Here is a 57671-nt window from a genome sequence, read left to right on the forward strand (position 1 = left end):
GGTCCGATGCGGTCGCTGGCCAGCGTGGAGGCGGTTGCCGGTGCGCGCGTGGTGCTGTCCTGGCTGGAGTGGCCGGTGGCGCAGCTGATGTCGCTGTCGATGGCGCTGGTCGGCAATTTCGATACGGCCTTCAAGGCCTGGCGCGGGGCGCACGGCAATCAGTGGTCGGCCTCGACACACTTCCTCGGTGCGGTCGCGCGGGCAAGCGTGAGTGCCGAACTGCGCGAGGATGCGCACGATTACAGCGATGCGGGCATGGTGCCGGTGTGGCGTCGCCTGCCGGAACTGCGCGATGCGATGAGCCTGGTGTGGCGCATGCTGCTGCTATGGATGGCGGTGCTGGCGCTGCTGGTGATCGCCGGTTGGGTCACCTAGCCGTACCGGTCAGCCCGGCGCCAACCAGGTAAAGGGAACCCACGGCAGGTTGCGTGCGATCCAGTACGCGGGCAGCAGGATCAGCCAGAAGGCGGGCTTCATCAGCAGCGTGATCAACGGCTGCAGCGCGCGTGGCCGCCAGCCCAGCGCCCAACCGATCACCAGCGGGGCGATGGCCAGCATCAGCATGGCCAGGGGATTCATCGAGAACGCGGTGACCACATCACCATGGGCGAGCGCGTGCAGGGCACGCGTCAGCCCGCAGCCGATGCAGTAATAGCCGGTGACCGCCAGAAAGCTGCACGGCGGGAACGGGCTGCTGGCGCTGTTGGGGTCGTAGTGCCGCAGCACCCAGAACCCCGCACCGGCCGCCACTGCGGCCGGTGGCAGCAACGCCAGCAACCAGCGCTTGCCGTGCAGCGCAGGCATCAGCTGTTGCTTTCGATCTGCTGCTGGAACTGCTGCATCTGCTCCATGTAACCGTCCACGCCCATGAAGGCGAGCGAGATCACGAACAGCACGACGCCGGCGATCAGGAAGCCGGTGGTGACCCACGCCCAGATCTTGGCGTTCTTGGAGGCACGACGCGCGCCTTCCAGGTCACCCTGGTTGAGCAGGCCGTTGACCTTGCTGGCGAACACGATCGCGACCACGCCGGTGACGATGCCCGGGAAGCTCAGGCACGACAGGCAGCACACGAAGAACGCCAGGATGGTGACGACGATCGACCAGATCAGGTGATTCGGAACGCTGCCCGGGGCGGGCGGCAGGGGGGCAGTGGCATTCATCAGCGAAGCTCCATTTGCTTGGGTGGGTGTATCAGCGCGGGCGAGGTGCCCCGGGCGGTAATCTAACCGATGTGCCCGCGTCCATGTATACGGTTACATGCAGGCAGGGCGGGGCTCACGCCTGATCGCCTCGAAGCTGCCTCACCTGCGTTTCCAGCATCGGGGCGGTCGCGGCATCGCCAGGGATCGGCGCAGACGCAACCACCTCGACATGCGCACGGAAGCGGCGGGGCACGCGCATGCGGCCCAACCGCGTGTCGCGCCGGCTCCACATGCTCGACCACATCCCGCGCAGCGCCATCGGCACCACGGGGACCGGGCGGCGCTCCAGGATCTTTTCCACGCCCGACTTGAACGCGCCCATCTGACCATCGCGGGTCAATGCGCCCTCGGGGAAGATGCAGACCAGCTCACCCTCGGCCAGCGCCTTGTCCACTTCGTCGAACGCGGCCTGCATCAGCGCAGGATCCTCGCGCGCGCCGGCGATCGGGATCGCCTTGGCGGTGCGGAAGATCCAGCGCATCACCGGGATGTTGAAGATCTTGTAGTACATGACGAAGCGCACCGGCCGCGGGATCGTGGCCGACAGGATCAACGCGTCCATGTAGCTGACGTGGTTGCACACGATCAGCGCCGCGCCCTCGTCCGGCACGTGGGACTCGATCCCGTGCGGGCGCAGCCGGTACAGCGCACGCACCATCACCCAGCTGAGGAAGCGCATCAGGAATTCGGGCACGATCGTGAAGATGTAGATCGCCACCACCGCGTTGGCGATCGCCAGCGCCAGGAACAATTGGGGAATGGACCAGTCCAGCACGCGCTGGGTCAGCAGGCCAAGACCTGCCGCGAGCACGATGAAGCCGGAGTTCTGGATGTTGAGCGCGGCGAACACGCGCGACATCTCCGACTTGGCGGTGCGGCTCTGGATCAGGGCGAACAGCGGCACCACGAAGAAGCCGGTGAACAGGCCGATGCCGATCAGGTCGATGATGATGCGCGTGCTGCCCGGCGCCTGCACGAACTGCCAGATCGACAGCCCGGCGGCGGCCGATTCGCCGACGCGCGCGAAGTACAGGTCGAGCATGAAGGCGGTCATGCCGAAGGCGCCCAACGGCACCAGGCCGATCTCCACGGTCCGCCCGGACAGCTTCTCGCACAGCAGCGAGCCGGTGCCGGTGCCCAGCGAGAACAGTGCCAGCGCGAAGATGTACAGCGTGGAGCCGCCGCCCAGGTTCACCTCGGCGTAGGTGGGCAGCTGCGAGGTCAGCATGGTGCCGACGAACCAGAACCACGACACGCCCAGAATCGCGTTGCGCACGGCCTTCTGCTTCTTGGCCATGCGCAGCACCGCCAGCGACTCGGGCAGCGGGTTCCAGTTGATCTTCAGGTCCGGCGCGCCGGCATCGACCTTGGGAATCATCCGCGCCGTGAGGTTGCCCGCGATGGCGAGCACGATCACTGCCGTGGCCGCCACGATCGGGCCATGGCTTCCGGCCAGGGTGAAGATCAGGCCGCCGGCGATCATGCCGGTCAGGATCGACAGCGAGGTGCCCATCTCGACCAGGCCGTTGCCGCCGGTCAGTTCCTCGGGCTTGAGGATCGACGGCAGCACCGAGTATTTCACCGGCCCGAACAGGGTGGACTGCATGCCGGTGCAGAACAGCGCGACCAGCAGCACCGGCATGCTCTCGGTCAGGAAGCCGAGCGCGGCCAGCGACATGATCGCGATCTCCATGGTGGTGGTGATCACGATCAGCCGCGATTTCTCCAGCTTCTCCGCGATCTGGCCGGCCAGCGCCGAGAACAGGAAGTACGGCAGGATGAAGATCGCCGGGGCCAGGTTGGTATATAGCGAGCGCTCTTCGATCGGCGTGCCGAGGAAGAACAGCAGCGCGATGATGGCCTGGCGGTAGACGTTGTCGTTGAACGCGCCCAGCGACTGGGCGATGAAAAACGGCAGGAAACGGCGTTGCCTGAGCAGAGCGAACTGACTATGGCCGGACATGGAGACTCCTTGCGAACCGGCGCAGCCTAGCATTCTCCCTGTTGGCGCAGCATGGCAGCGCCGCGGAATGGTGCAGGCAGCCCCCCGTCTCGGGGTAGCTCACGACCGTTGGTCGTGAGACGTTCCATGGTCGTGAGACGTTCCATGGGTCGTGAGACGTTCAATATCCGTATCGACCAACGGTCGATACCTACCGCAGCGTGCGCGCGGCCTCGTTGGCGGCGCCGCGCAGCTTGGGCAGCAGGCGCAGCATCAGCCCCATCTGGGTGCGGATCAGCTGCAGCTTGGGCGGCATGTCGTCCGGGATCTGCTCCAGTTGCTCGGCCAGGGCGCGGTCGCCGTCGTTGGCGTCCTCGGCCACCGGCTCGCGCTGCTGCAGCGCGCTGGCGATCTGCTGCATCGCCTGTTCGACGCGTTCCCCACCGGACAGCGCCAGCGGATCCTGGCCGTAGCTGTCCAGCTGGGTGCGGTGGGCGCCCAGCGCGGAGAGATGGCCGAGCAGGGTGTTGGACAGCGCCAGGAAGCGGAACCCGGCATCCAGGTTGCGGCGCACGTGGCCGGGCTCGCGCAGCATGTTCGACAGTGCCGTGGACAGCGCCGCGTCTGCGTTATGCATGTCGCGCCGCGCGATCCGGTAGGCCAGATCGTCCTGCATGCCGCTGCCGTACTGGCCGAGCACTGCGTGCAGGTACTTCGCGCAGTTGTCGAGCACGCGTGCCATCACCAGGTTCAGGCGGCGACCCTGCCAGTCCGGCAGGATCAGGAACGCGGCGGCGGCGGCGATCGCGCAGCCCAGCAGCGTATCCACCAGCCGCGGCCAGATCAGCAGGAAGCCATCGCCGATCAGGTTGAAGCAGGTCAGCGCCATCACCGTGATCGCCGCCGAGGCCACCAGGTAGCGATCGCTGCGGGTGAAGAAGAACAGCAGCGCCGAAAGCAGCGCGATCAGCAGCTCGATGCGCAGGTCCTGGAACAGCTGCATCAGCGCCCAGGTCAGCACCAGGCCGATCAGCGTGCCGGCGATCCGCTGCGCCAGCCGTTGGCGGGTCGCGCCGAAATGCGGACGACACACGAATACGATGGTCAGCAGGACCCACGAGCCGTTCTGGGTATTGAACAGGCGGATCGCGGCGAAACCAACGATCAGCGCCAGCGCCATGCGCAGGCCGTGCCGGAACAGCACGGAGCCGGGGGTGAGCTGCTGGCGGATGCGCACGCCCATTTCGCGCAGCGTGTGCGGGTTGGTATCGCGCAGGCGGGTATCGACGTTGTCCAGGGTGGACTCGGACTTCTCGGCCTCGGACAGGCGGCGTTCGATGCTCTGCAGGTTGTGGCCGAGCAGTTCCAGCGAGGCCAGCAGGCGCTGCCACTGCGGGTTGTGCTGGGCGCGCAGCCAGGTCAGTGAATCGGTGAGATCGGCGGTGGCCTGTTTGGTGCGCTCGCCGTACTGGAACGGCTGGCGCAGGCGGATGGCCTGGCCGAGGTTGGCGCAGGCCTCGCCCTGCAGCGCGAGCAGGCGCTGGCAGCGGTACAGCACGTCGCTGTGGAAGAACGCCTCGGTGAGCGCGCCATACGGATAGTGGGAGGAGCTGGCGCGTTCGTGGAAGTCCTGCGCCATGTAGTACAGCCGCAGGTACAGGCCGGACTGCACGCCGGGCCGGCCGGAGCGGCCGAACCGGGCCAGGATCGCGGTCTTGGCGATGTTGAGCGCCTCGACCACGCGCCGGTTCTGTTCGGCCAGCGCCAGCTGGCGCTTCTGCACGTCGGCATCGCGGACCGGTTCGAACAGATCGGCCTTGAGCTGCAGGTAACGGCCCAGTTCCAGGTACAGGCGTGCCACGCGCTCGCGCACCGGCCGATTGGCGAACAGGGCCGTCCACAGGATCGAGAGCAGGGCGTACCAGACCGCACCGGCCAGCAGGTGGCTGACCGCGTTGATGGCCTGGGACAGGTCGGCCGCGCCGTGCTGTTCCAGCCCGATCATGGTGTAGATGGCCAGCGTCACCGTGGCCTGCGCGATGGAGGCATAGCGCTCGCCGAGCGCGCCGAGCAGGGTCAGCCCGAAGGTGGCCGCCGCCAACGCGGTGATGAACCACCACGGATGCGGGAACAACAGCACCACTGCGGCAGCCGCGGCCACGAAGCACAGCAGCGACAGCGCCACCGATTTGATCCGCCCCCACCAGTTGTCGTCGGTCTCGGCGATCGCACTGGCGATGATGCCCAGGAACACGCCGGGCAGGGCGGTCAGCTGGTCCAGGTACCAGCACAGCCCCATCGCCGCGGACAGCGCGATGAACACCCGCAGGCCATAGCTGGCCTTTTCATGCGCCCACAGGCGGCTGACGCGGGTTTCGAACGAAGGCATGGCGACTCGGCGGAAGAGAGGCCGCCATTATTGCCGGTGCGGGGTGAAGGGGACACCTTCACCGCCGACGGTAGTGCCGGCTGCTGGCCGGCGGTCCTGCATGGTTGGCAGCCCGGCATGGTCGGGAGCCGGCCAGCGGCCGGCACTACCTGTGGGTTTTCCGGTTACATGTCGAAGCGCACGCTTACCGCAAAGGTCCGTGGCAGGCCGACGCCTGCATTGGACCAGTACGTCCGGTTGGCGAGGTTCTCCACGCCGGCGCGCCAGGTGACGGGGTGGCCGGCGGCCTGCATGCGGTAACCCACGCCGGCGTTGACCAGCGTGTAGTCGGGCAGCTTGAGGGTGTTGTCGGCGTTGTAGTAGACGTCGCCGTAGTAGCGGGCCAGTGCATACACGCTCAGCCCCTCGACCTGCGGGACGCTGTAATCGGCATGCAGCACGCCCTGCCAGCGGGCGGCGCCGGCGGTACGGTTGCCTTCCTGGGCGGCGCTGCCCGGGGAGAGCTTGTCGTAGGTCGGGTCCAGCCAGGTGACACCGCCGCCGAGGGTGAACGCATCGGTCAGGCGCACGTCGCCGCTGGCTTCCACGCCTTCGTACAGGGTGATGCCGTCCTGCACCAGCCGCTTGCCGGCGGAGGTGATCAGATCGATGTTCGCACCACGCTCCAATCGGAAGGCGGCCGCATTCGCGCTCCAGCGCGGGTACTCGATCTTGGCGCCGATCTCGTACTGCTTGCTGATGGTCGGGTCGAGCACGTCACCGGCGTTGATGTAATCGCTGCCCACGCGGCTGCCGGCTTCCAGCGATTCGACGTAGCTGGCATACAGCGTCACCGCATCGGCCGGCTTGTACATCAGGGCGTAGGTCGGGGTGACCGGATAGGTGTGGTACGCGCCCTTGTTCTCGAAGTCGTTGTAGCGCGCACCGGCCAGCAGCGACCAGCCATCGGCGAAGCTGACGGTGTCGCTGACGAACACCGCCTGCTGCACGGTCTCGCTGCCGCGCGTCAACACGCGGGAGCCCACCGCGTCGTGGCGCAGGGTCGGGCGCTGGTAGATGTTGCCGCGGCCGAGGGTGTTCCATTCGTACGGGCGGTCCCAACCCAGGCCGGTCTGGTGGGAGACGCCGGCAACGACCTGGTGCGACAGCGGGCCGGTCTGGAAGCGGCCCTGCACGAGGGCCTGGGCCAGCTTCCACTCGCTCTTGCCGCCGAGCTCGTAGGTGTTGACGTCGTAATCGCCGTTTACGTCATCGATGTAGGCGAAGATCTTGTTGACGTCGTTCCAGGAGGTGGTCACGCCATAGCTCAGGCTGGCCTTCCAGTCGCTGTTGATCTGCCAGTCCAGGGCGGTGGAGAGCAGGCTGGAGCGGGTGTCGTAGTAGCTGCCGTCGATGCTGTTGTCGATGTCGCCCGCAAGCGGACGCGGCAGCCCGGTCAGGCCGATGAAGTAGTACTGCGGGGATTCGTTGCCGAGATCGCGCGACTGGAACACGCCATCGAAGGTCCAGGTGAGGCGGTCGCTCAGGCGCGCATCCAGCGACAGCGCACCGACCTTGCGGTCCACGTCGCCACCGTTGAAGGTCTCGCCCTTCTCCTGGTACGCATTGAAGCGGTAGCCGAACATGTCCTCGTTGCCGAAGCGCCCGCCCACATCGACCTGGCCGCTGACGATGCCGGCCTCGCGCCAGCCCAGCTGCGCCGACAGCGTGGTGACCTCGGTGGGCTTCTTGGTGACGTAGTTGACGATGCCGCCGGGCTGGCCGAAGCCGTACATGAAACCGCCCGGACCCTTCAGCAGTTCCACCTGCTCCATGACTTCCAGTGGCCACTCGGTGCCCCACGAGGACACCTGCAGGCCGTTGACGCGGTAGCTGTCGTAGCTCAGGTCGATGCCGCGGTTGCGGATCGGCGAGCTCCAGCCGCTGGCATAGGCGCTGACCTGGGTGACCACCGAAGGGTCGGTCAGGAAGGCCTCGCCGAGCGAGACCACCTGGCGCTTCTCGATGTCTTCCCGGCCCACCACCGAGATCGCGAACGGGGTGTCGCGCACGGCGCGGTCACCCAGGGCGCCGGTATCGGTGTGGGTGCGCTCGGCGATGACCTTGATGGCATCCAGGTCGGTGGCGGAGCGCGCCCGGGCGCCGCCGTCGGGCGCGGACTGGGCATGGGCGGCGCAGGCGAGCGGCAGCGCAACGGCCAGCGTGGCCAGGCGGGGCAGGGAGGACGACAGCATCGATGGGTTCCTTGGCGGACAGCACAACGCCGTCCGCGATCTACAGAGGGCGGGGGAGGGTCGATGGCTGGATCGCGCAGGCTGGCCGGGAACCGGCAGCGGGGACATCGCAGAGGGCGATGCAGGACCGTGGCTGGATGAGAATTGTTGTCGTTTTGTTACGTGGCGTCAAACCGGGGCGCACCTACCGGGCGTACCTACCTGACGTACCGACCAACGGTCGGTACCTACCGGGATGCGACGCCGCATCGGTAGGTGACGACCGTTGGTCGTCACGCCGTAACGCGGCCGGTGCCCAACGCAGGTGCCGACCAACGGTCGGTACCTACCGGGCGATGGCGCTGCGCTTCAGGGCGCGCTTCTCGCGGCGCCGCACCCGCCTGGCCACCCAGCGCTCGCGCAGGCACGAGAAGATCACGTACAGCGCCGGGGTGCTGAGCAGGGTCAGGCTCTGCGAGAACAGCAGGCCACCGATCATCGCGATGCCCAGCGGGCGGCGCAGCTCGGAGCCTTCGCCGAGGCCGATCGCCAGCGGCACCGCCGCCAGGATCGCCACCATGCTGGTCATCATGATCGGGCGGAAGCGCACGATGCTCGCTTCGCGTGCCGCTTCCAGCGGGGTCTTGCCGTGCTCGCGCTGCGCCACCACCGCGAAGTCGATCATCATGATCGCGTTCTTCTTGACGATGCCGATCAGCAGCACCAGCGCAATCATCGAGATCACCGACAGCTCGGTGTTGGTGCCGTACAGCGCCAGCAGCGCGCCCACGCCCGCCGCCGGCAGCGTGGAGAGGATGGTGACCGGATGGATCAGGCTCTCGTAGAGCATGCCCAGCACCAGGTAGACGGTGATGATCGCCGCCATCACCAGGATCAGCATCGCCATCGGGTCCGAATCGAAGCCGAAGCCCGCGTCCTCGGCCAGGCGGATGTCGCCGGGCATGCGCATGCCGTTGACCGTGCTGTCGATGATGGCCTTGGCCTCGCCCATGCTGGTGCCGGGGGCGAGGTTGTAGCTCAGCTCCATCGTGGTGTACTGGTTTTCGTGGGTGATCTGCGACGGGGCGAGCCCCGGCACCTGCTCGGCCACGGCCGTGATCGGCACCATCTCGCCATTGCCGGCACGCACATGGATCTGGTCCAGCGCCCCTGGTGTCGCGGTCTGTTCGGGCAGGGCGTTGACCACCACGCTGTACTGGTTGATGTCCGAGTAGATCGTGGAGATCTGGCGCTGGCCGAAGGCACCGTACAGCGCGCCGTCGATCGCACCGACCGACACGCCCAGGCGTGCGGCCTTGGCGCGGTCGATCACGATGTTCTGGCGCAGGCCGGCAGCGTCCACGTCGGTGCCGACGTCGGCCAGCTTCGGGTTCTTCTTCAGCGCGGCCTGCAGCTTGGGCAGCCACTCCTGCAGCTGGGCCAGGTCGTTGCCCTGCAGCGAGACGCGGTACTGCGCGCCCTGGCTGGCGCCACCGCCATCATTGCTGGGCAGGTCCTGGATCGCGCGCAGGCGCAGCTGCAGGTCAGGGTAGCGGTCGGCCTTCGCGCTCAGGCGGGCCAAAGCCTCGGCGGTGGTCTCGCGGCGGCCGTCCTTGCGCGACTTCAGTTCGACGTTGAACTGCGCGCTGGACCCCTGGCGGCCACTGCCCAGGCGCACGCCCACGGTCTTCACCGCCGGGTCGGCCATCAGCATGTCGGTGATGCGGCGCTGGCGGTTGACCATGTCTTCGAAGGAGACGGTCGCGCTGGAATTCGCGCGGCCCCAGATCAGGCCGGTGTCCTGGGCCGGGAACGCGCCCTTCTTGACCGCACCGAACAGGAACACCGTCGCACCGATCAGCAGCAGCGGGGTCAGCGACAGCAGCAGCGCGTGGCGCAGCGAGAAGTCCAGCAGCTTCACGTAGATGCGCAGCATGCGGTCGTGGCCGGCATCGAGCAGGCGGCCGAAGCGGCTCGGTGCGCCGGCATCGGCATGCGCGCTCAGGAAGCGGCTGCACAGTGCGGGCGTCAGGGTCAGCGAGATGATCATCGAGACCACGATGGCCGCGACCAGGGTGACGGTGAACTCCCGGAAGAATGCGCCCATCATGCCCTTGGCGAACAGCAGCGGGATGAACACCGCCACCAGCGAGGCGGTGATCGAGACGATGGTGAAGCCGATCTCGCGCGCGCCGGTGAGGGCGGCCTGCATGCGCGTCATGCCCTCGTCGAGGTGGCGCATGATGTTCTCGATCACCACGATCGCATCATCGACCACGAAGCCGATCGCGATCACCAGCGCCAGCAGGCTCAGGTTGTTCAGGGTGAAGCCCAGCACGTACATCACCAGCGCCGCGCCGGCCAGCGACAGCGGCACGGTCACCGCGGCGATCAGGGTCGGGGCGAGCCGGCGCAGGAACAGCGCCATGGTCAGCACCACCATGGCCAGCGCGATCAGCAGGGTGATCTGCACCTCGTGCAGCGAGGAGCGGATGGTCGGGGTGCGGTCGAAATACGGGGTGAGCGTGGTGCCCGGTTCCAGATAGTCGCGCAGGGTCGGGATCTGCGCCTTCACCCGGTCCACGGTTTCCACGATGTTGGCGCCGGCGCGGGTGAACACGTACATCACCACCGCCGGCTTGTGGTTGAACCACGCGGCCTGGTAGGCGTCCTGCTGCCCGTCGTAGACGTTGGCGATGTCCTGCAGGCGGATCACGCGGCCATCGTCGGCGGTCTTGATCACCAGCTGGGCGAAATCGGCCGCGCGCGCGACGGAGTCGTTGGCGATGATCGCGGTGGTGGTGTTGCCATCGGTGAGGAAGCCGGTCGGCGAGGTCACGTTGGCCGCGCGCACGGCGTTGCGCAGGTCATCGGCGGTCAGGCCGAGGGCGTTCATCAGGCGCAGGTTGACGTCCACGCGCACGGCCGGCGTGGAGGCGCCAGCGATATCCACCGAGGACACACCGGTGATCTGGCGGATGCGCTGGGCCAGCAGCGAATCGGCCACGTTGTAGAGGTCGTCGGCCGACTGCGTTTCCGAGGTCAGGGCAATCGCGATGACCGGGTCGTCGTTCGGGTTCGCCTTCTGGAACATCGGCGTGCCCAGCCCGGCGGGCAGGTCGGACTGCGCGGAGTTGATCGCGGTCTGCACGTCCAGCGCGGCCGAATCGATGTCGCGGTCGCTCTGGAAGATCATGAAGACCAGCGAGCTGCCTTCCGAGCTGGACGAGCGCATGCGGTCGATGCCCGGCAACTGGCCGAGGTGGCGCTCCAGCGGCGCGGTCACCGTGGAGGCCATCGTCGTGGCATCCGCGCCGGCCTGGTTGGCATGCACGAAGATCACCGGAATCTGGATGTTCGGCAGCGCCGACACGCCCAGTTGCAGGTAGCAGATCACACCCACCACGAACAGGCCGATGGCCAGCAGGGCGGTGCCGATCGGGCGGCGGATGAACGGGCCGGAGATGTTCATCGAACGCCTCCGCAGCGGTCTGCGGTGCTCATCATCACGCCTGCGGCTCCCGCACCGGGCCATGGCCGTGGCGCAGCGCGCGCTGTTCGCGACGCTGGCGCAGGCGCTCGGAGAAGCGTTCCATGTACAGGTAGATCACCGGCGTGGTGTACAGCGTGACCAGCTGCGACAGCAGCAGGCCGCCGACGATGGCGATGCCCAGCGGACGACGCAGTTCCGAGCCGATGCCGGTGCCCAGGGCCAGCGGCAGCGCACCGAGCATGGCCGCCGCGGTGGTCATCATGATCGGGCGGAAGCGCAGCAGGCAGGCACGACGGATCGCTTCATGCGCGTTGGCGCCGGTGCGGCGGGCCTCGATCGCGAAGTCGACCATCATGATGCCGTTCTTCTTGACGATGCCGATCAGCAGCACGATGCCGACGATGCCGTCCACCGACAACGGCAGCCCGCACACCATCAGCGCCAGCAGCGCGCCGACGCCGGCCGGGGGCAGGGTGGAGATGATGGTGAAGGGGTGGATGTAGCTCTCATACAGCACGCCCAGCACGATGTAGATCAGCACCAGCGAGGCCAGCAGCAGCCACACCACGTCGGTCTGGCTGCCGGTGAACTCGGCGGCCTTGCCGATGAACTGCGCGTGCACCTGCGAGGGCATGTCCAGGCTGGCCTTGGTCTCTTCGATCGCCTTCACCGCATCGGACAGCGAGTAGCCGGGCGCGATGTTGAACGACACCGTGACCGCCGGCAGCTGCTGCTGGTGGCTGACCACCAGGGGGGTGCTGGTGACCCGGCCTTCGGCCAGCGCGGCCAGCGGGATGATGTTGCCGGCGCCGACCGGGATGCCGGTGTTCTGCGCGCCGATGCCGGTGGCGGTGGACGAGTTGGACGAGGTCACCTGGCCGAAGTTGGTCGCATTGCTGCCCGTCAGCGCGCCGGCGCCGTTGGAGGCGACCGCCAGCTGGTTCATCAGCGCGGTGCTGGTGCGGAACTCCGGCGCCACTTCCAGCACCACGCGGTACTGGTTGAGCTCGGTGAAGATGGTCGAGATCTGGCGCTGGCCGAAGGCGTCGTACAGCGTGTCGTCGATGGTCTGCATCGGCACGCCGAGCACGCTGGCCTTGTCGCGGTCGATGGTCAGCTCGAGCGCGCGCCCTTGGTTGGACAGGTTGTTGTCCACGTCGGCCAGCTCCGGACGCTGGCGCAGCGCCTCGGTCATCCGCGTGGCCTGCAGCGCGACCTGGGCGCTGTCCACGTCCGACAGCGAATACTGGTACTCGGTGGCGGCCACGCGGGTATCCAGGGTGACGTCCTGCACCGGCTTGAGGTACAGCGCCACGCCGGGGATGCCGGCCACGGCCTTCTGCAGGCGCGGCAGGATTTCATCAAGCCCGTCGCGGTCGCCGCGCTCCTTCAGCACGATCGACAGCTGGCCCTGGTTGAGCGTGGGGTTCATGGTGCCGGCGCCGATGAAGGCCGACACGCCGGTCACCGCCGGGTCGCCGCGCAGCGCTTCGGCCACGGCCTTGGTGCGCTGCTCCATCTGTGGGAAGGCGATGTTCTGGTCGGCCTGGACCACGCCGGTGATCAGGCCGGTGTCCTGCTCGGGCAGCAGGCCCTTGGGGATCACGATGTAGAGCACCACGGTCAGCACCAGTGCGCCGGCGGCGACAGCCAGGGTCAGCGGCTGATGCTCGAGCACCCAGTCCAGGCTGCGTTCGTACAGGCCGACGGTGCGCGACCACACGGTGGTCTTGCCGGACGCGGCCGCCCGCTCGTGCGCGTCTTCGCCTTCGGGCAGCGCATCGGGCTTGAGCAGGTAGGCGCACATCATCGGGGTGAGCGTCAGCGAGATCAGCATCGACAGCGTCACCGCGATGCTCAGCACCCAGGCGAATTCGTGGAACAACCGGCCGGTGACACCGGGCATCAGCAGCAGCGGCAGGAACACCGCCACCAGCGAGATGGTCAGCGAGAGCACGGTGAAGCCGATCTGCTGCGCACCGATCTCGGCCGCTTCGGGTCCGCTCTTGCCCTGTTCGATGTAACGCACGATGTTCTCGATCATCACGATCGCATCGTCGACCACGAAGCCGGTGGCCACCACCAGCGCCATCAGCGAGAGGTTGTCCAGCGACATGCCGGCGAACGCCATCACGCCGAAAGTGCCGGCCAGCGACAGCGGCACCGCCACCGAGGGAATGATGGTCGCCCACAGGCGGCGCAGGAACACGAAGATCACCGCGACCACCAGGCCGATGGTGAGGATCAGGGTGAACTGCACCTCATGCACCGAGGCGCGGATGGTCTCGGTACGGTCGTTGAAGATTTCCAGATGCACGTCGGCCGGCAGCACGTTCTGCAGCTGCGGCAGCAGCGCACGGATGCGCTCGACGGTCTGCACGATGTTGGCGCCGGGCTGGCGGCGCACTTCCAGCAGCACCGCCGGCTTGCCATCGGCCCATGCGGCCAGTTGGTCGTTCTCCACGCCGTCGACCACGTTGGCCACGTCGGACAGGCGTACCGGGCGGCTGTTCTTGTAGCTGATGATGGTGTCGCGGTACTCGGCGGCGCTGGTCAGCTGGTCATTGGTGCCGATCGAGTAGGACTGGGTCTTGCCGTTGAGCGAGCCCTTGGGCGCGTTGACGTTGGCCTGGGTCAGCGCGCTGCGCAGGTCTTCCAGGGTCAGGCCCATGTTGGACAGCTGCGCCGGATTGACCTGGATGCGCACGGCCGGGCGCACGTTGCCGGCGATGGAGACCAGGCCCACGCCCTGCACCTGCGACAGGCGCTGGGCGAGGATGGAGTCGGCGTAGTTGTTGACGTCGCGCAGCGGGCGCGTGTCGGAGGTGAGCTTGAGGGTGACGATCGCCGCGTCGGCCGGGTTCACCCGGTTGTAGACCGGCTGATAGGGCAGCGAGGAGGGCAGGGTGGCCTGGCGGATCGCGGCCTGCACGTCCTGCGCGGCGATGTCGATGTCGCGGTCCATCGAGAACTGCAGGATGATCGTGGACAGCCCCGCCGACGAATCGGAGGTCATGATCTCCAGCCCGGAGATCTGCCCGAACTGGCGCTCCAGCGGCGTGGTCACCAGCGAGGCCATGGTGACCGCGTTGGCGCCGGGGTACTGGGTGGTCACCACCAGGCTGGGCGCATCGATCTCGGGCAGCGCCGACACCGGCAGCTGGCGGTAGCCGAGGATGCCGAGCAGCAGCAGGCCCGCCATCAGCAGCGAAGTGGCGATCGGGCGGCGGATGAAAATCGTCGAAAAGCCCACGGGCGGGTCCTTGCTGGTGCGTCGTGCTGCGTTGGATCAGGCGAACGCCGGCAGGTGCGCCGGCGTCAGGAACGTGGGGCGGGCGCGATCAGCGCGGACCGCCGCCGCGGCGTCCACCGCCACCCTGCTGCTGGGCGGCCTTGAGCTCGGCTTCGGTCGGCGCGGCCGGGGTTTCGCCCGGCTTGAGCGCGGTGACCTTGGCGCCCGGCTTGAGCCGGAACTGGCCTTCGCTTACGACCCGCTCGCCGCCCTTCAGGCCTTCGGTGATCTGCACCTGGCTGTCGCCGACTTCCACGCCGCTCTTGACCGTCTGCATGGCCACGGTGCTGTCCGGCTTGACGATATAGACGTACTCGCCATCCGGGCCGCGCATCACGGCCTGGGTGGGGATCACCACGCCGCCGGCGATGGTGCGCAGCTGCATGCGGACGTTGACGAACTGGCCCGGCCACAGCGAATTGTCTTCGTTGTCGAACAGGGCGCGCGCGCGGAAGGTGCCGCTGTCGCTGCTGATCTGGTTGTCGACCACGTCCAGCTTGCCGCCATCGGTGAGCACGTGCGCATCGTTGCGGTCCAGCGCGGCGATATCCACCGCGCCGGCGGCCTGGGCTTGGCGTACGGCCGGCAGCTGGCGCTCGGGCAGGTTGAACACCACGTGGATCGGATGGATCTGGGTCAGCGTCACCAGCGCGGTGCCGGCGCTGACGATGTTGCCGGCATCGACCGCGCGGATACCGGCGATGCCGGAGATCGGCGCGGTGACGCGGGTGTACTGCAGCTGCACCTGGGCGGCGCGCATGCTGGCCTCGTTGGCGGCCACGGCACTCTCGAACTGGGCGACCTGGTTGCGCTGGGTATCCAGGTCGGTCTTGGCCACGTACTGGCGGTACTCGGGCGAATTGGAGCGCTGGTAGTTGGAGCGCGCGGTGGCGAGCTGGGCCTGGTTCTGGCGCTTGGCCGCCGCGGCTTCATCAAAGCTGGCCTGCAGGGTGCGCGGATCGATCTGCGCGAGCAGGTCGCCCTTCTTCACTTCCTGGCCCTCCTTGAAGTTCAGGCTGATCAGCTGGCCGCCCACCTGCGGGCTCACCGTGACGGTGTTCATCGCCGCGACCGTGCCCAGCGCGCTGGCATAGACCGGTACGTCCTGGCGGACCGCATCGATCACCGTGACCGGCACCGGGCCTGCATTGGCCGGGTCACCGCCCTGGCGCCCTTCGGCTGCCGGACCCGCCGCGTCTCCCTTCTTGCCACCCATCAGGCGCACGCCGACAACGGCAACCACCAGCACTGCGACCACCAGCAGCACGATCTTCCAGAAACGCGACATTCAATAACTCCTGAGGGCTGGCGGAGGGCGGGGGGCCCCGGTTGGCTAGGCGCAAAGCATACCCGTCGCCCGTGGGCTTTCATGCATGACGGATGGGACGGGCGATCAGACCGGATGTGACGGGTGAGGTTCCCTCCATGAACGCCTGCCCGGGCAGAAAGTTACAGCGTGATCGGCGCCGATGCCCTACATTCAGGTTCGACCGCCGTCCTGACCCGTGGAGACCCTCAATGCCCCGTCTGTCGCTGCTGATGTCCGCCCTGCTGCTGGCCGCCCCCGGCCTGGCCGCCGCCGCCCCTGCCGAACGCCCGGAAGTGGCCGCCGCCGCGACCCGCCTGAAGGCCCAGGTGATCGACTGGCGCCGCGACTTCCACCAGCACCCGGAGCTGTCCAACCGCGAAGAACGCACCTCGGCCAAGGTCGCCGAGCGCCTGCGCGCCATGGGCCTGAAGCCGCAGACCGGCATCGCCCACCACGGCGTGGTGGCGATCATCAAAGGCGGCAAGCCCGGCCCGCGGATCGCCCTGCGCGCGGACATGGACGCGCTGCCGGTGACCGAGCAGACCGGCCTGCCGTTCGCCTCCAAGGCCACCAGCACCTATCGCGGCGAGACCGTCGGGGTGATGCATGCCTGCGGCCACGATGCCCACACCGCCACCCTGCTGGGCGTGGCCGATGCGCTGGTGAAGATGCGCGCGAACCTGCCCGGCGAAGTGATGCTGATCTTCCAGCCCGCCGAGGAAGGCGCGCCGCCGCCGGAAGAGGGCGGTGCGGCGTTGATGCTCAAGGAAGGCCTGTTCAAGGACTTCAAGCCGGAGGCGGTGTTCGGCCTGCATGTGTTCTCCAGCGTGCCGGCCGGCCAGATCGCGGTGCGTGGCGGCCCACTGATGGCCGCGTCGGACCGGTTCGGCATCAAGGTGATCGGTCGCCAGACCCATGGCTCGGCGCCGTGGAACGGGGTAGACCCGATCGTGGCAACGGCCGACCTGGTCGGCACCGCGCAGACCATCGTCAGCCGCCGCGCCAACCTGTCCAAGCAGCCGGCCGTGGTGACGTTCGGCGCAATCAAGGGCGGCATCCGCTACAACATCATCCCCGATGAAGTGGAGATGGTCGGCACCATCCGGACCTTCGACGAGGGCATGCGCCAGCAGATCTTCGCCGACCTGCGCAACGTGGCCGAACACACCGCCGCCGCCCATGGCGCCAAGGCGGAAACGGAGATCTACGAGTCCGAGGGCAACCCGGCCACGGTCAACGATCCGGCGCTGACCGCGCGGATGCTGCCGAGCCTGCAGGCCGTGGTGGGCGAAGGCAATGTCTACGAGCCGCCGCTGCAGATGGGCGCGGAGGACTTCTCGCTGTACGCCCAGCAGGTGCCCGGCATGTTCTTCTTCGTGGGCTCGACCAGCGAAGGGATCGATCCTGCCACCGCGCCGGCCAATCATTCGCCGAAGTTCCTGCTCGATGAGAAGGCGCTGGACGTGGGCCTGCGCGCGCTGCTGCAGGTGAGCCTGGATTACCTCAATGGGACGCCGGCTGCGGCGCCTGGCGCAGGCTGAAGTCAGCGGACGGCTGGCAGACGGTAGGTCCCGGCCGTTGGCCGGGGCGAAACCCGGCACGGGCGGGAGGGTTCCGGTCCTCCCGCCGACTGGGAACGCCATCATCTGGTCGCCGTGGCCTGTCGTTTTCGCCGCCGGACGCCGCGCGCCTACCGGCGTAAAATGGCGGCATGAATACCCCCCAGGACTCCAGCCTCGGTCGCGAGGTGGCTTACCCATCGCAGTACGATCCCGGCCTGCTCTTTCCCATCCCGCGCCGTGGCGCCCGCGAGGAGATCGGCCTGGACGAGGCGGCGCTGCCGTTCGTCGGCCATGACCGCTGGCAGGCCTATGAGCTGAGCTGGCTGGACGGTCGCGGCAAGCCGCGCGTGGCGGTGGCCACGGTCAGCGTGCCGTGCACCTCGCCGAACCTGATCGAATCCAAGTCGTTCAAGCTCTACCTCAACTCCCTCAACAGCACGCGTTTCGACGATGACGCAGCCGCACGGCTGTGCATCACCCGCGACCTGTCGGCCTGTGCCGGCGCGGTGGTGACGGTGGTGTTCGGCGTGCCGCCGCTGGTGGAAGACGCCGAGGGCGAATCGCTGGACGAACGCGATGTCGCCATCGAGCGCTACGGCCCGCCCGCACCGGAATTCCTGTTCGCCGATGCCGATGAGGTGGTGACCGAGACGTTGAGCTCGGCCCTGCTGAAGTCCAACTGCCCGGTCACCGGCCAGCCGGACTGGGCCAGCCTCAGCGTGCGCTACCGCGGCCCGAAGATCGACCGCGACGGCCTGCTCAAGTACCTGATCAGCTACCGCGAACACGCCGAGTTCCACGAGCAGTGCGTGGAGCGGATTTTCAGCGAGATCACCCAGCGCTGCCAGCCGCAGTGGCTGGAAGTGGAAGCGCGCTACACCCGCCGCGGCGGCCTGGACATCAACCCGTGGCGGGCCAGCCCGGGCATCGCCGCCCCGGCGCGCACCGTCCGCGACCTGCGCCAGTAGGCATCGACCGTTGGTCGATGCGATCAAGCAGGCATCAAGTCCACGGTAGAGCCACGCCATGCGTGGCTGCCCGTGGCAGTGACGTCGATCGGCCCCGCCAGCCACGCATGGCGTGGCTCTACCTGACGGCGGTGCCCCGTCTGTCAGGTTCCGCACGTCTTCACATCCACGCCATGCCCCATTAACAAGGGCTGTGACACCGTGCCTCCCATGTCGTCAATCAAGACGGGAGTGTATGGATGAGTACCGATAAGAAAGTCGACTTTTCCGGTGTCAGCGCCAGCGTCGATACCACCGCGCAGAAAGTCGATCAGGTTGATTTCTCGGGCGTGACCGCCTCGGTGGATACCACCGCGGAGAAGGTCGGAGGCACCTACACGGTGCAGAAGGGCGATTCGCTCTCGAAGATCGCCAAGCAGGAACTGGGCGATGGCAATGCGTGGAAGCGCATCTTCGAGGCCAACCGCGACGTGCTGGACGACCCCGACAAAATCCAGCCGGGCCAGATCCTGAAACTGCCGCCCAAAGCCTGATCCGCTGCACTGCCCACCATCTCACAGGGAGCAACCTCCATGAAGAAGTCGTCCATCAGTACTGCCGTTCTCGCCGCGCTTCTGGCCACCGTGGCCTTGGCCGGCTGCAAGAAGAAAGAAGACACCGCCGACAACAACGCGCAGCCGGCAGCGACCGCGCCTGCCGCCCCGGCCCCGATGACCGAAGCCGCCCCGCAGCCGATGACCGCTGCAACCGGTGTGATGGTCTCCGCGGTCACCGTCGGCAAGACCGCCGCGGCGGATAAGACCGTCACCTCGGCCGCGCTGTTCGCGCCGAAGGACGACATCATCGTCTCGATCCGCACCGATGGCAGCGCCAACAACGCCAACGTGGCGGCCAAGCTGACCTTCCAGAACGGCCAGGTCGCCGGTGAGCAGAACCAGGTGGTGAACACCACCGGTGCCGAGACCACCAACATCGCCTTCAAGAATGCCAATGGCTGGCCGGCGGGCAAGTACCGCGCGGAAGTCATGGTAGATGGTAAGGCGGCTGGATCGCCGCAGGAGTTCGAGGTCAAGTAAGCCCAGTCGCCGACTCTCTCCCGGCAACAGGCTCACGATGGACGCAGCCGCGAGGCTGCGTCTTTTTTATGGGCGCCTGCCGGACCACAGCGTTCCAGTACGTTTGCGTATGGGACGGCTTTGCTCCGGGGGGCTGAAAACGCGACAATGCGGAGGTTTCCCGCCGTGCGCGCCGCTGGTTGGCGCGGTCCCCGGGGAAAGTGCGGGCCATGCTCTGCGGGGCCCTGCACGCGACACGGTTGCACGCGGCCCGGCATTGCCGTCGGCCATCATTCACGAGATCTGCAAGAGAGCCCTGATCCCCCATGTCGAACACGCCCAAGATTCTCTACACGCTCACCGATGAAGCCCCGTTCCTGGCCACGCAGTCGCTGCTGCCGATCGTCGAGGCCTACACCGCCACCGCCGGCATCGCCGTGGAAACCCGCGACATCTCGCTGTCCGGCCGCATCCTGGCCCTGTTCCCGGATTACCTGAAGGACGACCAGAAGGAAGCCGACCACCTGGCCGAACTGGGCCAGCTGGCGACCACCCCGGACGCGAACATCATCAAGCTGCCCAACATCAGCGCCTCGGTGCCGCAGCTGAAGGCCGCGATCAAGGAAGTGCAGGACCAGGGCTTCGCACTGCCGAACTACCCGGACGTGCCGACCGACGACGTCTCGCGCGACATCAAGGCGCGCTACGACAAGGTCAAGGGCAGCGCGGTGAACCCGGTGCTGCGCGAAGGCAACTCCGACCGCCGCGCGCCGCTGTCGGTCAAGAACTACGCCCGCAAGCACCCGCATCGCATGGGCAAGTGGTCCACCGAGTCCAAGTCGCATGTCGCGCACATGGACGGCGGTGACTTCTACGGCAGCGAAAAGTCGGCCACGCTGGCCAACGCCGGCAGCCTGAAGATCGAACTGTTCAAGGCCGACGGCAGCAGCGTCGTGCTGAAGGAAAAGACCGCGGTCAAGGCCGGTGAGATCGTCGACGCCGCGGTGATGAGCCGCAACGCGCTGGCTTCGTTCGTGCAGGCGCAGATCGCCGATGCCAAGGCCAAGGGCGTGCTGTTCTCGCTGCACCTGAAGGCCACCATGATGAAGGTCTCGGATCCGATCATGTTCGGCGTGGTCGTCGAAGAGTTCTACAAGGATGTGCTTGCCAAGCACGCCGACGTGCTCAAGCAGGCCGGTTTCGATCCGAACAACGGCATCGGCGATCTGTTCGCGCGCCTGCCGCAGCTGCCCGAAGCCACCCAGGAAGCGATCAAGGCCGACCTGGCTGCCGAGTACGGCAAGCGCCCGGGCCTGGCCATGGTCAATTCGGACAAGGGCATCACCAACCTGCACGTGCCCAGCGACGTGATCGTCGATGCGTCGATGCCGGCGATGATCCGCGACTCCGGTGGCATGTGGAATGCCGACGGCAAGCTGCAGGACACCAAGGCTGTCATTCCGGACCGTTGCTACGCCGGTGTGTACCAGGCCGTGATCGACGACTGCCGCACCCACGGTGCCTTCGACCCGGCGACCATGGGCTCGGTGCCCAACGTCGGCCTGATGGCGCAGAAGGCCGAGGAATACGGTTCGCACGACAAGACCTTCCAGATCCCGGCCGACGGCACCGTGCGTGTCACCGACGACGCCGGCAAGGTGATCTTCGAGCATGCCGTGCAGACCGGCGACATCTGGCGCATGTGCCAGACCAAGGACGCCCCGATCCAGGACTGGGTGAAGCTGGCCGTCAACCGTGCCCGCCTGAGCGGCACCCCGGCGGTGTTCTGGCTGGACGCTGCCCGCGCGCACGATGCGCAGGTGATCGCCAAGGTCGAGACCTACCTGAAGGACCACGACACCAGCGGCCTGGACATCCGCATCCTGGCGCCGGTGGAGGCGACCGCGTTCTCGCTGGACCGCATCCGCAAGGGTGAGGACACCATCTCTGTCACCGGCAACGTGCTGCGCGATTACCTGACCGACCTGTTCCCGATCATGGAGCTGGGCACCAGCGCCAAGATGCTGTCGATCGTGCCGCTGATGGCCGGCGGTGGCCTGTTCGAGACCGGTGCCGGTGGTTCGGCGCCCAAGCACGTGCAGCAGTTCGTGGAAGAGGATTACCTGCGTTGGGATTCGCTGGGCGAATTCCTGGCCCTGGCCGCGTCGCTGGAGCACCTGGGCAACCGCTACGACAACGCCGGTGCCACCGTGCTGGCCAAGACCCTGGACCAGGCCAACGGCCAGTTCCTGGACAACGACAAGTCGCCGTCGCGCAAGCTGGGCGGCATCGACAACCGCGGCAGCCACTTCTACATCGCGCTGTACTGGGCCCAGGCCCTGGCCGCGCAGGATGACGATGCCGCGCTGAAGGCCCGTTTTGCTCCGCTGGCCAAGGCACTGGCCGACAACGAGCAGGCCATCGTCGGTGAGCTGGCGGCGGTGCAGGGCAAGGCGGTCGACATCGGCGGCTACTACCGTCCGGACGTGGCCAAGGCCAGCGCCGCGATGCGTCCGAGCAGCACCTTCAACAGCGCGCTGTCTGCGCTGTAAGGCAGCGGTACCGCACCTGCGGTGATCGATGAAGAACCCGCGCTCCGGCGCGGGTTTTTTTATGGGTGCCCGCTGGGCAAGCGCCCAGTCGCTGACGTATGGTGGCGGCAGGTCCTCTGGAAGTGGCTGCATGCGCGCCTGCTGTTCCTGCCGGTTCCATCATTGCCCCGTCCGGGGCGTCGCATGAACGCGACGCCGGACGCGCTCGCGCGGCTGATCCGCGATGGCTTCGAGGACTACCATGCGCGCTTCGCGTCGATCAGCCGGCGTGCGCGGCAGCGCTTCGAACAGCGCGACTGGGTGGGTGCGCGGCAGGACGCCGTGGAGCGCATCGTGCTGTATGACCAGTGCATCGCCGAGACCGTCGATACCCTGCGCCGCGCAGTCGGTGAACGTGTGGGTGAGCGCGCGCTGTGGCTGGAGGTTCGCGCGGCGTATGCCGCGCTGCTGGCCGGGTTGATCGACGCCGAACTGTACAAGACCTTCTACAACACGCTGGCACGTCGGCTGTTCGCCACCCGCGGCGTGGACGGGGCGATCGAGTTCATGGCGATGGATGTTGAGCCGTCCGACGCCATCACCCATCCCGTCGCGCGGCACAGCTACACCCTCTCACCGACGCGCCCGGCCGACGCGTTCATGCGCGTCCTCGGCGACTATCGCTTCCATGTGCCCTATGCGCACCAGCTGCGCTGCGCTGCCGCGATCGCGGTGCGGCTGCAGGATGATCTGGCGCACTGGGGCGACTACCCGGTGCGCAGCATCGAACTGCTCGACACCGTGTTCTACCGTGAGCGCCGCGCCTATCTGGTCGGGCGCGTGTTCGGCGAGCATCGCTTCTCGCCCTGCGTGATCGCGCTGGTGCATGACGAACGCGGCATTCGCGTGGATGCGGTGCTGACCCGGCGCCGCGATGTCGCCCATCTGTTCGGCGTCTCGCGCAGCTATTTCCAGGCAGATCTGGCGACCGTGGGCGATGCGGTGGTATTCCTGCGCAGCCTGCTGCCGGGCAAGCCGGTGGATGAGATCTACACGGTGCTCGGGCGCGCCAAGCAGGGCAAGACCGAACGCTATCGCACTTTCTTCCGTCACTTCCATGAGCAGCCTGGCGAGCAGCTCGTCCATGCCGATGGCACGCCGGGCATGGTCATGGCGGTGTTCACCCTGCCCAGCTATCCGCTGGTGTTCAAGCTGATCCGGGACCGTTTCGCCTGGCCGAAGACCATGACCCGGCGCCAGGTGGAAGAGAAGTATGCGTTGGTGTTCAACCTGGACCGTGTTGGCCGACTGCTTGACGCGCAGCCCTATCGGCACCTGCGCTTCCCGCGGGCGCGCTTCTCCGCGGCGCTGCGCGACGAGCTGCTGACCCAGTGCGCCAGCAGCGTGCATGAGGACGGCGACGAATTGGTGATCGCGCTGTGCTACGTGCAGCGGCGATTCCGCCCGCTCAATCTGTATCTGCGCGAGCAGACCGTGGAGTCGCGACGCGTGGCCGCACTGGACTATGCGCAGGCGATCACCGACATGGCGCGCAACAACATCTTTCCCGGCGATATGTTGCCGAAGAACTTCGGCGTCTCGCGGCATGGGCGTGCGGTCTTCTACGACTACGATGAGCTGTGCCTGGTCACCGAGTGCATCTTCCGATCCTGGCCGACCCCGCGCAACGAAGAGGAAGCGTTGGCCGATGAGCCGTGGTTCCAGATCGGTGCACGCGATGTGTTCCCGGAGCGCTTCTGGATGTTCATGGGCCTGCCGGCGGCTGAGCTGGCGGCGGTGCGCGAGCATTTCGCCCACTTGTTCGATCCGGCGTGGTGGCAGCGGCTGCAGGCGGGGTTCGCCGCCGGCGATTTCCCGGATACACCGCCCTATGCCGCGGTGCTGCGACTGGCGTGATTGGCTGCGTAGTCGCGGCTGCGCTAGGCTGTGGAGCATCCACAAGGAGATAGTGCGATGGGGTATTCCCGGATTCTGGCAGTGGCGCTGGCGTTCAGCGGGGTCGGCATGGCCTTGCCATCCGATGCGAGCGCGCAGACCAAGCGCGAGGTGCGCGAGCAGGCCGAGGCCAGCATGGTGCTCACCGGCGAGATCGACATCGGGACCGATGGCCGGGTGGAAACGTTCCGCCTCGACAAGCGGGGGCAGGTCGACGAGACCATCGTGCGATTCGTCGAGGGCGCGGTGCAGACATGGCGTTTCGCACCGGTGCTGGTGGACGGCCACGCGGTCAGGGCACGTACCCCGGTGAGCCTGCGTTTGGGCGCGAAGAACCGTCCCGATGGCAGCAGCCTGGTCACGCTGCTGGCGGCCAACTTCGAGCAGTACGACGAGACGGCAACGGACAGCGTCACCCGGTTGAAGATGTCGCTCCCGGCATATCCCGAGGATGTCTACAACGCGGGTGGGCGCGGCGACGTGCTGCTGCTGGTGCAGGTCGGGCGCGATGGCAACGTGCTGGATGTGGCTGCCGAGCAGGTCAACCTGCGCGTGATCGCCAACGAGGCGAACATGCGCAGGATGCGCGACAAACTGGCACGGGTATCGATGGGCGCTGCACGCAAATGGACGTTCAAGGTACCGAGCAGTGGCGACAGCAAGGATGACGCGAGCTGGACCGTGCGTGTGCCGGTGCGCTTCTCCTTCGGTAACGAGGTGGAGCGCTACGGCCGTTGGGATGCCTACATTCCCGGCCCGCGCCAGCCGGCGCCGTGGCGCAGCGACAAGGCGATGAGCGCCGATGCCAATGCCGATCTGCTGCCTGCCGACGGGGTCTTCATGGCGGACGCCCCCAGGAAGGGGCCAACGCTGCTGACGCCGCTCGGCGGCTGAGCCGCACAGGATCGCGGGCGTGCTGCGCCCGCGACCCTTGCCTCAACCGTTGCCCGGGCCTTCCGCCTGTGGATACACCACCGTGCGGTTGCGGCCCTGTTCCTTGGCCATGAACAGCGCCTTGTCGGCCAGCCGCAGTGCCTGCTGCGGATCGGCGTGATAGGTCGGGTAATGGGCCACGCCCAGCGACACGGTCACCGTGCCGACCTGCTCGAACACTTCGGCGGCGACCTGCACGCGCAGGCGCTCGGCCACCTGGGCGGCGTTGGTCGCATCGATACCCGGCAGCAGGACCAGGAATTCTTCGCCCCCGTTGCGGCAGAGCAGGTCGGTATCGCGCGCGTCATCGCGCATCAGCTGCGCGATGCGCAGGATCACCGCATCGCCGACGGCGTGGCCGAAGCGGTCGTTGATGGTCTTGAAGCGGTCGATGTCCAGCGCGATGATCCCGAACGGTTGCCCGCGCGCCTGCCAGTCTTCCAGCCCTTGCTGCAGGCCACGCCGGTTCTGCAGGCCGGTGAGCGGGTCGGTCATGCTGGCGCGGTTGAGCTTGCCGATGCGGTCCTGCAGGAGGTTGAAGCTGTAGAGCAGTGCGGTCCTGAGCTGGGCGACCTCGTAGTACCAGGCGCGGATGCCGGTGACATGGCGGATGGCGATGCCGGTGTCGCGGTTCTGCACGTTGCGCGCCAGCTGCCACAGCGGCCGCGAGATGCGCCGTGCGAACCACCAGGTGATCAACAGCGACAGGATGCCCAGCGGGATCGCGTTCCAGATCACCGAGGACATCAGCTTGGACAGCGCGGCCAGCGTGGCGGCAGTCGGGCGCTGGGCGACCACGCCCCAGCCCACGCTCGGCACCGGTGCATAGCCGGCCAGCATCAATACGCCGTGGCTGTTGCGCACCTGCTGCGCGCCGGAATGTCCCTGGGTGACCGCCTGCACGGCCGGGTTTTCCGGCGCGAACTGGCCGATCCGATCCTGTTCGATGTGGTACAGGATGCGGCCGTGGCGGTCGACCACGTACAGGTAGGAGCCATCGCGGTAATAGTGTTTGCCCAGCAGGGACTGCAGGATGCTGCGCTGGCGCAGGTAGATCGTCCCGCTGACGTAGCCCTGGTACTCGCCCTGTGCCGAGAAGATCGGGTGCGAGATCGCGACCAGCAGCCGGCCTGTCGCCGACTCGTACGGGTCGCTGATGAAGGGTACGCGGCGATCGAGGGCATCGCGGTTGCCGCTGCTCTTGAGCAGCACGCCCTGCAGCGCCAGGCTCTGCGGCGAGGTGGCCAGCACGGTGCCGCCCGCATCCACGATCAGCACCGAGTTGAAGCTGTTGGTCTGCAGCTGCAGGCGCGCGGCCTCGGCTTCCAGCGCCTCGCGATCGTGACGGCGCTGGCCGAGCAGGGTGGCGCTGTAAGCCACCTGCTGCTGGGCCGACAGCACGAAGTTCTGGGTCGACTCGGCAAGCTTGCTGGCGTACACGCGGTTGGCTTCCAGCGTATTGCCGATCAACTGCTCACGCTGCACGCGGTAGCTGGCATGCAGGGTGTTGGCCAAGGCGATGATCGCGCTGAGCAGGGCCAGGGCAAGGATCAACGTGCCGAGAGTGAGACGGGCAGACAACGGGCGCATGCGGTTCACGGGCAGCAGGGTGCAGCGCCAACCGGACAGGCGGGTGGAACGGCAACGGCGAAGCAGTCAGGAGCGCACGACATCGCCTGGAACCGGTGCGCATCCCGCGCCCGTCCGCCGACGACCCCGCCCCCGGGCGGTCAACAACACTTTCGGCGGCGATTATTGCGGATTACGCTGCCGCGTGGGTGAAGCGGTGCGTCCGCGGAGCAGCACGCTGCATCCCGCGGCGCTGGCGGCAGCCGGTGCATGTCGTGCCCGGAGCGCTGCCGTGTGTGCTGCCGACAGTGCTGGACAATCGAGGCGCAAGCGGGTTCCATGTCTGGCTGCCAATTGACCGGCACTCCCTATCTGGAAGGACACGCGATGGATACCCCCGCTGCCGTCCGCGGACAACATGTGCAAAGCAATCGCGTTGCACTGGCCGTGGTCACCGCCATTTTCTTCATGTGGGGCTTCCTCACGTGCCTCAATGACATCCTGATTCCGCATCTCAAGGCGGCGTTCGCGCTGACCTGGGTGCAGGCGATGCTGGTCCAGTTCACCTTCTTCGGTGCGTACTTCCTGATGTCGCTGCCCGCCGGGCGGCTGGTCGCGGCGGTGGGCTACAAGCGTGGCATCGTCGCCGGGCTGGCCATTGCCGGCGTCGGCGCGCTGCTGTTCTGGCCGGCTGCGCAGGCGCATGTGTACGGCCTGTTCCTCGGTGCGCTGTTCGTGTTGGCCACCGGCATCACGGTGCTGCAGGTGGCCGCCAATCCCTACGTCGCGCTGCTCGGGCCGGAACAGACCAGTTCCAGTCGGCTGACGCTTGCGCAGTCGATGAATGCGCTGGGCACGACTATCGCGCCGCTGTTCGGCGGGCTGCTGATCCTCTCGGCTGCGCCGCGCACCGCTGATGAGCTGGCCTTGCTGCCGCAGGCCGAGGCACTGGCCTATCGGGCCGCCGAAGCGCAGTCGGTGCAGCTGCCGTACTTCGGTCTGGCGGTCGCACTGTTCGTGCTGGCCGTGGCGATCTGGATGTTCCGCCTGCCGACGATCCCGGGCGTGGAGGACACGGCGGCCAGCGGTCGCGGCCGGCTGCGCGATGCGCTGCGGCACCGCCACCTGCGCTACGGCGTGCTGGCGATCTTCTTCTACGTGGGCGCCGAAGTCTCGATCGGCAGCGTGCTGGTCAACTTCCTCTCGATGCCGGGGATCGGCGAGGGCCTGACCGAACAGGAAGCCACGCGCTACGTGTCGCTGTACTGGGGCGGTGCGCTGGTCGGCCGACTGCTCGGTGCGGCGTTGCTGACCCGTCTCGACCCGCGCCGCATGCTGGGTGTGTTCGCGTTGATCGTGATGGCCCTGCTCACGGTGACGATGCTGGGCAGCGGCAACCTGGCCAAGTGGAGCGTGGTCAGCATCGGCCTGTTCAACTCGATCATGTTCCCGACCATCTTCGCACTGGCGATCGCACGGCTGGGTACGCTGACCGGGCAGGCGTCGAGCCTGCTGGTGATGGCGATTGTCGGTGGGGCGGTCATTCCCCTTGCGATGGGCTGGCTGGCCGACCACCACGGGCTGCAGCTGTCCTTCCTGCTGCCCATGCTGTGCTACGTCTTCATTGCGTTCTACGCGTGGCGTGGTTCGCGCCACGGCGGCTGAGGCAACGCGACGGCGGCTGGGTAGTCCAGCGTGCCGTTCCGTCCGGAAGATGCCGAAGTCAGGATCTCGATACGAAAAAGGCCCCGCACTGCGGGGCCTTTTCCTGTCCGGATGATGCGCCGATCAGCGCTTCATCGAACCGAAGAACTCGTCGTTGGACTTGGTGTTCTTCATCTTGTCGAGCAGGAATTCCATCGCAGCCATTTCATCCATCGGATGCAGCAGCTTGCGCAGGATCCAGATCTTCTGCAGCAGTTCCGGTTCGATCAGCAGATCTTCGCGACGGGTACCCGAGCGGTTGATGTCGATCGCCGGGAACACGCGCTTTTCGGAGATGCGACGGCTCAGGTGCACTTCGCTGTTGCCGGTGCCCTTGAACTCTTCGTAGATCACCTCGTCCATCTTGCTGCCGGTATCGACCAGCGCGGTGGCGATGATGGTCAGGCTGCCGCCTTCCTCCACGTTGCGCGCGGCGCCGAAGAAGCGCTTCGGACGGTGCAGGGCGTTGGCGTCCACACCACCGGTGAGCACCTTGCCGGAGCTGGGCACCACGTTGTTGTAGGCACGCGCCAGGCGGGTGATCGAGTCGAGCAGGATCACCACGTCCTTCTTGTGCTCGACCAGGCGCTTGGCACGCTCGATCACCATTTCGGCGACCTGCACGTGACGGGCGGCCGGCTCGTCGAAGGTGGAGCTGATGACTTCGCCGCGCACGGTGCGCTGCATTTCCGTCACTTCTTCCGGGCGCTCATCGATCAGCAGGACGATCAGGTGCACGTCCGGATGATTGGTGGTGATCGCCGTCGCCACCTGCTGCATCATCATCGTCTTGCCGGCCTTGGGCTGGGAGACGATCAGCGAACGCTGACCCTTGCCCTGCGGTGCCATCAGATCGAGGATGCGGCCGGTGATGTCTTCGGACGAACCGTTGCCACGTTCCAGGGTGAAGCGCTTGCGCGGGAACAGCGGGGTCAGGTTCTCGAACAGCACCTTGTTCTTCGACGCTTCCAGCGGCTCACCATTGATGGTGTCCACGATCGACAGCGCGAAGTAACGCTCGCCGTCCTTCGGGAAGCGGATGCGGCCGGACAGATGATCGCCCGTCCGCAGGTTGAAGCGGCGGATCTGGCTGGGCGAAATGTAGGTATCGTCCGGGCCGGCCAGGTAGCTGGCTTCGGCCGCGCGCAGGAAGCCGAAGCCGTCCGGCAGGATTTCCAGCACACCGTCGGCGGCAACGCCGTCGCCATGGCGGGTCAGCACCTTGAGCAGGGCGAAGATCACGTCCTGCTTGCGGGCGCGGGCGACGCCTTCGGAAATCTGCAGCTGCTCGGCGATTTCCAGCAGCTTCTGCGCCGGCATGCGCTTGAGGTCGCTCAGCGAGTAGACCGGGAAGCCTTCGGGCACGTTGGCCTGCTGGCTGCGCACGAACGGCTGCTGTTCACCGTTGTCCTGCGGCATGCCATCGTCGTTGTAGCGATCGCCACCGCGGTTGCGGTCGCGGCGATTGCGGAAACGATCGCGGCGGTTGCCCTGGCCTTGACCTTGACCTTGACCCTGGTTCTGACCCTGCTGGTACGGGTTCTGCCCGCCCTGCGGGTTCTGGTTGCGGCCGTTCTGGTTGCGCTGGCCACCGTCGCCGGTGTCCTGCTGACCACCGCCCTGCGAGGGCGATGCGTCGCCACCGGCAGAAGCCGCCGGTGCCGATGCCTGCGGAGCTGCCGAAGAAGCGGCAGCCGGCGCCGGCGCGTCAGACGCGGCAGCCAGAGGCAGAGCGGGTTGTGAGGGGGGGGAACCTGCGTCGGCACCGGTGTTGGCGGCGGCCTTGGCGACGCGCGGCTTGCGCACGCGCTTCTCGGCGGGCGCGTCGGCGCTCCCGGGTTCGGAAGTAGTGATATCGGACAAGTGCTGGATTCCTCGCTAGAAGGTGCGAGCGCCCGGCAGGGCGGCGAACGTTGGGAAAGGATCTGGAAGGAAACTGCGTCCAGAAGATGCGGCGCGCGAATGCGGCCGGATATGCCGACACTAACACCGGCTCGCGGCGGCGCGCAAGCCGGGTGGGGCAGGGTCATTCATGCGGGCGACGGGCCCGCGTGGCAGCCGGACGGGCCGGCTGCCTGCTGCGATCAGGCCAGAGCCTTGTCGAGCATGCCGGCCAGCTGGGCCTTGCCGACGGCACCGATCTGCTGGGCCTGGACTTCGCCGTCCTTGAACACCAGCAGCATCGGGATCGAGCGCACGTGGTACTTGGCGGCCAGTTCGCGCTGTTCGTCGACGTTGACCTTGGCGATCTTGGCGCGGCCGTTGTAGGCGTCGGCCAGTTCGTCCAGCGCCGGGGCGATCATCTTGCAGGGACCACACCATTCGGCCCAGAAATCGACCAGCACCGGTTCCTTGGAATCCAGTACTGCGCTTTGGAAGTCAGCGGTGCTGACGTGTACAACCTTGTCGCTCATCTTGGTTTCTCGTCTGGTAATGCACCCGGCAGGGCCGGAGGAAGTTGAAGTTGGGCAACGCCACCCGGGCGTCACCCGCGTCTGGTGCCTCGTGGCCGCGGGCGGCCAGCGGTGCGTTCGGCGGATGCCTGGACGCTCACGGGGCGCAGTGTACCGCTATCGCCGTGACCGGACAGACGCTGGTTGGAAAGAAGCATCCCGTGATCGCCTACCTTCAGTGTCGCGACGATCCCCTTCGATATGCGGGGGCCTGGACCCCGGTTCCACCCCCGTCAGCGGGGCCGTTCAACCGGCGTCAGGCCCGGTGAATGCGGGGTGCAGATCACTGCCGGGGCGCTGGACCGTCCTGCAACGGCGCGCCGGGCGGGCATTCTCATCAGGTTGTGCGACGAACTATCCCGGTTTGGCGCCGACATTGCGCTAAACTGGGGCATTGTGCGGCGCCCTGGACCTGGAGTCCGGCCCCGCCAATCCCGGCGCAGGGGCCGTTTGCGACGGTGCCCCCCAAGATTGCAAGCCACCCCGCACCTCTGCCGGGATGGCCTTACCAAGACGGACTCATGAGCGACAAACCGCTGACCGATTTGACCTTCTCCACTTTCGACCTGCATCCGGCGCTCCAATCCGGGCTTGAAAGTGCTGGTTTCACCCGCTGCACCCCGATCCAGGCGCTGACCCTGCCGGTGGCACTGCCCGGTGGCGACGTCGCCGGCCAGGCCCAGACCGGTACCGGCAAGACCCTGGCGTTCCTGGTCGCGGTCGTGAACCGCCTGCTGACCCGCCCGGCGCTGGCCGACCGCAAGCCGGAAGATCCGCGCGCGCTGATCCTGGCCCCGACCCGTGAGCTGGCCATCCAGATCCACAAGGACGCGGTGAAGTTCGGTTCCGACCTCGGCCTGCGCTTCGCGCTGGTCTACGGTGGCGTGGACTACGACAAGCAGCGCGAGATCCTGCAGCAGGGCGTGGACGTGATCATCGCCACCCCGGGCCGCCTGATCGACTACGTCAAGCAGCACAAGGTGGTCTCGCTGCACGCCTGCGAAATCTGCGTGCTCGACGAAGCCGACCGCATGTTCGACCTGGGCTTCATCAAGGACATCCGCTTCCTGCTGCGCCGCATGCCCGAGCGCAGCACGCGCCAGACGCTGCTGTTCAGCGCCACGCTCAGCCATCGCGTGCTGGAGCTGGCCTACGAGCACATGAACGAGCCGCAGAAGCTGGTGGTGGAGAGCGAATCGATCACCGCCGCCCGCGTCCGCCAGCGCATCTACTTCCCGGCCGACGAAGAGAAGATCCCGCTGCTGCTGGGCCTGCTCTCGCGCAGCGAAGGCGCCCGCACGATGGTGTTCGTCAACACCAAGGTGTTCGTCGAGCGCGTCGCGCGTTCGCTGGAAAAGGCCGGCTATCGCGTCGGCGTGCTGTCCGGCGACGTGCCGCAGAAGAAGCGTGAGAGCCTGCTCAACCGCTTCCAGAAGGGCCAGCTGGAAATCCTGGTGGCCACCGATGTCGCCGCCCGCGGCCTGCACATCGATGGCATCAAGTACGTCTACAACTACGATCTGCCGTTCGATGCGGAAGACTACGTGCACCGCATCGGCCGCACCGCGCGCCTGGGCGAAGAGGGCGATGCGATCAGCTTCGCCTGCGAGCGCTATGCGATGGGCCTGCCGGACATCGAGGCCTACATCGAACAGAAGATCCCGGTCGAGCCGGTCACCAGCGAGATCCTGACCCCGATCCCGCGCGCGCCGCGCGCTCCGCTGCCGGAAGGCGAGGGCGATGCCGAGGGCGACGAGAATGAGAGCGTCGGCCAGATCTTCCGCGAAGCACGCGAAGCGCGTGCCGCCGAAGAGCAGCGCCGTGGCGGTGGCAGCAGCAGCCGTGGCGGCAAGCCGTCCGGTGGACGCGGCGAGCGCCGCGCCCCGGGTGAGCGCAGTGCCGATGGCAAGCCCCGCCGCGAGCGCAAGCCGCGCGTGGAAGGCGAGCAGCCGGTCGCCGCCGTCGATGCGGTCGATGCCGAGGCCAAGCCGCAGCTCGCGCCGACCGCCGCCCCGTCTGCCGAAGGCAGCCCGGCGGTGGAAGGTGAGCGCGCGCCGCGCAAGCGTCGTCGTCGTCGCCACGGCCGTCCGGTCGAGGGTGCCGAAGGCGCGGCAGCGACCGGCCCGGTGACCCCGGTGCAGGTGACCGCCAAGCCGATGCGCGGCACGCCGGCCGCCGACCCGGGCGCCTCGTTCCTGACCCGCCTGGGCCGCAAGATCCGCCGGATGCTGTCCGGTTCGTAAGACCGGACGCGCGACCCGCGATGCCTGGGGGGTGTAGCCCCCTTGGTAAGGGGGCGGTCGCGAAGCGACGGGGGATCGGGTGCTGATGAGAGGGGCCCACGGTTTGCGCAGCGAACCGTGGGGCGACAGCGCGAATGCGATGGCGCTTCCCCCGGCCAACGGTCGGCACCTACCGTCTGACACCCCACCTCCACGCCGCCACCCTCGTCCTGCATAATCAGGGGATGAGCGTCCTGCGTTTTGACAATGTCAGCAAACAATATGCCGGCGGCCACCAGGCACTGGTGGACGTCAGCTTCGATGTCGCCCCCGGGGAAATGCTGTTCGTCACCGGTCACTCCGGTGCGGGCAAGAGCACCCTGCTCAAGTTGATCCATCTCGACGAGCGGCCCAGCCGCGGCGCGGTGATCTTCGATGAGCGCAACCTGCTGAAGGTGCGCGGCGGCAGCATTCCGCGGCATCGGCGCGAGGTCGGTGCGGTCTACCAGGACCACCGCCTGCTGATGGACCGCAGCATCGCCGAGAACGTCGCCCTGCCGTTGATCCTGCGCGGCACCCGCCGCAACGAGATCGGCAAGCGCGTGCGCTCGGTGCTCGAGCGCATGGGCCTGGGCCACCGCGAGAAGGCGCTGCCCTCGCAGTTGTCGGCCGGTGAGCAGCAGCGCGTCGGCATCGCCCGTGCGATTGTCGGCGAGCCCAAGCTGCTGGTCGCCGACGAACCGACCGGCAATCTCGATCCCACACTGGCGGCGGAGATCATGGCCTTGTTCGCCGAGCTGCCCGACCGTGGCACCAGCGTACTGGTGGTCAGCCACGATCTGGCCCTGCTGCGACGCATGCGCAAGCGCGTGCTGATCCTGGACCACGGCCGCCTGGTCGATGACATCTCGCCGCAGGACCTGGCCGAATGAACGCACCGGTGACCAAAGAAACCGCCGCGCCCTCACGCCTGGGCGTGTGGCTGCACCATCACGGCCACAGCGTGGTCTTCAGCCTCGGCCGCGCGTGGCGCAAGCCGTGGGCGACGCTGCTCACGGTGATGGTCATGGCGCTGGCGCTGGCCCTGCCGCTGGGCCTGTCGATCGCGCTGGACAACCTCAAGCACTTCGCCGGCAGCGTGCAGCAGTCGCGCGACATCAATCTCTTCCTGAAGACCGACGCCGGTGCCGATGCGGCCCGCCAGGTGGCCGAGACCCTGCGCGGTCGCGCCGACGTGGCCAACGTCACCGTGCAGACGCCGGAGCAGGGGCTGGCCGAGCTGCGCGAGAGCGCCGGGCTCGGCGAAGCCATCGATGCACTGCATGACAATCCGCTGCCGACCCTGCTGATCGTGACCCCGGGCGAGGGCACCGATGACGCGCGCCTGGCGCAGTCGCTGGAGGGCCTGCCGCAGGCCGACCTGGTCCAGCACGATGCGCTGTGGCGCAAGCGCCTGGATGGCTGGCTCGGCTTCGGCACGCGCCTGGTGCAGGTGCTGTCGGTCCTGCTCGGCCTTGGTGCCGCGCTGGTGGTGGGCAATACGGTGCGGCTGGACATCCAGGCCCGCCGCGATGAGATCGGCGTGCTGCAGCTGCTCGGCGCCAGCGATGGCTTCATCCGTCGGCCCTTCCTGTATCTGGGCGCGTGGTACGGCCTGGGCGCCGGCGCGGTCGCTTTGGCATTGATCGGTGCGGCCGGGTTGGCCCTGCGCCCACCGCTGGCCGCGCTGTCGCAGAGTTATGGCAGTCCGTTCGTGCTGCATGGTCTGGATCTGCTGCATTCCTCGTTCGTGCTGCTCGGCACCGTGGTGCTGGGCTGGCTGGGCGCCTGGCTGGTGACGGGGCATTTCCTGCGCCAGACCCGTCCGACCGAAACCTGAGGCCCGCATGCGTCCGCAAGCCCTCAAGCACCTCGCCGACGACGCACCGCGCGTGATGGTCGTCGACGGCTCCAGGCTGGTCCGCAAGTTGATTGCCGATGTGCTGCAACGCGAACTGCCGGCGGTGGAGGTGGTGGGTTGCGCGAGCATCGCCGAGGCGCGTGCGGCGCTGGACGCCGGGCCCGTCAGTCTGGTCACCACCTCGCTCACCCTGAGCGATGGCGACGGGCTGGACCTGGCGCGCATCGTGCGTGACGCGGCGGGCCAGGCCTACGTGCCGGTGATCGTGGTGTCCGGCGACGCGCAGCAGCATCTGGAGCAGCGCCGCTTCACCGAGTACGTCACCGATTATTTCGACAAGGCGCTCGGGCACGAAGCACTGGCCACCTTCATCCGTGGCTATGTGCAGCCGGAGACGATTCCCGGCGCGACCATCCTCTACGTCGAAGACAGCCGCGTCGTCGCCGAAGCGACCAAGCGCATGCTCGAACGGCAGGGTTTGAACGTGCTGCATGTGTTGACCGCCGAAGATGCCTTCGCGCTGCTCACGGCCGAGTCGCTCGGCCGCAGCAGCCACCGCATCGACCTGGTACTCACCGATGTCACGCTCAAGGGCGAACTCAGTGGCCGTGATGTGGTGCAGCGCGTACGCGTGGATTTCGGCTACGGCAAGCGCCGCCTGCCGGTGCTGGTGATGACCGGTGACGGCAACCCGCACAATCAATCCGGCCTGCTCCAGGCCGGTGCCAACGATCTGGTGCAGAAACCGATCGAAGAGCGGCTGCTCATCACCAAGGTGCTGTTCCAGCTGCGCCTGTCCCGCCTCAACGACAAGCCTGTAGTGCGATGAATGACGATGTAGTGCCCAGCATCCAGCTCGAACCGAGCTGGAAGACGCGTATCGGTGATTACCTGCTGCGCCCGGACATGCGCGAACTCTCCGCGTTCCTGCGCCAGCGCAAGGCGGCCGGGGCGCAGGTGTTCCCGCCCGGCCCGCAGATCTTCGCCGCGTTCGATGCCACGCCCTTCGACCAGGTCAAGGTGGTCATCCTCGGCCAGGACCCGTATCACGGGCAGGGCCAGGCGCACGGCCTGAGTTTCTCGGTGATGCCGGGCGTACCGGTGCCGCCATCGCTGCTGAACATCTACAAGGAGATCGAGGCCGATCTGGGCATTCCGCGCCCCGACCATGGTTGCCTGCTGCCGTGGGCGCATCGTGGCGTGCTGCTGCTCAACGCGGTGCTGACCGTGGAAGCGGGCAACGCCGGCTCGCATCAGCGTCGCGGCTGGGAAGGCTTCACCGATCACGTCGTGGACACCCTGAACCGCGAGCGCGAAGGCCTGGTGTTCCTGCTGTGGGGCAGCTATGCGCAGCAGAAAGGCAAGGTCATCGATACCGGTCGGCATCGCGTGCTCAAGGCGCCGCATCCTTCGCCGCTGTCGGCGCATCGCGGTTTCCTGGGCTGCCGCCATTTCTCGATGACCAACGAGTACCTGCAGCGCCGCGGCCACGACCGCATCGACTGGTCGCTGCCGCCGCGCGCCGCGCTGGAGTCCGCGGGCTGATCACCCGCGGCCGTCCGCTACACGGCCAGCATCTCGATGATCGATTGCGCGACCTGCCGCTTGCGCGGTGGCAGCCGCCGCAGCAGCGACAGAATGTTGCCTTCCAGGTCATCGCGCACGTAGTCCTGTGCGGGCGCGGTCATCGTGAGTTCCTCCCCGCTGGCCTTGCACACCCCGCGGCCGGTGGCCAACCACTCGAAGCGCACCCGCGTACTGATGGCGATATGTGCCAGATGCGACACACTTGGATGGGTGCCCCCACGCCGTTCCCACTGCGCCACCGCGCTGCGCTTGACCCCGGTTTCCACCGCCAACTGCGTTTGTGACATCCCTGCGCTGGTGCGTGCTGCGCGAATTCGATCCGACATCGCCAACATGGGGTTCCCCTTTATCGTTCCTTGAACGGTGGATGGTTATCGATACTTACCGGGCAGTGATTCTTTTCCCACTCTGTACAGAATGACTTGCCGCCCCTGTCGCGCCGAACGCTCCACCGTGAAACTTCTGGCCGACAGTGAAACTTCCCCCTGCACGCACCGTGGCCGGTTTGACGGGTTCCCTGCGTGCACGTAGTTAATCCCTCAAGCCGGCCATGACGCGCCGGGACATCCAAAACATCGGAAGCAGGCCGATGCCCTGTCGATCATGGTCGGTACCCACCGGCCCGTGAAAGACCGCTTCGGCCAGGACGCAGGGGATGGCCGATGGATAAAGTTTCTGTTGTGAAGTTGGCGTTACGGCGATTCAGTTTGAGGGCTGTTTCGCTGTTATTTGTGATGTTGATCGCATTAAGTGCGGGTATTTCAACGGCCAGCGCACAATCGGCCTGCACGGCGGGCGCATGCGTGAGCGCCGGGCCGCGCCTGGCCTCGATCGATTCCACCCAGAGCCCCGTGCTCAATCTCCTGTTCGGCGCGCTGCTGCCCGGCACCACGGTCAACCTCAGCGTGGCCGACTGGAACAACCTGGCGGGCGCCAACATCAATCTCAACGCGCTGCTGACCCAGCTCAACGGCGGCGTGGTGGTGAGTGATCCCAGCCAGGTGCTCAACGCCAACATCACCTTGGGCCAGCTGCGTGCGGCGATGGTGCAGGTGCTGCAGGCCGACGGGCAGACTGCGGCAGCCAACGTGCTCAACGCGCTCCCGCTCGGTGCGGCCGGGGTGAGCGGCAACATCCGCCTGGCCGACATCCTGCAGATCGCGCTGCCCACCGGCTCGCTGGCGACGGTGCGGCTCAACGTGCTGGACCTGCTGACCGGTGGCATCCAGCTCTACAACTTCCGCAACGTCCTCACCACGCCGGCGCCGATCACCGTGGATACCGCTGCACTCGGCCTCAACGGCGTCGCCAACGTGCGCCTGTGGCTGCAGGTGGTCGAGCCGCCGGTCTATACCTGCGGCGCGGCGGGCGCGGCATTCCACAGCGCGGCGATCCGCATCAAGCTGGATCTGGACCTGGTGCAGGGGCTCAACACCGGCACGCTCTCGGCGGCGTTGAGCGGCCTGAATCTGCTGGGTGTCACGCTCTCCAACACCAGCATCACCGCCGATGTCCTGCATCTGCAGGTGTACGCCGATGTCGCGCGTGCCGAAGGCGCGATCTCGGCCATCAACCTGGTCGGCAACGCGGTCACCCTGCAGGCGCGGCCGGGCCTGGTGAATCTCTACGTCGGCCAGATCAGCGATGCCACGTTCTTCAACCGCAGCACCGTGCTGACCGACACCGCATTGACCGCGGCCACACTGACCTCGCTGAGCGTGCGCGTGCGGGTTTCGGCCAACGTGCTTGGCCTGCTCACGCCGGTGGCCGACATCACCATTCCGCTGACGGTCACCATCCGCAGTTTCGCCACTGCCACGCCCGGGCTGCAGAGCGCCAGTTTCACCGGCCCATACCCACAGACACGCACGCTGAGCGCCGGCACCGTCAGTGCGGCGACGATGGTCTCCACCCTGGTCAATTCGCTCAGCATCCAAGTCACCAGCGGCAATCCCACGGTCACCCTGCTGAGCGGCATCCCGTTGCCGCTGCCGGTGGCCGACCTGGTCAACGGCATCGTCAACACGCTGCTCACGCCGATCCGCACGCAGGTCAACGCGCTGGTCACGCCGGTGTTGACCGCGCTGCTCGGCGGCGTGGTCGACAATCTGCTGGCCCTGCTCGGCATCCGCATCGGCCAGGCGGTGTTCACCGTGGAAGGCATCACCCAGGCCTGTGCGGCGACGCTGCAGCTGGTCAAGGACCTGCAGCCGACCAGCGACACCGGGCGCTTCAATCTCTCCATCACCTACAACGGCAGTACCGTCGGCTCGGCCAGCAACGTCGGCAACAACGGCGCCACCGCCGCGGTGATCACCGTCCCCGGTGGCAGCTACGCGCTGGCCGAAGCCGCGGCGGCCGGCACCACGCTCGCCCGCTATGCCAGCACCTGGCAGTGCACCGACCAGAACAACACCGTGGTGTCCTCCGGCAGCGGCGGCAGCTTCACCCTGCAGGCACCGGCCATGACCGCCACTGCGGTCACCCTGGTGTGCCGGATCACGAACCGGACGCGGCAAGCGGACCTGTCGATCACCAAGACCGATGGCAGCGGCAGCTACACGCCGGGCGGCACCGCGACCTACACGTTGCTGGTCCGCAACGACGGCCCGGATGCGGTGACCAATGCCGTGGTCGCCGACAGCCTGCCCAACGGCACCACGCTGCGCGGCGCCTGGACCTGCAGCGCCACCAGCGGAAGCACCTGCGCCGCGGCGAGCGGCGGTGCCGTCGGCGGCAACGCGGTGAGCGTGGGGGTGAACCTGATCAACGGCGGGCAGGCCACGATCAGCGTACCGGTCAGCTTCAGCAGCAACCCGGGCGCGTACTAGCGCCCGGTGCAGCACGGCGTGTGGCGCGGGGTGACCCGTGCAGGGGATGGACAGGACCACTGTTTTCGAGGATGAGCGCATGGCAGCAACCGGCACAAACAGCAGGGCAGGGACGGCCTCGGCCTGCATCGCGCGCGCGGTGGCCCTGCTGGCGTTGCTGCTGCCGCCGCCGCTGCTGGCGCAGAGCTATCCCAACCCGCTCAACAACACCGCCACGGTGACGGCGCCGGCCGATGTCGGCGATCCCGCGCCCGGCAACAACAGCGCCATCGACAGCAATGCACTGGCCCTGCAGGCGCAGCTGAGCGTCACCAAGGCGCTGCTCAGTGCCACACCGGTCGCGGCCGGTGGAGCGGTGCAGTACCGCATCCAGGTCAACAACGCGGGCCCGTCCGCCGCCTCGGGCGTGGGCGTGGTCGATACCGTGTCCGCGCTGCTCACCAATGTCAGCTGGACCTGCCAGGCCACCACCGCCGCCTCGTCGTGCGCGCAGGCCACCGGCAGCGGCAATGCGATCAACGTGCAGGTCACTGTCGGCGTCAACGACAGCGTGGTGCTGCTGGTCACGGGCACGGCCCCGACCAGCACGCCGGCCACGGTGCCGGCCAACAGCGTCTCGCTGGTGCTGCCGGTAGGCACCACCGACCCGACCCCGGGGGACAACACCGCGACCACGCCGGCGGTGCCGGTGCAGGCCAACGCACTGGTGGCCAACAACGACACCTTTGCCACGGCGATCTCTTCGACCACGGGCGGCAGCACGCCCACCGTGCTCGGCAACGACACGCTCAACGGCGCCCCGGTGAACGGGCCCGACCTGATCATCGCGCTGCAGAGCGCACCGTCCGGCTTCACGATCAACAGCACAGGCGTGATCACCGTGCCCGCGGGTGCGGCCGCCGGGGCGACCACGCTGACCTACCAGATCTGCGAGAACGCCTCGCCGACCAACTGCGCCACCGCGACGGTGAGCCTCATCATCGGCCCGACCGCGGTGAACGACAGCTTCAACGCGACCGGTGGCGCGCCCTCGCTGACCGCTACCGTAGCCGCCAACGACAACGCGCCGACGGGCGCGGTGTTCACCGCCGTCGGCGTGCCGCCGGCCGGTCTGACGCTCAACGGCGACGGCAGCTTCACCTACGCGCCTGCCGGTGGCATCGCTGCGGCGACGTCCTTCCAGTACCAGGTCTGCCTGCCGGCACCGAACGGGACCGTCTGCAGCACGGCGACCGCCTCGATCGTGGTCAATGCGAACGCGCTGGTCGCCGTCGATGACACCTTCACCACGCCCCTTCCGCCCGGCACCGGCGGGCTGACCCCGAGCGTGCTCGGCAACGACACCTTCAACGGCGGCACCGTGCCGCAGGCGCAGGTCACGCTGAGTCTGGTCGGTGCACCGGCCGGTTTCGCGATCAATGCCAACGGCACTATCCAGGTGCCTGCCACCGCTGCGGCCGGCCCGTTGGCGCTGACCTACCGCTTCTGCGAGAACTCCCTGCCGGCCAACTGCGCCACGGCCACGGCGAATCTGATCGTCAGCCCGGACGCGGTCAACGATACGGTCACCACACCGGGCGGTGGACAGCCTGCGACCGGCACCCTGGCCGGCAACGACACCATCGCCAGTGGCTCCACCTACACGCTGGGGACCGCGCCGACCCGGGGCATCGCGGTGGTCAACGCCGATGGCACCTTCAGCTATACGCCGACCAACGCCAACACCGGACCGGACTCGTTCACGTACCAGGTGTGCCTGCCGACGCCGAACACGACGGTGTGCGACAGCGCGACCGTCAGCGTCAACGTGCAGGGCAACCAGATCGCCGCCGTGGACGATCTGTTCGTGACACCGCTGCAGCCGGGGAACACCACGAGCGTCAGCCTTCTCACCAACGACACGCTCAACGGCGCGGCGGTTGCGCCGGGCGCGGTTGCCCTCACGCTCAGCAATGCGCCGGCCGATTACGCCGTCGACGCCGGTGGGCAGGTGATTGTTCCCGCCAGCGCCGCCGCCGGTGCGGTGAATTTCAGCTATCAGATCTGCGAACTAGCCACCCCGGGCAACTGCGCCACCGCCAACGTACAGCTGGTGATCGCGCCGGATGCGGTGGACGACGTCTTCTCGGCCACGGCGGGCATCGCCTTGACCGGAACGGTTGCCGGCAACGACAACGTGCCGACCGGTGCGCAGTTCAGCGTGCTGGCGGTGGCCGCGCACGGCAGCGTCACGCTCGCCGCGGACGGCAGCTTCAGCTATACCGCCCAGGCGGCCTACACCGGGCCGGACAGTTTCCGTTACCAGGTGTGCCTGCCGGCACCGAACGGCAACGTGTGCGACAGCGCCACGGCCACGATCAACGTCAGCCCCGGTGCGATCGTCGCCACCAACGATGATTTCAGCAGCGCGCCGCTGACCAGCGCCGGTGGGCTCACCGCCAGCGTGCTGGGCAACGACACCCTCAACGGTGTTGCGATCCTTCCCGCGCAGGCCGCGCTCTCGCTGATCAACGCCCCTCCGGCCGGCTACACCCTCGATGCCGCCGGCCAGTTGCAGGTGCCTGCCGATGCCGCCGCCGGCCCGGTCACGCTGACCTATCAGCTGTGCCAGGCCGGTACCAGCAACTGTGCCACCGCCACCATCGTCGTCGTGATCGCGCCGGATGCGGTGGCGGATGCGTACACCACCCAGGTCGCCACGGCGCTCAGCGGCAATGTGTCGGTGAACGACAACACCGCGGCCGGCACCACCTTCGCGGTGACGGGCGCGACTCCGCCCGGCCTGGCGTTCAACGCCGATGGCAGCTTCATCTACACCCCGCCGGCGCAGTACACCGGCACCACCACGTTCAACTACCAGGCCTGCCTGGCCGCGCCGCTGGCGGGCGTCTGCGATACCGCCACGGTCACGCTCAACGTCAATGCCGGCACCCTGGTCGCCAATGACGATGATTTCCGCAGCGCGATCATCACGCCCACCACCGGCGGCACCACCAACAGCGTGCTGGCCAACGACACCATCAACGGTGCCATTCCGCCTGCGCCGGCCCAGGTGATCCTGAGCCTGGTCGGTGCGCCGGCCGGGTATGTACTCAACAGCAACGGCACGATCTCGGTGCCGGGCGGTGCAGCCTCCGGGGCGCTCGACTTCTCCTACCAGCTGTGCGAAGCGGCGCTGCCCGGCAACTGCGCCACGGCGGCGGTGCGCCTGCTGCTGGCGCCGGTGGCGGTCAACGATACCTTCAGCACACCGGTGGGCGTGGCGGTGACCGGCAACGTGGCCGGCAATGACAACGTGCCGGCGAACGCCGCCTTCAGCCTGAGTGGCACCGCGCCGACCGGGCTGGTGTTCAATCCGGATGGCGGCTTCACCTATACCCCGCCGGCCGGCACCCAGGGCGCGATCACCTTCGCCTACCAGGCCTGCCTGCCTGCGCCGGACAACGCGGTGTGTGCGGGCGCGACGGTCACCCTCAACGTCAATGCCGGCACCCTGATCGCCAATGACGATGATTTCCGGGGCGTCCCGATCGACCCCGAGCTCGGCGGCAGTACCGCTTCGGTCCTGGTCAATGACAGCCTCAACGGCACCGTGCCGCCCGCCTCCGCGGACGTGCTGCTCAGCCTGGTCGGTGCGCCGGCCGGGTATACGCTGGCTTCCGATGGCAGCGTGACGGTCGGCAGCGGCGTCCCGGCCGGCGCGGTCACGCTGACCTACCAGCTGTGCGAAGCGGCGTTGCCGGGCAACTGCGACTCGGCGCAGATCCGGCTGCTGGTGGCACCGTCCGCGCAGGCCGACGTGTTCTCCACGCCGGCCGGTCAATTGCTGGCGGGCAACGTCGGCAGCAACGACAACGCGCCGGCCGGTGCGGTGTTCTCCCTGACCACCCCGGCGCCGGCGGGACTGCAGTTCGGCCCGGACGGCACGTTCCAGTACACGCCGCCGGCCGGCTTCACCGGGCCGGTGACGTTCACCTACCAGGTCTGCCTGCCGGCGCCGGACACCGCCCAGTGCCGCACCGCCACGGCGACCATCAACGTCAACGCCGGCACGCTGCTGGCGCGCGATGACGACTTCAGTGCCGCGCCGCTCGCGCCCGGCGGCACCACCACGGTCAGCGTGCTGGCCAACGACGCGCTGGATGGCGTCACACCGCCGGCCCCTGCGAGCGTGCTGCTCAGCCTGGTCGGCGCCCCGGCCGGCTACGCGCTGGATGCCAATGGTCTGCTGCAGGTGCCGCCCACCGCGGTGGGCGGTGCTGCGGTGCTGACGTACCAGGTCTGCGAAGCGGCGCTGCCGGGCAACTGCGCCAGCGCCACGATCCGTCTGGTGGTCTCACCGTCGGCGAGTAACGATGTGTTCTCCACGCCGGCCGGGCAAGCGCTCAACGGCGCCGTGGGGGACAACGACAACGTGCCACCGGGCGCGCTGTTCACCGTCACCGGCACCGCGCCGGCCGGCCTGGTGTTCAGCGGCAGCGGCAGCTTCACCTATACCCCGCCGGTCGGCACCACCGGCGCGGTCACGTTCGACTACCAGGTCTGCCTGCCGGCGCCCAACGCCACGCTGTGCGCGAATGCCAGCGCCACCATCACCGTCAACGCAGGCACGCTCGCCGCCAATCCGGATGACTTCAGCACGACCCCGATCAACCCGGTCACCGGCGGCAGCACCCCCTCGGTGCTGGCCAACGATGCGCTCAACGGCAGCACTCCGCCGGCGGCAGCCGATGTGCTGCTGTCGTTGCAGGGCGCGCCGGCCGGGCTGGCCATCACCGCCGAAGGTGCGGTGACGGTGGCACCGGGCACGCCGGCAGGCGTGAAGAATCTGACCTACCAGCTCTGTGAAGCAGCGGCGCCATCCAACTGCGCCATCGCCACCGCACGCGTGGTGGTCGCGCCGTCCGCCGTGGACGATGCGTTGTCCACGCCCTCGGGCCAGGTGCTGAACGGCTCGGTGGCCAGCAACGACAATGTGCCGGTGGGCGCCCAGTTCACCGTGCTCAACATCCCGCCGGACGGTCTGGTGCTCGCGGCCGACGGCACCTTCAGCTATACGCCCCCGGTCGGCTTCAGTGGCGCAATCCCGTTCACCTACCAGGTCTGCCTGCCGGCACCGGACGCAGGCGTCTGCGCGACGGCCAGCGTCACCCTCAACGTCAACAGCGGCACGCTGGTGGCGGTCGACGACAGCTTCGCCACGCCGCTCGCCCCCGGTACCGCCTCGCCGTCCGTGCTGGTCAACGACACACTCAATGCGGCCACGCCGCTGCCTGCCGAGGTCGTGCTGTCGCTGATCGGCGCGCCGACCGGTTTCGCCATCGCTGCCGATGGCACGGTCACGGTCGCCGCCGGGACCGCCGCCGGCGCCACCACGCTCACGTACCAGATCTGCGAAGCCGCTGCGTCGTCCAACTGTGCCACCGCCGGTATCGCGCTGGTGGTGGCGCCTGCGCCGGTCAACGATGCGTTCGCCGTGCAGGCGGGCCAGACGATCAATGGCGTGGTCTCGGGCAACGACAACATGCCCATCGGGTCGCTCTACACCGTGCCGGGCGCACTGCCGTCTGGTGTGACCTTCAATGCCGACGGCAGCTTCAGCTACACGCCGCCGGCCGGCACCACCAGCCCGACCAGCTTCACCTACCAGGCCTGCCTGCCGGCGCCGAACGCGGCCGTCTGCGGCACCGCCACGGTCACGCTCAACATCAACAACGGCGCCCTGGTCGCGGCCGACGACAGCTTCGGTGCGATCGCGCCGGGCGCTGCCACGCCCAGCGTGTTGAACAACGATGCGCTCAACGGCGTCAGCCCGGTACCGGCCGCCAGCGTCTCGCTGAGCCTGGTCGGCGCGCCGGCCGGATTCACGATCAACCCCAACGGCACGGTCTCGGTGGCGGGCAATGCGCCTACCGGCGCGACCACGCTGAGCTACCAGATCTGCGAAACCGCCGCGGCGAACAACTGCGCCACCGCGAGCATCGCGCTGGTGGTGCGTCCGGCCCCCGTCGATGATGCGATCGCCGTGCAGGCCGGCCAGCCCAACAGCGGCAACGTGTCGGGCAATGACAACATGCCGGCGGGCTCGACCTGGAGCGTGGCCGCGCCGCCCCAGGGGCTGGTGTTCAACAGCAACGGCAGCTTCACCTATACGCCGCCGGCCGGCACTGTAGGCCCGGTCACGTTCGCCTACCAGGCCTGCCTGCCCGCACCGGATGCCGCCCTCTGCGGCACCGCCACGGCCACCTTGACCATCGCCGTCAACGCCGTGGTCGCCAACGACGATACCTTCGCTGCGCCGCTCACCGGTGGCTCCGCCACGCCCAGCGTGCTGGCCAACGATTCGCTCAATGGCGTCAGCCCGCCGGCCGCGGCGACGGTGCAGCTGCTGCTGCTCGGTGCACCGGCCGGCTTCGTGATCAACAACGATGGCACCGTGCAGATTCCCGTCGGCGCCGCCGCCGGTGCCACGACGCTGACCTATCAGCTGTGCGAAGCCGCATCGCCGACCAACTGCGCCACCGCCGCGATCCGCATCGTGGTCACGCCGGCGCCGCAGAACGATGCCTTCTCCGTGCCGGCCGGTGGCACGCTCGTCAACGGCAGCGTCGCCGCCAACGACAGCATGCCTGCCGGGTCCACCTGGACCGTGCAGGGCACGCCGCCGAACGGGCTGCTGTTCAATGGCGACGGCACCTTCAGCTACACGCCGCCGGTGGGCACCACCGGTGCGGTGACCTTCACCTATCAGACCTGCCTGCCCGCACCCAACGCCGGTGTCTGTGGCACGGCGACGGTCACGCTCAACGTCAATCTGGGCACGTTGGCGGCCGCCGACGATAGCTTTACCAACATCGCGCCGGGTACCGCCACGCCCAGCGTACTCGGCAACGATGCGCTCAACGGCGTCAGTCCGCCGGTGCCGGCCACCGTGCAGCTGAGCCTGGTCGGTGCACCGCCCGGTTACAGCGTCGCCCCGGATGGCACGATCAACGTGCCGACCGGTGTTGTCGCCGGCGCGACCACGCTGACCTACCAGATCTGCGAAACCGCCGCGCCGTCCAATTGCGATACCGCCACGGTTGCGCTGGTGATCCGTCCGGCACCGCAGAACGACGCCTATGCGGTGCAGGCCGGTGGCACGATCAGCAACGGCAACGTCGCGGCGAACGATGGCATGCCGGCCGGCGCGAGCTGGACCGTGCAGGGCGCGCCTCCGGCGGGCCTCGTGTTCAATGTCGATGGCACGTTCACCTATACCCCGCCGCTCGGCACCACCGGTCCGGTCACCTTCACCTACCAGACCTGTCTGCCGGCCCCGAACGCGGCACTGTGCGCGACCGCCACGGTGACGCTCAACGTCAACACCGGCACCCTGGCCGCCGCCGATGACACGCTCACCGGCGTGCTGCCCGGCGCGACCACGGCCGGCAGCGTGCTGGCCAATGACAGCCTCAACGGCACCTCGCCGCCGACCGCGACGGATGTGCTGCTGAGCCTGGTCGGTGCACCGGCCGGCTTCACGATCAATCCGGACGGCACGATCAGCGTCGGTGGCGGGGTGACCGCCGGCCCGACCACGCTCACCTATCAGATCTGCGAAGCCGCTGCATCGAACAACTGCGATACCGCCAGCGTCACCGTGGTGGTGACGCCGCTGCCGCAGAACGATGCCTTCAGCGTGCAGCTGGGGCAGACGCTGGGCAACAGCGTGGCGAGCAACGACAACCTGCCGCCCGGCGCCAGCTGGACACTGCAGGGCACGCCGCCGGCCGGCCTGACCTTCAATGCCGATGGCTCGTTCACCTATACCCCGCCGGGTGGCACCACCGGGCCGGTGAACTTCACCTACCAGGCCTGCCTGCCGGCGCCGAACACGACCCTGTGCGGCACCGCCACGGTCACCCTCACCATCACCACCGGTGCGCTGCTGGCCGGCAATGACACCTTCAGTGGCATCGCCCCGGGCACCACGTCGGCCGCCAGCGTGCTGGCCAATGACAGCCTCAACGGCGTCTCGCCGCCGGCCGCGGCCAGCGTCGTGCTGAGCCTGGTGGGCGCGCCCGCCGGCTTCGCGATCACGCCCAGCGGCACCATCAGCGTCGCCACCGGCACGATGGCAGGCGCGACCACGCTCACCTACCAGATCTGCGAAGCCGCCGCGCCAGGCAACTGCGCCACGGCCACGGTGACAGTGATCGTCAGTCCCACGCCGCAGAACGATGCCTTCTCGGTGCAGGCCGGGCAGAGTCTGGGCAACAGTGTGGCGACCAATGACAGCCTGCCGCCGGGGTCCACCTGGGCGATCCAGGGCATGCCGCCCGCCGGGCTTGCGTTCAACGCCGATGGCAGCTTCACCTATACGCCGCCGATCGGCACGCCCAGCCCGGTGACCTTCGTTTACAGCGCGTGCCTGCCAGCACCGAATAGCAGCCTGTGCGGCACGGCCACGGTCACCCTCAACGTCAACAACGGCACGCTCACCGCCGGCGATGACACGCTCACCGGCGTGCTGCCCGGTGCGACCACGGGCGGCAGCGTGCTCGCCAACGACAGCCTCAACGGTGTCTCGCCGCCGGCGCCCGCCGATGTGGTGCTGAGCCTGGTCGGCGCGCCGGGTGGCTTCACCCTCTCGCCGGACGGCACGATCAGCGTGGGCACCGGTGTGGTGTCCGGTCCGACCACGATCACCTACCAGATCTGCGAAGCGGCGGCGCCGGCCAACTGCGATACCGCCAGCGTCACCGTGGTCGTCACCCCGGCACCGCAGAACGATGCCTTCGCAGTGCAGGCCGGACAGACGTTGGGCAACACTGTCGCCGCCAACGACAACACGCCGCCGGGTGCGGTGTTCACCCTGCAGGACACTGCGCCGGCGGGCCTGGCCTTCAACCCCGACGGCACGTTCACCTATACCCCGGCCGCGGGCGTGACCGGCCCGGTCAGCGTCGCCTACCAGGTATGCCTGCCGGCGCCGAACGGCAGCCTGTGCGGCCGCGCGATCCTCACCATCAACGTCAACAACGGCCTGCTGGTGGCCGGCGATGACACGCTCACCGGCGTCGCACCCGGAACCACCTCCAGTGGCAGCGTACTGGCCAACGACAGCCTCAATGGTGTCTCGCCGCCGGCAGCGGCGGATGTACTGCTGAGCCTGGTCGGCGCACCGGCCGGTTTCAGCATCACGCCGACCGGCACGATCACGGTGGCCAGTGGCACGACCTCCGGTGCCACGACGATCACCTACCAGATCTGCGAAGCCGCCGCGCCGGGCAACTGCGATACCGCCAGCGTCACCGTGGTGGTCAGCCCCGCCCCGCAGAACGACGCGTTCTCGGTGCAGGTCGGGCAGACCCTGAGCAACAGCGTGGCCAGCAACGACGCCATGCCCGCCGGTGCGCTCTACACCGTGCAGGGCACGCCGCCGCCCGGCCTGACCCTGGCCAGCAATGGTGGCTTCACCTATACGCCGCCGGCAGGTACGCCGAGTCCGGTCAGCTTCACCTACCAGACCTGCCTGCCTGCGCCGTACGCCACGACCTGCGCCACCGCTGCGGTGACGATCAACATCAACACCGGCACGCTGGTGGCCGGTGATGACGTGCTCACCGGCCTCGTACCGGGCACCACCTCCTCGCTCAGCGTGCTGGCCAACGATCAGCTCAACGGCGTCAGCCCGCCGCCGGAGGCAGCGGTGCAGCTCAGCCTGATCGGCGCACCGGCCGGTGTCAGCATCAACCCGGCCGGCACGATCAGCATCGGCAGCGGGGTCACCGCCGGCGCCACCGTGGTGACCTACCAGATCTGCGAAGCCGCCGCACTGGCCAACTGCACCACCGCCACGGTCACCGTGGTGGTGACCCCGGTCCCGCAGAACGACAGCTTCACCGTGCCTGCCGGGCTTCCGCTCACGGCCAACGTCGGCGCCAATGACAATGTCGTCGCCGGTGCGCTCTACACCCTCACCAGCGGCGCATTGCCGGGCCTGGTGTTCAATGCCGATGGCAGCTTCAGCTACACCCCGCCGTCGGGCACGCCGGGGCCGGTGAGCTTCAGCTACCGGGTCTGCCTGCCTGCGCCGTACACCGCGCAATGTGGCGACGCCACCGTGACGCTCACCTTGTCCGGCTCGGCCAACGTCGTGCTCGCGGTCAACGACGACTTCACCGGCACCCCGGTCGATCCGGCCGTGGGCGGCACCATCGCCCGCTCGGTCGTGGAGAACGACAGCTTCAACAACGTTTCGCCGCCGCCGCTGGGCAGCGTCGTGGCCAGCCTGACCGGCAGCACGCCGGGCTACACGATGAACAACCAGGGCCAGATCATGGTCGCGGCGGGTGTGCAGCCCGGCCAGGTGCAACTGGCCTACCAGCTGTGCGAGAACGGCGTGCCGACCAACTGCACCACCGCGATCGCCACGGTGCGGGTGCAGGGCCCCGTCGGTGCGCTGCTGGCGGTGGACGACAGCGGCGGCCCGATCGGTCCGTCCGGCCGCCCGCGCCTGTTCAATGTGTTCACCAACGATACGTTCAACACCGCGCCGCTGGATCCGGCCCAGGTGAGCTTCGCACCGGTCGCCACCAACGCCCTGGCCTTCAGCGCCGATGGCTGGGTGGATGTGGCTGCCGGGCTGGCGCCGGGCAGCTATGGCACCACGTACACGATCTGCCTGCTCAACCAGCCGACCGTCTGCGATACCGCAAACGTCACCGTCACCGTCATCGCCGGCGATCCAGGCGTGGATGCTGAAGACGACCGGGTGGAAATCCCGCAGGACGGCGTGATCGAGATCGACGTGCTCGGCAACGACCGCGTCAACGGCACGCCGATCGATCCGGACACCGTCACCGTGACCATCACCGCGCCGCCGCCGTATGGCACGGCCACGGTGCTGCCGCGTGCCCGCATCCGCTTCGCCGCGCTGGCCAACTTCTCCGGCGAGCAGACCTTCGACTACCAGGTCTGCGAGGTGGCGAATCCGGCGATGTGTGCCGGTGCCACGGTCACGGTCATGGTCGAGCCGAACGTGCTCACCCTGGCTGACGATGCCGTCACCGCGGAGAGCAGTGCGCCGCTGGCGATCAACGTGCTGGCCAACGACAGTGCGCGTACCGCGCCACTGGATCCGGCGTCGCTGCAGGTCGCGGTGGCGCCCACGCACGGCAGCGTGCAGTGCGCCAACGGCGTCTGCACCTATACGCCGGCGGCCAACTTCGCCGGCACCGACAGCTTCCGCTACCGGGTCTGCGATGTGTCCCTCCCGACACCACTGTGCGCCGAAGCGAATGTCGCGGTCACCGTGGCCGGCCAGCAGGCCGTACTGCGCCTGACCAAGGTGGCCGGCAAGCGCAGCGCGCAGATCGGGGACCTGGTGCGCTACACCGTCACCATCGACAATGTCGGCGAGGTGGATGCCAACGGTGCCACCCTGCTCGATACGCTGCCGCCGGGCTTCACCTTCGTGCGCGGCGGATTCGCGGTGCTCGATGCCGACAACGACGCACGCACCAGCGGCGTGCAGCCGCTGCGCATCGACGGCATCGACGTGGCCGCGGGGGAGCGTGCCACGGTGGTGTACTACCTGCGCGTCGGCGCCGGGACCGGCACGGGGGTGCACACCAACCGCATCACCGCCATCGACGGCGAGAACCGCACGATCGGCAACGTGGCCTCGGCCGAGGTGGAGATCACCACCGATCCGCTGCTCGATGAGAGCCTGATCGTCGGCAGCGTGTTCGACGACCGCAACGGCAACGGCATCCAGGATGACGGTGAGCGCGGCATTCCCGGCGTGCGCATCGCAGCGGTGGAAGGCCTGCTGATGGAAACCGATGCCTTAGGCCGCTATCACCTGGTCGGGATTCCGGGCGGCGAAGCGCGCGGGCGCAACTTCATCCTCAAGGTGGATCCGTCCACGTTGCCGGCCGGCGCGCGCTTCACCACGCCCAACCCGCTGGTCCGCCGCATCACCCCCGGGCTGCCGGTGCGCTTCGACTTCGGCGTGCGCATGCCCGAGGGTGCGCTGAGCACCGCACCGCCGACAGCGCCCACCGCATCGCGACCCGCGCGCATCGAGCTGGGCGAGGCCCTGTTCCCGACGGGCAGCGCGCAGCTGGGGGCCGACCGCGCACCGGTGATCGCAACGGCCGCGCAGGCCCTGGTGGCGCGTGGCGGCGGACGGCTGCAGCTCACCGCGCCCGCCGGCCAGGCAGACCTTGCACGGCAACGTGCACAGGCGTTGCGGGCAGCCCTGCGACCGCAGCTGCCGGCGCCGGTCGCCGCGGTGACGACGATCGAGGTGCTGGACGCCGATGGGCGCGTGCTGCAGCGCCTGCGCCTGGATGATCCCCCCGAGCCTGCCAGTCCCGGTCGCGCGACCGGGGAGGGGCGCTGACATGGACATGACCCTGATTCCGAGCCCGATCTCCCGCCGCCTCATCCTCGGCCTGGCCAGCGCCGTGCTGCTGGCAGCGCCTGCCGCCGCCCAGCAGTCTCTGCCGGCTCCTTCACCCGCGCCGATCCGCTGCGAAGCCGACAGCTGCCGCAGCGATGACGGGCTGCTGCTGCGCATCGGCGATGACGACGCGCCCGCGCTGCCACTGCCGGGCCGCACCGATCTCCCCGTGGTCGGCACGGTACCGGCGTCACCGGCAGTCACCCCGGACGTGGCGGCGCGCGGCGGCCAGTTCATGGCCGAGCTGCCCAACGGCGGCGTGGTGTGGGCGACCGAAGATCCGACCATGGTGCCGCCCAGCCTGAGCGTGCAGGCCGCCGCCACCGTGCCGTTCGAGAACGGCCGGGTGATCCGTCCGCTGCGCTTCCACAGCTACAACAACTACGCCTCCTTCATCCAGAAACTGGAGGTGACGCTGTATCGCGGTACCGATACCGATCTGGTCACGCCGCTGGCCCGCATCGAGTTGCCGGCCGACTACGTTGGCGATGCCGAGTGGAGCGGTGAGCTGCCGCCGCAGATCAAGCTGCGCACCGGTGACGATCTCATTTACGTCGCGCGCGCCTACGGTGCCGGTGGGGCGTTCGATGAAACCCGTCTCCAGCGCATCCAGCTGGTGACCCCGGCCGATTTTGACCGGGGCCTGCAGATCACCCGTGAGAACGTGCAGAAAACGCTGGGCCAGGCCCTGGATGGCGACAGCGCGCAGGACCTGCAGCTCAGCAACAGCATCTACGGGCAGAGCATGCTCCGCCTGCAGAACATTCCCATCCACGGCTCGCGCGTGCGTCTGTATGGCCGCAACCTGGAACCCAACAGCCGCGTGCGCATCAACGGCCAGGACTTCCCGGTCGACCTGGAGCAGAAGTTCGCCGCCGAGTTCCTCGAGCCGGTGGGCGAGCATCGCTACGACGTCAGTGTCGAATCCCGCGATGCGCCCTCCGCGCAGCGGCAGCTGGACGTGGATGTCACCGGCCGCTACCTGTTCCTGGTTGCCATCGCCGATGTCACCGTGTCCAAGAACAGCGCCAGCGGCAATCTGCAGCCCCTGGCGGCGGATGACCGCGACGACGACAGCTTCCTCAGCGAGGGCCGGCTGGCGTTCTACCTGAAGGGCAAATTGCGCGGCAAATACCTGGTCACTGCACAGGCCGACACCCAGGACCGCGAGCTGAAGTACCTGTTCCGCGATTTCACCCAGGCCGACGCGCAGGACGTGTTCCGCCGCCTGGATCCGGACCTGTATTACCCGGTGTATGGCGATGACTCCACCACCTACCGCGACGTGGATACGCAGGGCCGGCTGTACCTGCGCGTGGACTGGGACCAGAGCCAGGCCGTGTGGGGCAACTACGCCACTGGCATCACCGGCACCGAATATGGCCAGTACGTGCGCTCGCTGTATGGCGGTGCATTGAACTGGCGTTCGCTGGAGGCCACGCCGCTGGGCGAGGCACGCTCGCAGGTCAAGGTGTTCGGTTCGGAAGCGCAGTCCGCCCCGGGCCACAGTGAATTCCTCGGTACCGGCGGCAGCCTGTACTACCTGCGCCACACCGACGTGCTGCCGGGCTCGGAGCAGGTGGTGCTGGAAGTGCGCGACCGCACCACCGGCCGCACCGAAACGCGCGCCACCCTGCAGGAGGGCGTGGACTACGAGATCGACAACCTGCAGGGCCGCCTGATCCTGACCCGTCCACTGGCGCAGCTGACCCGCGAGAACGTGCGCAGCATCACCCGCGACATGCCCCTCGACGGCTACGACCAGTTGCTGCTGGTGGACTACGAATACGTGCCGCTGGGCTTCAGCAGCGATGACGTGACCTACGGCGCGCGCGGCCGGCAATGGATCGGTGACCACGTGGCGATCGGCGGCACCTGGATCGACGAGAACCGCAGCGGCGAGAACTACAGCCTCAAGGGCGCCGACCTCACCCTGCAGGCGGGACGTGGCACATATCTGAAGATGGAGCAGACCCGCACCGAAGCGACTGCCGCCCCGGTGTTCTATTCGGACAACGGCGGCTTGAGCTTCATCCGTCGCAATCCCTACGAAGGCCGGCGCTCGGGCACCGCCAGCGCGGTGGAAGCGCGTGCCAACCTGCGTGAGCTGGGCTGGACGACGCAGGACTGGAGCTTGGGGGCGTGGTGGCGCGACGTCGATGCCGGCTTCTCGGTCGCGCGCCAGGACACCGGTCTGCCGATCCAGGAATACGGTGCCGAATTCCTCGGCTACCTCACCGACGACGTCAGTCTGTACGGCCGGCACACCCGCACCGAGCAGGGCGAACTGGCGCTGGAGCAGAGCCAGCTGGCCGCGGAGTGGCGACTGGGCAACGACGGCCAGCTGACCGGTGAGCTGCGCCGCGTGCGCGAGGAACAGGAGCTGCAGAGCGTGGACGCCCTGCTGGCGGCGATCGGTTACCGCCAGCGCTTCGGCGCGTCGTGGGAACTGTACGGCACCGGCCAGGTCACGCTGGACGATGACGGTGGCGCGTACGAGAAGAACGACCTGCTCACGCTGGGCGCGCGGTATCTGTTCGGCGACCGCAGCAGTGTCGGCGCGGAAGTCAGTGGCGGCAGCCGCGGCCATGGCGCCAAGGTCGATGGTGAGTACCGCATGGCACCGGACCACAGCCTGTACGGCAGTTACAGCTACAGCACCGACCGCACCGTCACCGATCCGCTGTTCGATACCGGGTTGCAGAGTGGCTGGACGCTGGGCCAGCGCTGGCGGCTGAGCAACCAGGTCAACGTCTACAACGAGAGCCAGTATCTGAAGGACCGTCGCCAGGACAGCGCGGGCATCGTGCACACCTTCGGCATGGACTTCTATCCCGCGCAGGGCTGGAACCTGGGCTTCACGATCATGGACGGTGAGCTGGATTCCACCCTGGGCCGTGTCGATCGCCGTGCCTACAGCGTGAGCGGCGGGCGTACCGATGCCGTGGCGCAGTGGAACAGCAAGCTGGAGTATCGCCGCGACAGTGGGGCCGAGCAGCGCGAGCAGTGGGTGACCACCAACCGCCTGCTGTACAAACTCAACGACGACTGGCGCTTCGCCCTGCGCGCGAACTATGCCGATACCGAAGACCGCATCGACCGCCTGGCCGACGCCAAGCTGGTGGAGACCAACATGGGCTTCGCCTGGCGCCCGCACGACAACACGCGCTGGGCCGGCTTCGGCAAGTTCACCTATCTCTACGATGTGGCCTCGCTGGGGCAGGAGGGCGGCAACCTGTACGACCAGCGTTCGCAGATCCTCTCGCTGGAAGGGATCCGTCAGCTGGGCGCGCGCTGGGAAGTGGCCGGCAAACTGGCCTCGCGCTGGGGTGACTACCGCACCGGCCGCGGCGAGGGTGCCTGGCTGGACAGCCGCGCCGACTTCGCCGCGCTGCAACTGCGCTATCGCCTGTTCGCGCAATGGGAAGGGCTGGCCGAGCACCGCTGGTTGAAGGTGCGCGACGGTGGCGTGCGCAAGGGCTGGCTGGTGGGCGTGGACCGCCGGGTCGGGGAGAACTTCAAGGTCGGGGTGGGCTACAACTTCACCGAGTTCAGCGATGACATGACCGAGCTGAAGTACGACCAGAAGGGGTTCTTCCTGAATATGGCGGGGTATTACTAGGCTTCGGATGGTTTGGGCCTGCCACGCATGGCGTCGTTTGCGGCTTCGATGGGTTTGGGCCTGCCACGCATGGCGTGGCACTACCGGGCATCGCGGTATTGGCGGTCGGCTTCGGTGGTGGCCTGGGGGTAGAGCCAGGCCATGCCTGGCTGAACTGCCGACAACCTTTCCGGGATGAATGGGCGCTTTCGGCGGGCTGTTCAGCCAGAAAACACGCGATATCGCCCCATTCACCAGTCTATATTGTTGATTTCATTGGTTTTGCTGCGCCGGTCCCAGGCCCTCGCCACTGTCATCATTTCGCGGTACGTTAGCCGGGTGATCGGTGCCAGCATCCCATGAACAGAACGCTGGAACTTCTTTCCCCTTTAGCAGTCCAATTCCGGGACTGCTAAGATGAGTGCTATGAGCCAGAACACCTCTACTGCCCTTGTGGCAAACAATCTCCCGATTCCCAGTGCGCTCGGTTCGCTGGACGCCTACATCGGTGCCGTGCACCAGATCCCGGTGCTGTCGGTCGATGACGAGCAGGACCTGGCCCGCCGCTTCCGCGACGAGCTGGACCTGGACGCCGCGCGCGAGCTGGTCCATTCCCACCTGCGCTTCGTGGTGCACGTCGCCCGTGGCTACAACGGCTACGGCCTGGCGCTGGGCGACCTGATCCAGGAAGGCAACATCGGCCTGATGAAGGCGGTGAAGCGCTTCGACCCGGACATGGGCGTTCGCCTGGTGTCGTTCGCGGTGCACTGGATCCGTGCGGAAATGCACGAGTTCATCCTCAAGAACTGGCGCATCGTCAAGGTCGCCACGACCAAGGCGCAGCGCAAGCTGTTCTTCAACCTGCGCAAGTCCAAGACCCGTCTGGGCTGGATGAACGCGGCGGAAGTCAGTGCAGTGGCCAAGGACCTGAACGTGTCCGAGCGCGAAGTGCTCGAGATGGAGTCGCGCCTGTCCGGCCGCGATATCGGTTTCGATCTCTCCAGCGATGACGATGACGATCATGCGCCGCCGTCGCCGGCTGCCTATCTGCGCGCCAACGAAGAAGATCCTTCGATGGCGTATGAGCGGATGGACAGCGAAGACAATCAGCTGCAGCTGCTGCGCGAAGGCATGGCCGAGCTGGATGCGCGTTCGCGCGACATCATCCGCCGTCGCTGGCTGGACGCGGACAGCAAGGTGACGCTGCAGGAGCTGGCCGATGAGTACGGCGTGTCGGCCGAACGCATCCGCCAGGTAGAGGCGAACGCACTGAAGAAGATGAAGGCGCTGTTTACTGCGTGATGCAGTAAGCCGCTGGAGTAAATGATAAGGCCCGGCACTGCCGGGCCTTTTCTTTTCCGGCAGCGTTATACCGGTGTCTGTCCGGTGATCTTTCCGACAGCGGGGCACGCCGCCTTCTGATGTTCACGCCGTACCACTCAGTGGCACGGTATGATCATGCAACGTGTCTTCCGCACCCGGAGTTTCAACCGCAGCCTCCGAAGGTCTGCGCTCGGCAGCGAGGCCCTGTGCCGAGCGGTGGATGAGATGCGGCGAGGCCTGGTGGATGCTGACCTCGGCGGTGGCATCTTCAAGAAGCGGGTTCGGTTGCCCGGCCGCGGGAAGAGCGGGAGTGTCCGGACCATCATCGCGGCCCCGCGGGGCAGCAGTTGGTTCTTCCTTTTCGGCTATGAGAAGAACGAGCGCGCGACAATCAGCGGTACGGAACGGGATGCGCTCCAGTTGTATGCCTCGGAATTTCTGGGAATGAGCTCGACACAGTTGGATCGCGCCGTGAAATGCGGTGACCTGCAGGAGATCTGTCATGACAAAGACATCTGAGCGCCGGCGCCCGAAGAGCAGGCTTCTGGAGGCTGTGCACGATGCGGCCGTGAGCCTGCATGCACATGGGGTCATCGATAAGCGCCGGTTGAGCTGCTACGAAGCGCTTTGCCTGGAGCCGGTGCCCGCGTACAGCAGCGGCCAGATCCGTGCACTCCGCACGTCGCTTGCGCTCAGCCAGCCGGTATTCGCAGGCGTGCTGAACACCAGCGTTTCAACAGTGCGCAGTTGGGAGCAGGGCGACAAGAAGCCGAGTGGACCATCGCTGAAGCTGTTGAACCTGATCGACCGGAAAGGGCTCGACGCCGTCCTCTAGAACAAAGGCCCGGCAATGCCGGGCCTTTGCGCTACATGGCAGCCGTCGCTGCCCCCACGCTGTCTCAGCCCTGCTCGCGCGCAATCGCCCGCCAGCCGATATCGCGGCGGTGGAACTCGTGGGCCCAGTGGATCGCACCGACGCCGGCGTAAGCGTTGCGCTGTGCTTCGCCCACCGTGCCACCCAATGCCGCCACGCACAGCACGCGGCCGCCGGCGCTGAGCACCTGGCCCTGCGCGTCCAGCGTGGTGCCGGCATGGAACACCTTGGCCGTCGCGGCGACCGCGTCCAGGCCATGGATCACGTCGCCGGTGATCGGCGTTTCCGGATACGGCGAGGCGGCC

The 57671-nt window shown here is 67.7% G+C and carries 33 protein-coding genes (2 of these 33 cut by a window edge); 20 read left to right on the forward strand and 13 right to left on the reverse strand.

The window, feature by feature from the left end:
- Window positions 1-375, forward strand: partial view of a regulatory signaling modulator protein AmpE gene (gene ampE / locus HH110_RS01345; protein WP_176987975.1) — the end only. The gene continues 519 nt to the left of window position 1, outside the view; 375 of the gene's 894 nt are visible here — the last part of the coding sequence; its start codon lies beyond the left edge, outside the window; the stop codon is at window positions 373-375.
- A gap of 9 nt (window positions 376-384) precedes the next feature.
- On the opposite strand, the gene HH110_RS01350 is transcribed toward ampE, so the two are convergent.
- The 8 genes from HH110_RS01350 to HH110_RS01385 all read right to left on the reverse strand — a co-directional run bounded on the left by HH110_RS01350 (window position 385) and on the right by HH110_RS01385 (window position 15822).
- A complete protein-coding gene (locus HH110_RS01350) occupies window positions 385-804 on the reverse strand; it encodes a DUF2752 domain-containing protein (RefSeq protein WP_176987976.1) in 420 nt (139 codons plus the stop codon).
- Complete coding sequence (locus tag HH110_RS01355) at window positions 804-1163, reverse strand: CD225/dispanin family protein (protein ID WP_176987977.1); 360 nt, start codon at window positions 1161-1163, stop codon at window positions 804-806. The genes HH110_RS01350 and HH110_RS01355 overlap by 1 nt, the downstream gene beginning before the upstream one ends.
- Window positions 1164-1278: 115 nt before the next feature.
- Window positions 1279-3168, reverse strand: coding sequence for an MFS transporter (locus HH110_RS01360; RefSeq protein ID WP_176987978.1), 1890 nt, complete (start codon window positions 3166-3168; stop codon window positions 1279-1281).
- A gap of 190 nt (window positions 3169-3358) precedes the next feature.
- Window positions 3359-5536: a YccS family putative transporter gene (gene yccS / locus HH110_RS01365; RefSeq protein WP_176987979.1), complete on the reverse strand. Its 2178-nt coding sequence runs from the start codon at window positions 5534-5536 to the stop codon at window positions 3359-3361.
- A gap of 164 nt (window positions 5537-5700) precedes the next feature.
- Window positions 5701-7770, reverse strand: a complete 2070-nt coding sequence (locus tag HH110_RS01370; RefSeq protein ID WP_176987980.1) for a TonB-dependent siderophore receptor — start codon at window positions 7768-7770, stop codon at window positions 5701-5703.
- 325 nt (window positions 7771-8095) lie between these two features.
- Complete coding sequence (locus tag HH110_RS01375; protein WP_176987981.1) at window positions 8096-11221, reverse strand: efflux RND transporter permease subunit; 3126 nt, start codon at window positions 11219-11221, stop codon at window positions 8096-8098.
- 34 nt (window positions 11222-11255) lie between these two features.
- The gene (locus HH110_RS01380; RefSeq protein ID WP_176987982.1) at window positions 11256-14495 is read right to left on the reverse strand and encodes an efflux RND transporter permease subunit; all 3240 of its coding nucleotides are present in this window, start codon (window positions 14493-14495) and stop codon (window positions 11256-11258) included.
- A gap of 88 nt (window positions 14496-14583) precedes the next feature.
- The gene (locus HH110_RS01385; protein ID WP_176987983.1) at window positions 14584-15822 is read right to left on the reverse strand and encodes an efflux RND transporter periplasmic adaptor subunit; all 1239 of its coding nucleotides are present in this window, start codon (window positions 15820-15822) and stop codon (window positions 14584-14586) included.
- Window positions 15823-16052: 230 nt separating this feature from the next.
- Between HH110_RS01385 and HH110_RS01390 the strand changes: the two genes are divergently transcribed.
- The 7 genes from HH110_RS01390 (at window position 16053) to HH110_RS01420 (ending at window position 24809) form a co-directional block, all read left to right on the forward strand.
- The gene (locus HH110_RS01390) at window positions 16053-17384 is read left to right on the forward strand and encodes a M20 family metallopeptidase (RefSeq protein WP_176987984.1); all 1332 of its coding nucleotides are present in this window, start codon (window positions 16053-16055) and stop codon (window positions 17382-17384) included.
- A gap of 170 nt (window positions 17385-17554) precedes the next feature.
- Window positions 17555-18373 carry an NADPH-dependent 7-cyano-7-deazaguanine reductase QueF gene (gene queF, locus HH110_RS01395; protein WP_176987985.1) on the forward strand — a complete coding sequence of 273 codons (819 nt, stop codon included), beginning with the start codon at window positions 17555-17557 and terminating at the stop codon, window positions 18371-18373.
- A 239-nt stretch (window positions 18374-18612) separates the two neighbouring features.
- Window positions 18613-18906, forward strand: coding sequence for a LysM peptidoglycan-binding domain-containing protein (locus tag HH110_RS01400; protein ID WP_176987986.1), 294 nt, complete (start codon window positions 18613-18615; stop codon window positions 18904-18906).
- 39 nt (window positions 18907-18945) lie between these two features.
- Window positions 18946-19449, forward strand: a complete 504-nt coding sequence (locus tag HH110_RS01405; protein WP_176987987.1) for a hypothetical protein — start codon at window positions 18946-18948, stop codon at window positions 19447-19449.
- A gap of 305 nt (window positions 19450-19754) precedes the next feature.
- Window positions 19755-21980: an NADP-dependent isocitrate dehydrogenase gene (locus tag HH110_RS01410; RefSeq protein WP_176987988.1), complete on the forward strand. Its 2226-nt coding sequence runs from the start codon at window positions 19755-19757 to the stop codon at window positions 21978-21980.
- Window positions 21981-22163: 183 nt separating this feature from the next.
- Window positions 22164-23876: a bifunctional isocitrate dehydrogenase kinase/phosphatase gene (aceK, locus tag HH110_RS01415; protein WP_176987989.1), complete on the forward strand. Its 1713-nt coding sequence runs from the start codon at window positions 22164-22166 to the stop codon at window positions 23874-23876.
- Window positions 23877-23933: 57 nt separating this feature from the next.
- Window positions 23934-24809, forward strand: a complete 876-nt coding sequence (locus tag HH110_RS01420) for an energy transducer TonB (RefSeq protein WP_241696360.1) — start codon at window positions 23934-23936, stop codon at window positions 24807-24809.
- Between the two features lie 42 nt (window positions 24810-24851).
- On the opposite strand, the gene HH110_RS01425 is transcribed toward HH110_RS01420, so the two are convergent.
- Complete coding sequence (locus tag HH110_RS01425) at window positions 24852-26438, reverse strand: sensor domain-containing diguanylate cyclase (protein WP_176987990.1); 1587 nt, start codon at window positions 26436-26438, stop codon at window positions 24852-24854.
- Between the two features lie 366 nt (window positions 26439-26804).
- On the opposite strand from HH110_RS01425, the gene HH110_RS01430 reads away from it, so the two are divergent.
- Window positions 26805-28082 (forward strand): sugar MFS transporter, encoded by a 1278-nt coding sequence (locus HH110_RS01430; protein WP_194243557.1) that lies wholly within the window; start codon window positions 26805-26807, stop codon window positions 28080-28082.
- Between the two features lie 123 nt (window positions 28083-28205).
- Here the strand turns inward: HH110_RS01430 and rho are convergent, their stop codons facing one another.
- Both rho and trxA read right to left on the reverse strand, forming a co-directional pair.
- Complete coding sequence (gene rho / locus HH110_RS01435) at window positions 28206-29984, reverse strand: transcription termination factor Rho (protein ID WP_176987991.1); 1779 nt, start codon at window positions 29982-29984, stop codon at window positions 28206-28208.
- A gap of 221 nt (window positions 29985-30205) precedes the next feature.
- A complete protein-coding gene (gene trxA / locus HH110_RS01440; RefSeq protein ID WP_176987992.1) occupies window positions 30206-30535 on the reverse strand; it encodes a thioredoxin in 330 nt (109 codons plus the stop codon).
- A gap of 560 nt (window positions 30536-31095) precedes the next feature.
- Here trxA and rhlB point away from each other — a divergent pair.
- From rhlB to ung, 5 genes are all read left to right on the forward strand, one after another.
- The gene (gene rhlB / locus HH110_RS01445; protein WP_176987993.1) at window positions 31096-32817 is read left to right on the forward strand and encodes an ATP-dependent RNA helicase RhlB; all 1722 of its coding nucleotides are present in this window, start codon (window positions 31096-31098) and stop codon (window positions 32815-32817) included.
- A gap of 224 nt (window positions 32818-33041) precedes the next feature.
- The gene (ftsE, locus tag HH110_RS01450) at window positions 33042-33728 is read left to right on the forward strand and encodes a cell division ATP-binding protein FtsE (protein WP_019183511.1); all 687 of its coding nucleotides are present in this window, start codon (window positions 33042-33044) and stop codon (window positions 33726-33728) included.
- Window positions 33725-34675, forward strand: a complete 951-nt coding sequence (gene ftsX, locus HH110_RS01455) for a permease-like cell division protein FtsX (RefSeq protein WP_176987994.1) — start codon at window positions 33725-33727, stop codon at window positions 34673-34675. Before ftsE ends, ftsX begins: the two co-directional genes overlap by 4 nt.
- A gap of 7 nt (window positions 34676-34682) precedes the next feature.
- On the forward strand, window positions 34683-35525 hold the full coding sequence (locus tag HH110_RS01460; RefSeq protein WP_176987995.1) for a response regulator: 843 nt from the start codon (window positions 34683-34685) through the stop codon (window positions 35523-35525).
- A complete protein-coding gene (ung, locus tag HH110_RS01465) occupies window positions 35522-36241 on the forward strand; it encodes a uracil-DNA glycosylase (protein ID WP_176987996.1) in 720 nt (239 codons plus the stop codon). Before HH110_RS01460 ends, ung begins: the two co-directional genes overlap by 4 nt.
- Before the next feature lie 17 nt (window positions 36242-36258).
- Here ung and HH110_RS01470 read toward each other — a convergent pair whose 3' ends face one another.
- The gene (locus HH110_RS01470; protein WP_176987997.1) at window positions 36259-36618 is read right to left on the reverse strand and encodes a helix-turn-helix domain-containing protein; all 360 of its coding nucleotides are present in this window, start codon (window positions 36616-36618) and stop codon (window positions 36259-36261) included.
- Window positions 36619-37086: 468 nt separating this feature from the next.
- On the opposite strand from HH110_RS01470, the gene HH110_RS19550 reads away from it, so the two are divergent.
- The 6 genes from HH110_RS19550 (at window position 37087) to HH110_RS01500 (ending at window position 57327) form a co-directional block, all read left to right on the forward strand.
- Window positions 37087-39114, forward strand: coding sequence for a DUF11 domain-containing protein (locus HH110_RS19550; RefSeq protein ID WP_176987998.1), 2028 nt, complete (start codon window positions 37087-37089; stop codon window positions 39112-39114).
- 79 nt (window positions 39115-39193) lie between these two features.
- A complete protein-coding gene (locus HH110_RS01480) occupies window positions 39194-51508 on the forward strand; it encodes an Ig-like domain-containing protein (RefSeq protein ID WP_176987999.1) in 12315 nt (4104 codons plus the stop codon).
- A 1-nt stretch (window position 51509) separates the two neighbouring features.
- Window positions 51510-55190 carry a TonB-dependent receptor gene (locus HH110_RS01485; RefSeq protein ID WP_241696362.1) on the forward strand — a complete coding sequence of 1227 codons (3681 nt, stop codon included), beginning with the start codon at window positions 51510-51512 and terminating at the stop codon, window positions 55188-55190.
- Window positions 55191-55595: 405 nt separating this feature from the next.
- A complete protein-coding gene (gene rpoH / locus HH110_RS01490; RefSeq protein ID WP_019183519.1) occupies window positions 55596-56471 on the forward strand; it encodes an RNA polymerase sigma factor RpoH in 876 nt (291 codons plus the stop codon).
- 156 nt (window positions 56472-56627) lie between these two features.
- Complete coding sequence (locus HH110_RS01495) at window positions 56628-57011, forward strand: type II toxin-antitoxin system RelE/ParE family toxin (protein WP_176988000.1); 384 nt, start codon at window positions 56628-56630, stop codon at window positions 57009-57011.
- 49 nt (window positions 57012-57060) lie between these two features.
- Window positions 57061-57327 (forward strand): helix-turn-helix domain-containing protein, encoded by a 267-nt coding sequence (locus tag HH110_RS01500; protein WP_342589202.1) that lies wholly within the window; start codon window positions 57061-57063, stop codon window positions 57325-57327.
- A gap of 64 nt (window positions 57328-57391) precedes the next feature.
- On the opposite strand, the gene purD is transcribed toward HH110_RS01500, so the two are convergent.
- Window positions 57392-57671: the end of a phosphoribosylamine--glycine ligase gene (gene purD, locus HH110_RS01505; protein WP_176988002.1), read on the reverse strand. It continues 1007 nt past the right edge of the window; the window shows 280 of its 1287 coding nt (coding positions 1008-1287); its start codon lies off the right edge, out of view; its stop codon occupies window positions 57392-57394.

This window comes from Stenotrophomonas sp. SAM-B (assembly GCF_013387485.1).
Lineage (GTDB): Bacteria > Pseudomonadota > Gammaproteobacteria > Xanthomonadales > Xanthomonadaceae > Stenotrophomonas > Stenotrophomonas maltophilia_AA.

What these genes read in the sequence shown, in the direction of transcription:
- HH110_RS01350 (WP_176987976.1), bottom strand. Translation starts at nt 804, where the DNA reads ATGCCTGCGCTGCACGGCAAGCGCTGGTTGCTGGCGTTGCTGCCACCG.
- HH110_RS01355 (WP_176987977.1), bottom strand. Translation starts at nt 1,163, where the DNA reads ATGAATGCCACTGCCCCCCTGCCGCCCGCCCCGGGCAGCGTTCCGAAT.
- HH110_RS01360 (WP_176987978.1), bottom strand. Translation starts at nt 3,168, where the DNA reads ATGTCCGGCCATAGTCAGTTCGCTCTGCTCAGGCAACGCCGTTTCCTG.
- yccS (WP_176987979.1), bottom strand. Translation starts at nt 5,536, where the DNA reads ATGCCTTCGTTCGAAACCCGCGTCAGCCGCCTGTGGGCGCATGAAAAG.
- HH110_RS01370 (WP_176987980.1), bottom strand. Translation starts at nt 7,770, where the DNA reads ATGCTGTCGTCCTCCCTGCCCCGCCTGGCCACGCTGGCCGTTGCGCTG.
- HH110_RS01375 (WP_176987981.1), bottom strand. Translation starts at nt 11,221, where the DNA reads ATGAACATCTCCGGCCCGTTCATCCGCCGCCCGATCGGCACCGCCCTG.
- HH110_RS01385 (WP_176987983.1), bottom strand. Translation starts at nt 15,822, where the DNA reads ATGTCGCGTTTCTGGAAGATCGTGCTGCTGGTGGTCGCAGTGCTGGTG.
- HH110_RS01390 (WP_176987984.1), top strand. Translation starts at nt 16,053, where the DNA reads ATGCCCCGTCTGTCGCTGCTGATGTCCGCCCTGCTGCTGGCCGCCCCC.
- queF (WP_176987985.1), top strand. Translation starts at nt 17,555, where the DNA reads ATGAATACCCCCCAGGACTCCAGCCTCGGTCGCGAGGTGGCTTACCCA.
- HH110_RS01400 (WP_176987986.1), top strand. Translation starts at nt 18,613, where the DNA reads ATGAGTACCGATAAGAAAGTCGACTTTTCCGGTGTCAGCGCCAGCGTC.
- HH110_RS01405 (WP_176987987.1), top strand. Translation starts at nt 18,946, where the DNA reads ATGAAGAAGTCGTCCATCAGTACTGCCGTTCTCGCCGCGCTTCTGGCC.
- HH110_RS01410 (WP_176987988.1), top strand. Translation starts at nt 19,755, where the DNA reads ATGTCGAACACGCCCAAGATTCTCTACACGCTCACCGATGAAGCCCCG.
- aceK (WP_176987989.1), top strand. Translation starts at nt 22,164, where the DNA reads ATGAACGCGACGCCGGACGCGCTCGCGCGGCTGATCCGCGATGGCTTC.
- HH110_RS01420 (WP_241696360.1), top strand. Translation starts at nt 23,934, where the DNA reads ATGGGGTATTCCCGGATTCTGGCAGTGGCGCTGGCGTTCAGCGGGGTC.
- HH110_RS01425 (WP_176987990.1), bottom strand. Translation starts at nt 26,438, where the DNA reads ATGCGCCCGTTGTCTGCCCGTCTCACTCTCGGCACGTTGATCCTTGCC.
- HH110_RS01430 (WP_194243557.1), top strand. Translation starts at nt 26,805, where the DNA reads ATGGATACCCCCGCTGCCGTCCGCGGACAACATGTGCAAAGCAATCGC.
- trxA (WP_176987992.1), bottom strand. Translation starts at nt 30,535, where the DNA reads ATGAGCGACAAGGTTGTACACGTCAGCACCGCTGACTTCCAAAGCGCA.
- rhlB (WP_176987993.1), top strand. Translation starts at nt 31,096, where the DNA reads ATGAGCGACAAACCGCTGACCGATTTGACCTTCTCCACTTTCGACCTG.
- ftsE (WP_019183511.1), top strand. Translation starts at nt 33,042, where the DNA reads ATGAGCGTCCTGCGTTTTGACAATGTCAGCAAACAATATGCCGGCGGC.
- ftsX (WP_176987994.1), top strand. Translation starts at nt 33,725, where the DNA reads ATGAACGCACCGGTGACCAAAGAAACCGCCGCGCCCTCACGCCTGGGC.
- HH110_RS01460 (WP_176987995.1), top strand. Translation starts at nt 34,683, where the DNA reads ATGCGTCCGCAAGCCCTCAAGCACCTCGCCGACGACGCACCGCGCGTG.
- ung (WP_176987996.1), top strand. Translation starts at nt 35,522, where the DNA reads ATGAATGACGATGTAGTGCCCAGCATCCAGCTCGAACCGAGCTGGAAG.
- HH110_RS01470 (WP_176987997.1), bottom strand. Translation starts at nt 36,618, where the DNA reads ATGTTGGCGATGTCGGATCGAATTCGCGCAGCACGCACCAGCGCAGGG.
- HH110_RS01480 (WP_176987999.1), top strand. Translation starts at nt 39,194, where the DNA reads ATGGCAGCAACCGGCACAAACAGCAGGGCAGGGACGGCCTCGGCCTGC.
- HH110_RS01485 (WP_241696362.1), top strand. Translation starts at nt 51,510, where the DNA reads ATGGACATGACCCTGATTCCGAGCCCGATCTCCCGCCGCCTCATCCTC.
- rpoH (WP_019183519.1), top strand. Translation starts at nt 55,596, where the DNA reads ATGAGCCAGAACACCTCTACTGCCCTTGTGGCAAACAATCTCCCGATT.
- HH110_RS01495 (WP_176988000.1), top strand. Translation starts at nt 56,628, where the DNA reads ATGCAACGTGTCTTCCGCACCCGGAGTTTCAACCGCAGCCTCCGAAGG.